The 57,671-nt window shown below is 49.3% G+C and carries 54 protein-coding genes, 3 tRNA genes and 1 pseudogene (1 of these 58 running past the window's edge); 39 read left to right on the top strand and 19 right to left on the bottom strand.

The window, feature by feature from the left end:
- Both SFW65_09590 and SFW65_09585 read right to left on the bottom strand, forming a co-directional pair.
- Window positions 1–865, bottom strand: partial view of a cation diffusion facilitator family transporter gene (locus SFW65_09590; GenBank protein ID MDX1923364.1) — the 5' portion only. Its footprint begins 101 nt before the window's first position; the window shows 865 of its 966 coding nt (coding positions 1–865); the start codon lies at window positions 863–865; its stop codon lies off the left edge, out of view.
- A gap of 41 nt (window positions 866–906) precedes the next feature.
- Window positions 907–980, bottom strand: a tRNA-Cys gene (locus SFW65_09585).
- Window positions 981–1,149: 169 nt separating this feature from the next.
- Here SFW65_09585 and SFW65_09580 point away from each other — a divergent pair.
- The 5 genes from SFW65_09580 (at window position 1,150) to SFW65_09560 (ending at window position 7,086) form a co-directional block, all read left to right on the top strand.
- On the top strand, window positions 1,150–1,845 hold the full coding sequence (locus SFW65_09580) for a protein-L-isoaspartate O-methyltransferase (GenBank protein ID MDX1923363.1): 696 nt from the start codon (window positions 1,150–1,152) through the stop codon (window positions 1,843–1,845).
- Between the two features lie 23 nt (window positions 1,846–1,868).
- A complete protein-coding gene (locus SFW65_09575) occupies window positions 1,869–2,210 on the top strand; it encodes a rhodanese-like domain-containing protein (protein MDX1923362.1) in 342 nt (113 codons plus the stop codon).
- Window positions 2,211–2,213: 3 nt separating this feature from the next.
- The gene (locus tag SFW65_09570; GenBank protein MDX1923361.1) at window positions 2,214–3,632 is read left to right on the top strand and encodes a TolC family outer membrane protein; all 1,419 of its coding nucleotides are present in this window, start codon (window positions 2,214–2,216) and stop codon (window positions 3,630–3,632) included.
- A gap of 144 nt (window positions 3,633–3,776) precedes the next feature.
- Window positions 3,777–4,307, top strand: coding sequence for a DUF2497 domain-containing protein (locus tag SFW65_09565; protein MDX1923360.1), 531 nt, complete (start codon window positions 3,777–3,779; stop codon window positions 4,305–4,307).
- A gap of 145 nt (window positions 4,308–4,452) precedes the next feature.
- Window positions 4,453–7,086, top strand: a complete 2,634-nt coding sequence (locus SFW65_09560; GenBank protein MDX1923359.1) for a valine--tRNA ligase — start codon at window positions 4,453–4,455, stop codon at window positions 7,084–7,086.
- 10 nt (window positions 7,087–7,096) lie between these two features.
- Here SFW65_09560 and SFW65_09555 read toward each other — a convergent pair whose 3' ends face one another.
- The 4 genes from SFW65_09555 to gltX all read right to left on the bottom strand — a co-directional run bounded on the left by SFW65_09555 (window position 7,097) and on the right by gltX (window position 10,976).
- Window positions 7,097–8,032 (bottom strand): hypothetical protein, encoded by a 936-nt coding sequence (locus SFW65_09555; GenBank protein ID MDX1923358.1) that lies wholly within the window; start codon window positions 8,030–8,032, stop codon window positions 7,097–7,099.
- 107 nt (window positions 8,033–8,139) lie between these two features.
- Window positions 8,140–8,592: an NfeD family protein gene (locus tag SFW65_09550; GenBank protein MDX1923357.1), complete on the bottom strand. Its 453-nt coding sequence runs from the start codon at window positions 8,590–8,592 to the stop codon at window positions 8,140–8,142.
- Complete coding sequence (locus SFW65_09545; protein ID MDX1923356.1) at window positions 8,592–9,545, bottom strand: SPFH domain-containing protein; 954 nt, start codon at window positions 9,543–9,545, stop codon at window positions 8,592–8,594. Before SFW65_09545 ends, SFW65_09550 begins: the two co-directional genes overlap by 1 nt.
- 12 nt (window positions 9,546–9,557) lie before the next feature.
- Window positions 9,558–10,976, bottom strand: coding sequence for a glutamate--tRNA ligase (gene gltX / locus SFW65_09540; protein ID MDX1923355.1), 1,419 nt, complete (start codon window positions 10,974–10,976; stop codon window positions 9,558–9,560).
- A 55-nt stretch (window positions 10,977–11,031) separates the two neighbouring features.
- On the opposite strand from gltX, the gene SFW65_09535 reads away from it, so the two are divergent.
- On the top strand, window positions 11,032–13,134 hold the full coding sequence (locus SFW65_09535) for a ComEC/Rec2 family competence protein (GenBank protein MDX1923354.1): 2,103 nt from the start codon (window positions 11,032–11,034) through the stop codon (window positions 13,132–13,134).
- Here the strand turns inward: SFW65_09535 and lexA are convergent.
- From lexA to SFW65_09515, 4 genes are all read right to left on the bottom strand, one after another.
- Window positions 13,117–13,824, bottom strand: a complete 708-nt coding sequence (gene lexA, locus SFW65_09530) for a transcriptional repressor LexA (GenBank protein ID MDX1923353.1) — start codon at window positions 13,822–13,824, stop codon at window positions 13,117–13,119. The two genes, SFW65_09535 and lexA, sit on opposite strands and share 18 nt — an antisense overlap.
- Window positions 13,825–13,965: 141 nt before the next feature.
- Complete coding sequence (gene infC / locus SFW65_09525) at window positions 13,966–14,463, bottom strand: translation initiation factor IF-3 (protein MDX1923352.1); 498 nt, start codon at window positions 14,461–14,463, stop codon at window positions 13,966–13,968.
- A gap of 178 nt (window positions 14,464–14,641) precedes the next feature.
- On the bottom strand, window positions 14,642–15,868 hold the full coding sequence (locus tag SFW65_09520) for an aminotransferase class I/II-fold pyridoxal phosphate-dependent enzyme (protein ID MDX1923351.1): 1,227 nt from the start codon (window positions 15,866–15,868) through the stop codon (window positions 14,642–14,644).
- Window positions 15,869–15,894: 26 nt separating this feature from the next.
- On the bottom strand, window positions 15,895–16,533 hold the full coding sequence (locus SFW65_09515) for a helix-turn-helix transcriptional regulator (protein ID MDX1923350.1): 639 nt from the start codon (window positions 16,531–16,533) through the stop codon (window positions 15,895–15,897).
- 150 nt (window positions 16,534–16,683) lie between these two features.
- Here SFW65_09515 and SFW65_09510 point away from each other — a divergent pair.
- Window positions 16,684–16,758: transfer RNA gene (locus SFW65_09510), tRNA-Thr, on the top strand.
- A gap of 44 nt (window positions 16,759–16,802) precedes the next feature.
- Here SFW65_09510 and SFW65_09505 read toward each other — a convergent pair.
- Entirely contained in the window at window positions 16,803–17,552 is a 750-nt protein-coding gene (locus tag SFW65_09505) for a M15 family metallopeptidase (protein ID MDX1923349.1), read from the bottom strand.
- A 138-nt stretch (window positions 17,553–17,690) separates the two neighbouring features.
- Between SFW65_09505 and dcd the strand changes: the two genes are divergently transcribed.
- Entirely contained in the window at window positions 17,691–18,245 is a 555-nt protein-coding gene (gene dcd / locus SFW65_09500) for a dCTP deaminase (protein MDX1923348.1), read from the top strand.
- A 212-nt stretch (window positions 18,246–18,457) separates the two neighbouring features.
- On the opposite strand, the gene SFW65_09495 is transcribed toward dcd, so the two are convergent.
- The 3 genes from SFW65_09495 to SFW65_09485 all read right to left on the bottom strand — a co-directional run bounded on the left by SFW65_09495 (window position 18,458) and on the right by SFW65_09485 (window position 20,473).
- On the bottom strand, window positions 18,458–19,450 hold the full coding sequence (locus tag SFW65_09495) for a sodium-dependent bicarbonate transport family permease (GenBank protein ID MDX1923347.1): 993 nt from the start codon (window positions 19,448–19,450) through the stop codon (window positions 18,458–18,460).
- A 79-nt stretch (window positions 19,451–19,529) separates the two neighbouring features.
- On the bottom strand, window positions 19,530–19,940 hold the full coding sequence (locus SFW65_09490) for a hypothetical protein (GenBank protein ID MDX1923346.1): 411 nt from the start codon (window positions 19,938–19,940) through the stop codon (window positions 19,530–19,532).
- A 158-nt stretch (window positions 19,941–20,098) separates the two neighbouring features.
- The gene (locus SFW65_09485) at window positions 20,099–20,473 is read right to left on the bottom strand and encodes a hypothetical protein (GenBank protein ID MDX1923345.1); all 375 of its coding nucleotides are present in this window, start codon (window positions 20,471–20,473) and stop codon (window positions 20,099–20,101) included.
- Window positions 20,474–20,747: 274 nt separating this feature from the next.
- Between SFW65_09485 and murA the strand changes: the two genes are divergently transcribed.
- The 8 genes from murA (at window position 20,748) to SFW65_09445 (ending at window position 25,458) form a co-directional block, all read left to right on the top strand.
- Window positions 20,748–22,034, top strand: a complete 1,287-nt coding sequence (gene murA / locus SFW65_09480; protein MDX1923344.1) for a UDP-N-acetylglucosamine 1-carboxyvinyltransferase — start codon at window positions 20,748–20,750, stop codon at window positions 22,032–22,034.
- Between the two features lie 149 nt (window positions 22,035–22,183).
- Complete coding sequence (gene hisG / locus SFW65_09475) at window positions 22,184–22,840, top strand: ATP phosphoribosyltransferase (protein MDX1923343.1); 657 nt, start codon at window positions 22,184–22,186, stop codon at window positions 22,838–22,840.
- A gap of 77 nt (window positions 22,841–22,917) precedes the next feature.
- The gene (gene infA, locus SFW65_09470) at window positions 22,918–23,136 is read left to right on the top strand and encodes a translation initiation factor IF-1 (protein MDX1923342.1); all 219 of its coding nucleotides are present in this window, start codon (window positions 22,918–22,920) and stop codon (window positions 23,134–23,136) included.
- Window position 23,137: 1 nt separating this feature from the next.
- Window positions 23,138–23,425, top strand: coding sequence for a YciI family protein (locus tag SFW65_09465; protein ID MDX1923341.1), 288 nt, complete (start codon window positions 23,138–23,140; stop codon window positions 23,423–23,425).
- Between the two features lie 23 nt (window positions 23,426–23,448).
- The gene (locus SFW65_09460) at window positions 23,449–24,024 is read left to right on the top strand and encodes a nucleoside triphosphate pyrophosphatase (GenBank protein ID MDX1923340.1); all 576 of its coding nucleotides are present in this window, start codon (window positions 23,449–23,451) and stop codon (window positions 24,022–24,024) included.
- Entirely contained in the window at window positions 24,008–25,114 is a 1,107-nt protein-coding gene (locus tag SFW65_09455; protein ID MDX1923339.1) for a ribonuclease E/G, read from the top strand. The genes SFW65_09460 and SFW65_09455 overlap by 17 nt, the downstream gene beginning before the upstream one ends.
- A 2-nt stretch (window positions 25,115–25,116) precedes the next feature.
- A complete protein-coding gene (yacG, locus tag SFW65_09450; GenBank protein ID MDX1923338.1) occupies window positions 25,117–25,314 on the top strand; it encodes a DNA gyrase inhibitor YacG in 198 nt (65 codons plus the stop codon).
- A gap of 68 nt (window positions 25,315–25,382) precedes the next feature.
- Window positions 25,383–25,458, top strand: a tRNA-Phe gene (locus SFW65_09445).
- A 12-nt stretch (window positions 25,459–25,470) separates the two neighbouring features.
- Here the strand turns inward: SFW65_09445 and SFW65_09440 are convergent.
- A complete protein-coding gene (locus SFW65_09440) occupies window positions 25,471–26,154 on the bottom strand; it encodes a class I SAM-dependent methyltransferase (GenBank protein MDX1923337.1) in 684 nt (227 codons plus the stop codon).
- A gap of 126 nt (window positions 26,155–26,280) precedes the next feature.
- Here SFW65_09440 and efp point away from each other — a divergent pair, with 126 nt between their 5' ends.
- The 11 genes from efp (at window position 26,281) to SFW65_09385 (ending at window position 38,792) form a co-directional block, all read left to right on the top strand.
- Complete coding sequence (gene efp / locus SFW65_09435; protein MDX1923336.1) at window positions 26,281–26,844, top strand: elongation factor P; 564 nt, start codon at window positions 26,281–26,283, stop codon at window positions 26,842–26,844.
- Window positions 26,845–26,872: 28 nt separating this feature from the next.
- The gene (locus tag SFW65_09430; GenBank protein MDX1923335.1) at window positions 26,873–27,670 is read left to right on the top strand and encodes an inositol monophosphatase family protein; all 798 of its coding nucleotides are present in this window, start codon (window positions 26,873–26,875) and stop codon (window positions 27,668–27,670) included.
- A 168-nt stretch (window positions 27,671–27,838) separates the two neighbouring features.
- Window positions 27,839–31,384, top strand: coding sequence for an OmpA family protein (locus SFW65_09425; GenBank protein MDX1923334.1), 3,546 nt, complete (start codon window positions 27,839–27,841; stop codon window positions 31,382–31,384).
- A 45-nt stretch (window positions 31,385–31,429) separates the two neighbouring features.
- Complete coding sequence (locus SFW65_09420; GenBank protein ID MDX1923333.1) at window positions 31,430–31,711, top strand: DUF2312 domain-containing protein; 282 nt, start codon at window positions 31,430–31,432, stop codon at window positions 31,709–31,711.
- A 22-nt stretch (window positions 31,712–31,733) separates the two neighbouring features.
- Window positions 31,734–32,801, top strand: a complete 1,068-nt coding sequence (locus SFW65_09415; protein MDX1923332.1) for an aromatic ring-hydroxylating dioxygenase subunit alpha — start codon at window positions 31,734–31,736, stop codon at window positions 32,799–32,801.
- Window positions 32,802–32,983: 182 nt separating this feature from the next.
- Window positions 32,984–33,673: a YdcF family protein gene (locus tag SFW65_09410; GenBank protein ID MDX1923331.1), complete on the top strand. Its 690-nt coding sequence runs from the start codon at window positions 32,984–32,986 to the stop codon at window positions 33,671–33,673.
- A gap of 5 nt (window positions 33,674–33,678) precedes the next feature.
- Window positions 33,679–34,659, top strand: a complete 981-nt coding sequence (locus tag SFW65_09405) for a lytic murein transglycosylase (GenBank protein ID MDX1923330.1) — start codon at window positions 33,679–33,681, stop codon at window positions 34,657–34,659.
- Window positions 34,660–34,751: 92 nt separating this feature from the next.
- Window positions 34,752–35,918, top strand: a complete 1,167-nt coding sequence (locus SFW65_09400; GenBank protein ID MDX1923329.1) for a septal ring lytic transglycosylase RlpA family protein — start codon at window positions 34,752–34,754, stop codon at window positions 35,916–35,918.
- A 26-nt stretch (window positions 35,919–35,944) separates the two neighbouring features.
- Window positions 35,945–37,114 carry a D-alanyl-D-alanine carboxypeptidase family protein gene (locus SFW65_09395; protein ID MDX1923328.1) on the top strand — a complete coding sequence of 390 codons (1,170 nt, stop codon included), beginning with the start codon at window positions 35,945–35,947 and terminating at the stop codon, window positions 37,112–37,114.
- Window positions 37,104–37,733 (top strand): dTMP kinase, encoded by a 630-nt coding sequence (gene tmk, locus SFW65_09390; protein MDX1923327.1) that lies wholly within the window; start codon window positions 37,104–37,106, stop codon window positions 37,731–37,733. Before SFW65_09395 ends, tmk begins: the two co-directional genes overlap by 11 nt.
- Before the next feature lie 27 nt (window positions 37,734–37,760).
- Complete coding sequence (locus SFW65_09385; GenBank protein MDX1923326.1) at window positions 37,761–38,792, top strand: DNA polymerase III subunit delta'; 1,032 nt, start codon at window positions 37,761–37,763, stop codon at window positions 38,790–38,792.
- Here the strand turns inward: SFW65_09385 and SFW65_09380 are convergent, their stop codons facing one another.
- Window positions 38,793–39,944 (bottom strand): M48 family metalloprotease, encoded by a 1,152-nt coding sequence (locus SFW65_09380; protein ID MDX1923325.1) that lies wholly within the window; start codon window positions 39,942–39,944, stop codon window positions 38,793–38,795. It lies immediately after the preceding gene.
- 126 nt (window positions 39,945–40,070) lie between these two features.
- Here SFW65_09380 and metG point away from each other — a divergent pair, with 126 nt between their 5' ends.
- The gene (gene metG, locus SFW65_09375) at window positions 40,071–41,618 is read left to right on the top strand and encodes a methionine--tRNA ligase (GenBank protein ID MDX1923324.1); all 1,548 of its coding nucleotides are present in this window, start codon (window positions 40,071–40,073) and stop codon (window positions 41,616–41,618) included.
- 20 nt (window positions 41,619–41,638) lie between these two features.
- Window positions 41,639–42,421 (top strand): TatD family hydrolase, encoded by a 783-nt coding sequence (locus tag SFW65_09370; protein ID MDX1923323.1) that lies wholly within the window; start codon window positions 41,639–41,641, stop codon window positions 42,419–42,421.
- Here the strand turns inward: SFW65_09370 and SFW65_09365 are convergent.
- On the bottom strand, window positions 42,414–43,034 hold the full coding sequence (locus tag SFW65_09365; GenBank protein ID MDX1923322.1) for a hypothetical protein: 621 nt from the start codon (window positions 43,032–43,034) through the stop codon (window positions 42,414–42,416). The two genes, SFW65_09370 and SFW65_09365, sit on opposite strands and share 8 nt — an antisense overlap.
- Before the next feature lie 101 nt (window positions 43,035–43,135).
- On the opposite strand from SFW65_09365, the gene SFW65_09360 reads away from it, so the two are divergent.
- The 10 genes and pseudogenes from SFW65_09360 (at window position 43,136) to SFW65_09315 (ending at window position 54,750) form a co-directional block, all read left to right on the top strand.
- Window positions 43,136–43,921, top strand: a complete 786-nt coding sequence (locus SFW65_09360) for an MBL fold metallo-hydrolase (GenBank protein MDX1923321.1) — start codon at window positions 43,136–43,138, stop codon at window positions 43,919–43,921.
- A 27-nt stretch (window positions 43,922–43,948) separates the two neighbouring features.
- Complete coding sequence (locus tag SFW65_09355) at window positions 43,949–44,713, top strand: HAD family phosphatase (protein MDX1923320.1); 765 nt, start codon at window positions 43,949–43,951, stop codon at window positions 44,711–44,713.
- A gap of 120 nt (window positions 44,714–44,833) precedes the next feature.
- Complete coding sequence (locus tag SFW65_09350; GenBank protein MDX1923319.1) at window positions 44,834–45,934, top strand: malonyl-CoA decarboxylase family protein; 1,101 nt, start codon at window positions 44,834–44,836, stop codon at window positions 45,932–45,934.
- 137 nt (window positions 45,935–46,071) lie between these two features.
- Window positions 46,072–47,325 (top strand): annotated as a pseudogene (locus SFW65_09345) (ISNCY family transposase).
- Window positions 47,326–47,798: 473 nt separating this feature from the next.
- On the top strand, window positions 47,799–48,116 hold the full coding sequence (locus SFW65_09340) for a hypothetical protein (protein ID MDX1923318.1): 318 nt from the start codon (window positions 47,799–47,801) through the stop codon (window positions 48,114–48,116).
- A gap of 95 nt (window positions 48,117–48,211) precedes the next feature.
- Window positions 48,212–49,540: a TolC family protein gene (locus SFW65_09335; protein MDX1923317.1), complete on the top strand. Its 1,329-nt coding sequence runs from the start codon at window positions 48,212–48,214 to the stop codon at window positions 49,538–49,540.
- Window positions 49,530–50,588, top strand: a complete 1,059-nt coding sequence (locus SFW65_09330; protein MDX1923316.1) for an efflux RND transporter periplasmic adaptor subunit — start codon at window positions 49,530–49,532, stop codon at window positions 50,586–50,588. Before SFW65_09335 ends, SFW65_09330 begins: the two co-directional genes overlap by 11 nt.
- 20 nt (window positions 50,589–50,608) lie before the next feature.
- Window positions 50,609–53,839, top strand: coding sequence for a CusA/CzcA family heavy metal efflux RND transporter (locus tag SFW65_09325; protein MDX1923315.1), 3,231 nt, complete (start codon window positions 50,609–50,611; stop codon window positions 53,837–53,839).
- A 168-nt stretch (window positions 53,840–54,007) separates the two neighbouring features.
- Window positions 54,008–54,280: a hypothetical protein gene (locus SFW65_09320; protein MDX1923314.1), complete on the top strand. Its 273-nt coding sequence runs from the start codon at window positions 54,008–54,010 to the stop codon at window positions 54,278–54,280.
- A gap of 203 nt (window positions 54,281–54,483) precedes the next feature.
- Window positions 54,484–54,750 carry a hypothetical protein gene (locus SFW65_09315; protein ID MDX1923313.1) on the top strand — a complete coding sequence of 89 codons (267 nt, stop codon included), beginning with the start codon at window positions 54,484–54,486 and terminating at the stop codon, window positions 54,748–54,750.
- 314 nt (window positions 54,751–55,064) lie between these two features.
- Here SFW65_09315 and SFW65_09310 read toward each other — a convergent pair whose 3' ends face one another.
- Window positions 55,065–55,895, bottom strand: a complete 831-nt coding sequence (locus SFW65_09310; protein MDX1923312.1) for a flagellin — start codon at window positions 55,893–55,895, stop codon at window positions 55,065–55,067.
- 147 nt (window positions 55,896–56,042) lie between these two features.
- Window positions 56,043–57,173: a glycosyltransferase gene (locus tag SFW65_09305; protein ID MDX1923311.1), complete on the bottom strand. Its 1,131-nt coding sequence runs from the start codon at window positions 57,171–57,173 to the stop codon at window positions 56,043–56,045.
- Between the last annotated feature and the right edge of the window lie 498 nt (window positions 57,174–57,671).

The raw sequence follows: 57,671 nt of genomic DNA, 5'->3' as shown, positions 1-57,671 counted from the left end.
AATCGGCCATATCGTCAATCGTCACATCCAGTGTTGCGATAGGCTGCTTTTCGGTCAGGCTCCACACATGAATGTGATGCACATCCTTGACGCCTTTAATATTTCTCAAAATGGTTTCTTTGATTTTATCGGGCAGCGTGTCATCGGGTGCACCTTCGATCAGAATGTGTATGGTCTGCTTTGCAAGTTTCCACGCATAACCCAAAATCAACAAGCTGACGAAAATCGATAAAATCGGATCGGCAATATTCCATCCAAAAAACATAATCAATAATGCGGCAACCACTGCCGCCGCAGATCCCAGCAAATCACTCAGCACATGCATCAATGCGCCTTGGACATTCAAATCATGGGAATGGTCATGTCCTGCGTGGGTATGGCCAGCGTGATCATGGCCGTGATGGTCGTTTACTAAATCGTCATGCACCTTACTTTTGTGGTTCAATATCGCGGCACTGGCGATATTGGTTACAAGTCCAACGCCAGCGACAATAAGCATCAATGTGCTGTCGATGGTCTGGTGCGGTTTAAAGATACGGTCAAACGCTTCGGCAACAATAATTGCGGAAAGGAAGAACAGCAGCACCGCGTTGGTATATGCGGCCAGAATTTTTAAACGCTGATAGCCATAAGTGCGCTGCGCATCCGGCGCTTTACGCCCCAAACGCATGGCAAGCCACGATAACAGCAGTGCCGCGACATCGGTGAACATATGCCCCGCATCAGCAAGCAGGGCGAGGGAGCCGGAAAAATATCCGCCCAAAACTTCCACCACCATAATCAGTGCGGTAAGACACAAAACAAAGAACAGCTTTTTTTCTTCTGCCTTTGGAACAACATTATGCTGTGGACCGTCATTTGGCATGAAGTACCAGAATCTGTAGGTGAGGGGTAAAGCTGGAAAAGTGGAGGCACGATCCGGAATCGAACCGGAATACGGGGATTTGCAGTCCCCTACATAGCCATTCTGCCATCGCGCCAATTAAGGTATATTCTGGGCGTGAACATAATGAAAAAGCAGGGGTGGGGTCAAGCATTGATAATTAAATAATAATGGCGCTTTAAGGTCGTTTCATGCGGTGCTATAAAACGGGCACTCAAACTAATCTAATACGACCCCTCATTAACGAACATTTCCTCATACATAACATGTCAAATCCTGCGACCAAACCAGCCCCTGATTTCTACGCTTCTGCCAGATTTAATATGGTTGAAAGCCAGCTTCGTCCAAACAGGGTCATTGATGACAAATTGCTCGATATCATGGGCCGCCTGCCGCGTGAAGCTTTCCTTCCCGCTGACCAGAAAACCTTTGCCTATACTGACGGTGATGTGTCGGTTGGCTATGGCCGTAAATTATTATCGCCTATGGTCCTTGCGCGCATGATTATGGCGCTAAATTTGAAGGATGATGACCGCGTTCTGGATATTGGTCCGGCGACCGGTTATTCCAGCGCGATTTTAAATGACATAGCTGGTGAAATTATCGCGCTTGAAAGTGACCCGGCGTTGACCCGCCAATTGCAGCAGAACAAAATTGATTTTTTGCTGGAAAACACGCGGTTAGTGCAGGGCAGTTTATCCGATGGTCATGCACCGGCATCACCCTATAACGCCATTATTATCGAAGGCGCAGCACAATGGATTCCTGAAAAAATTACCAATCAATTGGCAGATGGTGGCCGCATGGTATGCGTGGTCTATCCGGAAGGTGACCTGTATGGAAAAATCGGCGAGGTACGCCTATATACCAAGCAAAGCAAAGGTATTGTGGAGCAAAAGCTGTTTGATGCGGCTGCGCCTGTTCTGCCGGGGTTTACCACACGTCCCAAATTCGTTTTTTAAGAAATCCATTCCAAGGAAATCTCATGCCTAGCTCGACTGCCCCAGCACCACTCGAAATTGATGTAAAAACCCTCAAAGCAATGATGGATAGTGGCGAAAAATTCATGCTGCTTGATGTCCGTGAAAAAGATGAGTATGCGCGGGCTAAAATTGAAGGCGCAGATTTAATTCCTATGGGCCAAGTCCCATCGCGGATTTCCGAAGTTACCAAAGATTACCCGCTGGTTGTGCATTGTCATCATGGCGGTCGCAGCGCGAAAGTTGTTTCATGGCTTCGTCAAAATGGTTTTGCGAATGCTTCGAATTTATCGGGTGGGATTGATGCGTGGTCGGTCCACATCGATCCAACGGTGGCGCGGTATTAACTTATGCGCATCCTGCTTGCATTAGTATTGGCTTTGATGGCGCTTCCAGCCAATGCCGAAACATTGCAAGCCGCGATGATACGGGCCTATCAAACCAACCCTGAGTTGCGTAGAGAACAAGCGAAGCTTCGCGCCATTGATGAAGGCGTACCGCTTGCCAAATCCGGCCAGCGTCCATCGGTTGATTTAGGCGCGGCAATCGGCCAAAAGAAATTCAATCAGGGCGCGGTTGATAATGACTCGACCCCGCGCAATCTGGGACTTTCATTAACGCAGCCTCTTTATAAGGGCGGCAGCATTTCTTCCAGTATCAGCTCGGCGGAAAAAGCGGTGTTAGCTGCGCGCGCAAGCTATGATGATGCAGAACAAGCTTTATTTCTCAATGTTGCCACCAGTTATTTTGATGTTTGGCTGTATCAGGCAACGCTAAAAATTAACAAAAAAAATGAAGAAGTTTTAAAGCAGGAATTGCAAGCTGCGCGTGACCGTTTTGCGGTTGGCGAAGCAACACGCACCGACGTAGCGCAGGCCGATAGCCGTCTTGCAGGCGCGATTGCATCACGCATTGAATCCGAAGGTTTGCTGGCAAATGCCAAAGCGACCTATGAAAAGGTCATCGGCAATCCGCCGTCTGAACTCGCTGCGCCCGATGTGAATTTCCCAATTCCCGCGCGACTTGATGAAATGATTGATTTGGCACAAGCCAACAATCCCAAAGTCATCAGTGCCAAATATACTGCTGAAGGTGCGGAGCAAGATATCGCAACTGCCGAAGGCGCCTTGTTGCCGGAAATTCATCTCGAAGCAAACGCTGACCGCGCATGGGATTCCAGTGTGGCGGCAACAACAGGAAAAACCGATACAGCCAGCATTATGGCACGGCTGACTATGCCACTTTACCGTGGCGGCGCTGATTATGCGCGCACACGTGCCGCAAAGGAAACCGCTAGCCAACGCCGCGTAGAAATCCGCAGCGCGTTGGATGCCGCGCGTGAAACAGCCGTGCGCGCTTGGGAAAGCCTGAATACAGCAAAGGCCACCATCAAATCACGCCAAAAGCAGGTTGAAGCCGCACAACTTGCGTTTGAAGGCGTGAAAGAAGAATCCCGTGTGGGTACGCGCACTATTCTTGACCGGTTGAACGCTGAAGCCGAAGCCTTGCAAGCGCGGGTTAATCTGGTGCAATCGCAACGCGATAAAGCCGTAGCGCTATTCGCTGTAAAGGCAGCGATAGGTGAGCTTACCGCACAAAAACTTAAATTACCCATTACACCCTATGATCCCACGGCACACTATGAAGCCACCAAGGATAAGTGGATAGGTCTTGGGGCATCTGAAGATCCGGAGTTCAAAAACCCCGAAGTAACGCCAGAGCCAAGCGGCGAGCCAGCCGTCGAAACATCCCCTAAAACCCCCCTCTAAAACCTAGGCCGAAACGAAGGCCGCCGGCGCGATTCAGCCCAAAATTACCTCATGGGTGATAAAATCCTTTTCTTTGAACCCTTTCCGCCATTAGATTAATGTTCTTATCGACTATCTTTTGATTCTTCCCGGACCCGGACATCTATGGCAGAGAACCCACCAAACCAAGAACCATCAATGGAGGAAATCCTCGCCTCAATCCGCCGGATTATTTCCGAAGACGGGGCAACGGTTGAACCAACCCCGGCAGATCCAAATGCAGAACCGCCGCCGGTTGTGGAAATGGAAGAAGCGCCGGTTCTCGAGCTCATTGAAGAAGTTAAAGATGATGGCAGCGTTGAAAATCTTGCGCCGCAACCCGAACCGGAACCAGAGCCGGCACCGGCACCCGTTTATGCGCCACCTCCTGAACCTGTTCAGGTTGACCGCAGTCGTCTGATTTCTGAAACCGCCGCGCAGGCATCTGTAAATGCGCTCTCGGGGTTATCACGCCTTGTCGGCGGTACGGTTAACATCAACACCCAGCCCATCGGTTCAGGCCATAAAACGCTTGAAAACATGGTTGCTGATTTGTTGCGTCCAATCCTAAAAGATTGGCTTGATAACAATCTGCCCGCGATTGTCGAGCGCGTGGTGCAGAAAGAAATCCAGAAAATCACCCGCGATTTGAATTAACTATTGCTGTCATGCCCGCGAAGGCGGGCATCTACGGCTTTATTTAATCTTTTTAGTATTTTCTTGGCCATTAAATACCTATAAAAACAGTCACTAACAGTAAGAAAATTCGTGGATGCCCGCCTTCGCGGGCATGACAGAGTATATGATGGAAAAGACTTATATCGCCGCAGACGTTGAAGCAAAACATTATGCCCGTTGGGAAAAATCGGGCTCGTTTGCTTGCGCGCCAACCAGTAATAAATCGCCCTATACCATCATGATGCCGCCGCCCAATGTGACGGGCAGCCTGCATATGGGCCATGCGCTGACCTTCACGTTGCAAGACGTATTGGTGCGTTATCAGCGCATGATTGGAAAGGATACGCTGTGGCAGCCTGGCACCGACCACGCAGGTATTGCAACGCAAATGCTGGTTGAAAAGAAAATCGGTGCGGAAGAAAAAAAGCGCAGAACCGATTTGGGCCGTGAAGAATTTTTAAAGCGCGTCTGGAAATGGAAGGAAGAAAGCGGCAGCACGATTACGCGCCAGCTTCGCCGTCTTGGCGCATCACCCGATTGGGCACGCGAACGCTTCACGATGGATGAAGGCCTGAACAAGGCGGTGAACAAGGTGTTCGTTGAACTGTATAAGCAGGGCCTGATTTATAAAGATAACCGTTTGGTGAATTGGGATCCCAAACTGCAAACTGCCATTTCCGATTTGGAAGTTGAGCCACGCGAAATCAAAGGCAATCTGTGGCACTTCAAATATCCGGTTGATGGCACAGATACATTTATTGTGGTTGCAACCACGCGCCCTGAAACCATGCTGGGCGATAGCGCGGTTGCCGTAAACCCGAATGATGACCGTTATAAAAAGCTCATCGGCACGTTCGTAAAATTGCCGCTGGTTGGCCGCTTAATCCCCATCGTGGGGGATGATTACGCTGATCCTGAAACGGGCAGCGGCGCGGTGAAGATTACACCTGCCCATGACTTCAACGACTTCGAGGTAGGCAAGCGGCACAATTTGCCCATGATAAATATTATGGATCGTCGCGGCTTCCTCAATAACGAAGTGCCAGAAGCTTATCGCGGCCTTGAACGGTTTGAAGCGCGCAAAAAAGTTGTCGCGGATCTGGAAGCGTTGGGCTTGCTTGAAAAAATCGAACCCCATCTGCACAAAGTACCGCATGGCGATCGCTCCGGCGTGGTCATCGAACCTTTCCTTACCGAGCAATGGTATTGCGATGCTGCGACGCTTGCCAAGCCAGCGCTCGAAGCGGTTGAAACAGGCAAGACCGAATTTGTGCCAAAGCAATGGGAAAATACCTATTTCGAATGGATGCGTAATATCCAGCCATGGTGCATCTCACGTCAGCTCTGGTGGGGTCATCAAATCCCTGCATGGTATGATGAAAGCGGCAAATATTATGTCGCCGAAACCGAGGAAGATGCACAAAGGCAGGCTGGCGCAGGTGTAAAGCTCACACGCGATGAAGATGTCCTCGATACATGGTTTTCATCCGCGCTCTGGCCTTTTTCAACGCTTGGTTGGCCACAACAAACACCCGAACTAAACCGATATTATCCGGGTGATGTGCTGGTTACGGGCTTTGATATTATCTTCTTCTGGGTTGCGCGCATGATGATGATGGGCATGCATTTCATGAAGGATGTGCCGTTCCGCAAAATTTACATTCACGCGCTGGTGCGCGATGAAAAAGGGCAGAAAATGTCCAAGACTAAGGGCAATGTCATCGACCCCTTGGATATGATTGATAAATACGGCACCGATGCGTTGCGCTTTACCCTTACCAATCTTTCAACGCCGGGGCGTGATATTAAACTGGCGACCGGACGTATTGAAAGCGGACGCAACTTTGCAACCAAATTGTGGAACGCTGCACGGTTCTGCGAAATGAATGAATGCAAGCTGGATGCGAATTTTAATCCAGCATTGGTCACGCTGACGCTGAATAAATGGGTTATTGGTGAAACAGCAGAAGCCATCCGCAAGACAACTGCGGCGCTGAATATTTACCGTTATGATGATACGGCAACGGCGCTATATCAGTTTGCATGGAATATTTATTGCGACTGGTATCTGGAATTTGCAAAGCCTGTATTTATGGGCTCAGATGAAGCAGCAAAGGCTGAAACCCGCGCAACCGCAGCATGGGTTTTAAATACCATTTTGCACCTATTGCAGCCTATTATGCCCTATATCACCGAGGAAATCTGGCAGGCATTCAATAACAAGCCTAATGAAATGCTGATGCTTCAGGAATGGCCAGTGGCAGAAGGCAACTGGGGTAGCGTCGATGCGCTGGCGGAAGTACGCTGGGTTATTGATGCCATCGGCATTATCCGCTCCGTTCGTGCGGAACTTAATGTACCTGCAGCAACCAATATTCAGCTAATTGTTCAGGGTGCGGATGAAACCGTGAAGCACCGCCTAACCGCGTATAAGGATTTCATTTTCAAAATGGCGCGTGTGGCGGGTCTTACCTATGACGGCACCATTCCAAAGGATGCCGCACAGGCCGTATTGGGCAATACCACATTCGTAATGCCGCTTGCTGGCGTGATTGATTTGGATGCCGAACGCGCACGCATTGAAAAAGAGCATAAGAAAATTTTTGAAGAAGCAACACGTCTGGAGCAAAAACTGGGTAACCCGCAATTTGCAGATTTCGCCCCGCAAGATGTGGTTGCAGATCACCGCGAGCGTCTGGAACAGGCGCGTATTACGCTTGCTAATTTAGATGCCGCAAAAGCACGTTTAGCAGGCTAATCCTCAATAACTAATCTTTTGAAAACCCACCGCCAGCTGCGGCAGGTTCTGTCGCTGTTGGCGCTGCTTCCTTGGGTGTTACATCAATCACATCCACAGTTTCCTGCGGCACGGTGAACAGCGTTATCTGCGCATCCAGATTATCGCCGATGTCTTTAATCTTGGTTGTTGCAACAATCGCTAATTCCTTTTCTAAGGGATGGCCAAGAATACTCACCATCGAAACTTCCTTGTTTTGTGACGCAACCTTTTCATATTCTGTTTTAGTCATCAGGATTTTGGTAATGGTTAATCCATCCATTACAGCTTTTAATTCCTTATGCACAAAATGCGAAGCGCCATCCTTGGCAATAATGTCGCATTTCCCGCTGCTGGTATCCTTGGCGAGCATGTAAAACACATCACCGCGTGCAATATCCCAATATTGCGTATTTATATTTCCGCCAATCACCGGCGCAAAATCAGCCTTACGGTCAGTATCAAGGCGCGGAAAATTTGCGTCCATATAGGCAATCATTTCCTTGTTGCGACCATAAAATTTAAGGCATGAACCCATGAAAAAACGTACTAATTCTTCGGCCTTTTTGCTTTTTTCATGATTATGCTTAGGGTTGGTTTTGGGGGCATCGGCCGCTTTGCCTTTGGGGCTATAAACACCATCAACTAATGCAGGGGCTTCTTTAGGTGCTTCAGCAACGGGGGCAGGGGGCACTGTTTCCGCAGCTTCCTTCTTTTCGTCGTCTTTTTTATCTTCGACCTTACTCTCCGCGTCTTCCTTTTCTTTTTTTACTGTTTCGTCAGATTTTTCTTCAGCTTCGCTTATAAGTGGGTGTGGGCGAACGCCAAAATTATAACGCTTGCTTTCGCTTTCTTGTGCATAGCTATACGGTGAATATAATAGACCTATAATAAAAAATAAAATTGTCATGCCCGCGGAGGCGGGCATCCACGAGATTACTTTTTTTATATGTATAAAAAAAACACCAAAGTTCATATTTGAAAACTCTCGTAAATAAATTCGTGGATGCCCGCCTCCGCGGGCATGACGGTGCATTAGGATGCTTTCTCGACTTTTAATTCAGTGCCATTTGCACCAATCACTTTGGCGCTTACGCCAACAGGCATATCCGGCCCGGTGACTGACCATACGCTGTCACCGACTTTTGCTTTGCCCTTACCATTCACAATGGCTGTTTCGATGGTTACCACATTACCAATCAGCATTTTTCCGCGTTTATTCAGCAAATTCGCAGCGGATGCCGGCTTGTTTTTGATCACAGCGCGTGAAATAAAAAAGCTGCCAATGCCGATAACGGCGAACAGCGTCCATTGATAACTCCACCATAAATCGGGAACGACGAACATAATCGCCCCGACTAGAATGGCAGCAGCGCCCAGCCATAAAAAGAAAAAGCTGGGGACGAGCATTTCAATGGCCATCAAGCTAAACCCAATGGTAATCCAGTGCCAATACAGCATGTGCATCTCCGTTATTGTTTGTTCCATTACTGCTTATTCCATGGTCCAGCTGCTACATCCGGCATCTTGCCTTGCTTTAACGCATCCTTTGCCAGTTCGGCAACGCCGCCAATCGAACTGATAAGGCCGCTCATCTCCATCGGCATGAACACCATTTTCTGGTTTGGGCTGTCCGCCATGTGCTTGAATGCTTCAACATACTTTTGCGCAACGAAGTAATTCAATGCGCCAACATGTCCTTTGGCAATGGCGTCGGAAACCATCTGGGTTGCCTTGGCTTCCGCCTCGCCGGAGCGTTCGCGCGCTTCGGCATCTAAAAATGCGGCTTGCTTGCGGGCTTCGGCGCTCAGAACTTCAGCCTGTTTTTGGCCTTCTGCCTTCAAAATAGCAGCTTGCTTGTAACCTTCGGCTTCCAGAATTTGCGCACGGCGTTCACGTTCTGCCTTCATCTGGCGCGCCATGCTATCCACCAAATCGCGCGGCGGCTGGATATCGCGAATTTCAATACGGGTTAATTTCAAGCCCCATGGGCCCGTTGCTTCATCCACCACGTGCATTAGCTCTGCATTGATTTTGTTGCGCTGTGAAAGCAGTTCATCCAGATCCATCGAACCCATCACGGTACGCAAATTGGTCATCACCAAATTTAAAATCGCAACACGGAGATTGCTGACTTCGTAGGCTGACTTTGCGGCATCCAGAACCTGGTAAAACACAACGCCGTCTGCCGTTACCATCGCGTTATCTTTGGTAATGATTTGCTGGGATGGAATATCCATCACCTGTTCCATCATGTTGATTTTTGCGCCAACGCGCTCAATCAGGGGCACAATGAAGTGCAAGCCGGGTTCCATCGTGCGTGTATAACGCCCAAAGCTTTCCAACGTGTATTCCATTCCTTGGGAAATCACAACAATTCCGCTGCGGATAAACACAACCGCCAATACCACAATCGCAATTACATAAGCTTCTACAGGCATCGTTCTCTCCTTTTATTTTAAGACATCATCAATACGACCAAGCGTTTCGGGTTTACCCAAAATGCTTGCAACTTCAAAAATGGGAGGTGACACATTCGAACCGCTGAGAGCCGCACGAAGTGGTTGTGCGTAATCACCAAGTTTTTTACCCTGTGCAACAGCATATTCTTTAATGGCTGTTTCAATAGCATGCGCTGAGAAATCAGCCTGTGCTTCAATAACTGTGCGCAACGCAGCCAGCATGGTTTTGGCTTCTAGTGATAAAATCTTTTTTGCGCCATCATTCATGGCCAGCGGGCGCGGTGTTATATAGAACGCTGCGCTTTCCGTTAAGTCTTTCAATGTCTTGGCGCGTTGTTTTAAACCTGCCATGCCCTTGGCCAGGATACTGATTTGTTCGGCGCTTGGCGTATGACCTGTAGTTTCTGTTAGGCGCGCGACAACCGTTTGCGCCAGTTTATCGTCATCCATTTCACGCATATAATGCGCATTCACGCTGTCCAGTTTCACATAGTCAAATTTGGCAGGTGATGAAACAATGTGTTCAAGGTTAAACCATTCAATCGCTTGCTTATCGGAGATAATCTCATCATCGCCATGTGACCATCCAAGGCGTAATAAATAATTACGTACTGCCTGCGGTAAATAACCCATCTTGCGGTATTCATCAACGCCCAGTGCGCCGTGGCGCTTTGACATTTTTTGTCCGTCGCTGCCATGAATAAGTGGAATATGTGCATATTCCGGAATATCCCAATTCATGGCTTTTAAAATCTGTACCTGCCGGAAGGTATTGGTGAAATGGTCATCGCCGCGAATGACGGTATTTACGCCCATATCATGATCATCAACCACCACCGATAACATATAGGTTGGCGTGCCATCGCTGCGCAGCAGCACCATGTCATCTAACTGGCTGTTTTGCACGGTAACTTCACCGCGGACATGGTCTTTTATCGTGGTTTCACCCGTGGTCGGCGCCTTTAGCCGTACCACAAATGGCGCGCCTGCGGGTGCGTCTTTGGGGTCTTTATCGCGCCAGCGGCCATCGTAACGCATGGGCAAGCCATTGGCCTTTTGATGGTTGCGCATTTCTTCCAGTTCTTGCTGCGTGCAAAAACATTTATAGGCATGGCCCTTTGCAAGCATTTCGTTGGCAACTGCGGCATGGCGCGGCATGTGTTCCGATTGCAGATAAATCTTATCGTTATTATCCCAATTCAGTTCCAGCCATTTCATGCCGTCGATAATCGCATCGATTGCAGGCTGGGTAGAGCGCTCGCGGTCGGTATCCTCAATACGCAGCAAAAATGTGCCGCCATGATGCCGCGCGTATAGGTAATTGAATAATGCCGTGCGTGCGCCACCAATGTGCAGAAAGCCAGTGGGGGAGGGTGGAAAACGGGTTACAACTTTGCGGGCAGCGTTCATTCAGGAAGGGCTTTAAATATGAATCGTAAGGAGCTAAACCATAATCGATAACCCCATGTTTTCCAAGCTATCCATCATAAAGCCTTTTATTGATGCTTTTATTCAGGAGCGTGAACGCTGGTTCCTGTGGCTACCGGTGTTTATGGCCTGTGGTATTGGGCTTTATTTCAGTTGGGGCTTTGAACCGGCGTTATGGCTGTGCCTTACTGCAACGGGTATATCTGCCCTGTTGGTTGCGGTCTTTCGGCAACATAGCGCGCTGCCAGCATTGCTTGCGTTGCTGGCATTCACCAGCGGGCATCTGGCGGCAAAGATTGAAACGCTGATGATAACCCAGCCGATGCTGAGTGCGCCAATCGAACGCGCGGAAGTAACAGGCCGCGTCATGGTCATCAACCATCTGCCGGATGGGTATCGGTTATGGCTGGAAGATGTGCAGATTGAAGGTATTTTGCAAAAAGATACACCGCGCAAAATTCGCGTGAAAGTCAAAACGCAAAGTGACATTCCCCGCCCGGGGGATTGGGTCGTGCTTCGCGCATCACTTTTTCCATTGTCGCGTCCAGCTGAACCGGGTGCATTCGATTTTCGTCGCTTTGCTTTTTTCCAAGGATTTGGCGCAACGGGCTATACTCTTGCCCCATGGCGCAAAGCCATCGGCCAGCCTCCTGATTTAATGCAACGCATCGCCCTTTTTTTCGAGCGTGTGCGTGTCAGCATCAATGAAAAGCTGGTCGCAGAAGGCAAAGACAGAAATATGGCTGTTGCCTCCGCGTTGATCAGCGGCGACCAATCCACGATTGATAAGAGCACGATGCAAGCCATGCGCGTATCTGGCATATCGCATATTTTATCAGTATCAGGGCTGCATATTACTTTGGTAGCGGGCATTGTGTTCTTTACTTTGCGCGCGCTAATGGCACTATTCCCGTGGGTCACCTTGCAGCTTCCTATCAAAAAAATTGCTGCCTTTTTTGCATTGCTTGCTGCGATGTTCTATACCTTCATGTGTGCTGCGCCCATTCCGGCGGTGCGCTCGCTATTAATGAGTAGCTTGATCTTGATTGCGGTAATGGTGGATAGACGCGCTTTATCCATGCGCCTCGTTGCCTTTGCCGCGCTGGTCAGCTTGCTGTTATCGCCTACATCGCTCTTTGATCCCAGCTTCCAATTATCATTTGGGGCAGTAATGGCCTTGATAGCTGCGTTTGAAAAAAACGAAATAGTATGGCTACGGCATTTTCGTAATGAAGGCTGGATTGGAAAATTGCGTTTATGGTTTTTGGCCTCTATCGCGACATCTGTTATTGCCACCATCGCGACGCTGCCGTTCATTTTATATTATTTTCAGCAGATAAACTGGTATGGCGTGATTACCAACCTTATTGCCGTTCCGCTTAGCACTTTTATCATCATGCCGATGGCTGTCATCACGGTTTTGGCGATGCCGTTTGGCTTGCAGCATTGGCCGATTGTGATTATGAATACCGGTATTAAATGGATGATTGATAGCGCAGAGTTTGTATCAAATTGGCCGGGCGCTGCTACCTATCATCCCGCCATGCCGATGGCTGCGCTGCTGCTGGTCACCCTTGGCGGGCTGTGGGTGTGCCTGTGGCGCAAGCGCTGGCGATTTTTGGGAATTATTCCATTCGCTTTGGGGTCGCTGGCCTTTCTTATAACGCCGCGCCCCGATGTTTTCGTAGCGGATGATGGAATAAGTGTTGCCGTGCGTCTTGAACAAAACCGTTTGGCTGTGCGCAGCAAAAGCCTTGAAGATTTTACTGTGCAAACATGGCTGCAACGTAATGGCAAGCGTCCGGGCGACTTTACGCAGATGGTCAACTGGTTTGATATGATGGACCGTGGCGGCGAAGAGCCAATTAAATGCACGGGCACTACCTGTATTTTTACAAAAGAAAGCAAATCGATTGCATTTCCAATGAACCGTGATGACGTGCCGGATTTATGTGGCAAGGTTGATTTAATTATCGCCCCGTCAAGCGCAACGCCATGCCCCGATAGAACGATTGTTCCGCAAATGGCAGAACAACGCGGCGCTTACACGCTGTTTATCAGCAATAGCGGCATACGCATCGAGCATATTGATTTGAATGAAGCTAGGCCGTGGAGTTCCGCCTTAGTAGCGGCGCAATAACCCAACCAGCTTGCCCTGCACGCGAATACGCTGCGCAGGATAGGTCATGGTTTTGTAATTGTGGTTGGCAGGAACAAGGTCAACTACATTGCCTTTTTTATAAAGGCTTTTAAGTGTGACTTCCTGTTCATCAATCAGTGCAACGGCAATCGTACCGTTATCCACCATTTCACATTGCTGGATAATCACGGTATCGCCATCGTGAATGCCGGCTTCCACCATTGAGTCACCGGAAACTTCCAAAACATAATGCTCGCCGCGTCCCAACAATGCAGTTGGCACATCCATAAAGCGTGATGTATCGCGAAGCGCTTCAATACCCGTACCTGCCGCAATACGGCCAAGGAGGGGAAGCTGCGTTACCGCATCGGAAACCTGTTCGGCAACACGCGTCACAGCAGCGCCCAAACGCGCACCCGTTTCTTTAACGGCGGCAGATGTTTTTTGAACGGCCTGTGATAATTTTTGGCTGGCGGTTTCGGGGAGCTTGATAACTTCCAAAGCTCTGGCACGGTGCGCCAAACGGCGGATAAATCCACGTTCTTCAAGGCCGGAAATCAGGCGGTGAATGCCCGATTTTGACTTTAAACGCAGGGCATCTTTCATTTCGTCAAACGAAGGGGAAATACCATCCTTGCCCAGGCGATCATGGATAAAAAGCAGCAATTCTTGTTGTTTTCGCGTTAGCATGGGAACCTCATGGCTTATGACAGAAGACAGAACAAAAGATGAATACTTCTTTTGTTCTAGTTTAGTTCTGTGGATAAAGTCAAGAGGTATTTTTGGCGAATTAAGGCTGCCCGCGCAAGCGGGCATTTTTAAACAAAAACCCTATTTCACAACAACCGAAGCCAAAATCATGACGATTTGCTTGCCTTCAAACTTCGCGTCGTATTCAACCTTCGATAAATCAGCCAAGGTTTCCTTTACGCGGTTGATAAGTTGATAGCCAAGCTCTTGGTGCGACATTTCACGGCCACGGAAGCGCAGGGTGATTTTCACCTTATCGCCATCCTCCAGAAATGCTTTGGCCGCGCGCATCTTCACATTGAAATCGTTGTCGTCGATGGTGGGGCGAAGTTTGATTTCTTTCAGCTCGACAACTTTTTGTTTCTTCTTGGCTTCAACAGCCTTCTTGTGCATTTCGTATTTGTATTTGCCGTAATCCAGAATTTTACAAACTGGCGGTTCGGAATTTGGCGAAATTTCCACAAGGTCAAGCCCAGCCGCTTCCGCAGCTTCCAGTGCGGCGCGCACGGTCACAACACCTTGCATTTCTCCATCAGCATTAATGAGACGTATTTCTTTCGCGGTAATGTCGCGGTTGATGCGCGGGCCATCTTTGGGCTGTTGTTGTTGCGCATTGTCTTGGTTGCCTCGTTGGGGGCGGGTATCTAATTTAGCGATGGAAACGTCTCCTTATAGCTGTTGACCATTGTGGTAACGGGAGAGACTAGCGTTTTTATTGGAAAAGGGAAGGGGGCATTATGGCCCACCCCTTATTCCTTTAGGGCCCTTCCTTAGGCGTTCCAATCATGGCGCCAATAGCCATATGGTGCGCATCAAGCTGCGATGGCGGCTGCGGTAAAAGTTGCGCACGGCGCAGGCCTTTTTCGCCAATATATTCTTCTAAAATCCTCAATCCGGCGCCAAAAACACCCTTTTGTCTGCCCAGCGAAATCCGGAAATAACGGTCGCCATTTCGGCGCCCACTCCAATGGAACTTGCGGCCCGACAGCACATGCAGGCCCCGTTCCTTCAAATCACGTGTGATTTGTTCAGCGCTGATATTCGGGTCGGTAATTTTAAGCCATTCAAGACTGATGGTAGAAGCCGGATTAACCGGCTCAAAACAAGTGCCGTTGATGACGCGGCGTAGATTGAACCGGTTGCGGCCTACATCCTTCCAGATTGTTTTTCTAAATCCTTTCATGCGTGCATCTTCAATAAAACGCTGCATCAATAATATATGAACCGGTGATGCGCGGAGTAAAATTTCGGAATAGATGTTGCGCAAGTCTTTATACAAATCCGCACTGCATGCCAGTATGCTGACTTTCATTTCCTGTGTCGGGAATGCCTTGCCGGTATCTTCTACGGTCATGAAACTAACGCCTGAATCCAGAAGGATTTTGTACTGGTCATAAGGTGCGCGGTCAAACAAACGGAATGTGGTATCCATCATCAAAAGCTTGCCAGTCGCTTTGCATGCCTCGGCAATCTGTCTTAAGTTCTCGGCAGAAATTTGTGCGCCAGTTGGATTATTTGGCGAACACAGAAAAACAGCTCTTGCTGATGATTGTCGAATAAATTCGCCGGAATTCGGACCAAACATCAATTCTTCATCGCACGCTTCAAAACGCACGCGGTTGCGGTCAAGAATATCGCGCATGTAATCAAGGAACGGTTCAACCATGATCACGGATGCGTTGCGTGATGCCAGAAGTTTGGCCGCAAAGTCAGTCGAGAGCGAAGCGGATTGTGTGAGGAAGAAATACGAATAACCACGCGCGCAGGTCTGTTTGGCTGCTGCAAAAAATGTATCGACAAAGCCGCGCTCAACTTCTGCCTGGCTCATGGTGTTTGCGCGGTCGAATAACAACGGCAAGTCTTTGATAATCGCATTCTGGCCAGATGTCAGGTGCGATGAAGTGCGCCCATCGGCGAGATTTATGCCCCCTGAATTGCGGGCCTCCATCATTAAAGTGGTCATGTTGTGTGGTTCGTCGGTCATATCAACTAACATATCAATCTAAATAATTATTTTTTAATAACGGAGGCCTTTTCCCAAATATAATAGAATAGTTTTCTAAGCATGATGGCTAATTGTTCATTATCAATAACAATAACTTTGCGGTTTATATTGCCAAATAAAAAACTGATTTTACCGCCGCTGATATGCAGGGGGATGTTGGCGAAATGCTCTTTTGGAATACTGCGGTATGATGACCAGTTGTTGATGAAGTGCTTGCTGCCTTCATAGGTGATGATTTTTTCCTTGATGCCAGCCGCTTCAATTTTCTTTAGGTAGTCTTTGATCAGTTCGACGTTGTCGAATTTTTCGGTCAGTTCTTCATCAAGCCCCAGAATCAGAATTTCGTTGTCCTGACTAACTTTCGCGCTGGTGTACAAGGTATCGAGAAGATTCTTAAATGCATCCTCACCATCATGAACGGTCACGATGTCATTTTTCATGCGTACACCGGAACCGGGTGTGAATTCGACACCGCAATTTTCAAATGCAACCTGAATGTCGTTAATTGTGTCTTTTCGCGCAGTAGTAATATCGTTTTCGATATTTTTGATGGAGCTACGCGCAATGCCTGATGCGTTCGCAAGGTCATCTTGCGACCAGTTCAGCAGGGCACGTGCAGCGCGGATTTGACGGGGTTCAATCATCCTCTATCAGTATGTTTTTGAGGCGCCCGCGTCAATAACCGCAATACTTGCATTGGCTTAATACAAGGAGATAGCCATAAAAATAAGGTTAATACATGACTTGCACTGGTCCTTGTTCTGTGGCAAACAATGCCCTCTTTAAGGAAAGTCGCTGCTGTAGCTCAGTGGTAGAGCACGTCATTGGTAATGACGGGGTCGGAGTTTCGATTACTCTCAGCAGCACCATTCCACACTCACAGAAAATATTTCCTGCCAAAAGACTGATACGTTTAAACGCGGCCGTATATCGCTGCCGGTTCGGTCGTGTCGCCGGATTTGTGTTTTGCCCAAACCCATAATTGGTCACCAAATGAGAAATGCCACCATTCGGCATAATGCATGATGAAGCCTTGGTGCTGCATGCAATCGCGTAATAGCGCGCGGTGTTGGTGAGCCAACGGATTTGTATCTTTGAAATAATCAGGATTGGATTCATCGCCGTTGAAATCAATGGGCGAACCCATATCCACTTCATGGCCCTGATCATCAACCAGGGTGCAGTCGATTGCTGCGCCGGTGCTGTGGGGTGGGGGGGTAAGCGGATCTTGGTTGGGCGGTGACCAGATACGATACACCTTGGCCAGTACCGAATCTCGCTCAGCATCATTCACCGCCAGCGGGTTCAGGCCCATCTCCTTTGCAATATGATAAAAGCTGTGGGCAACCATATAGGCTTGCACCGCAACCGGGCGGTAGGCATCGAAAACCTTAATGCTCCAGCCGGGTTTCGCCTGTTGCAGTTCGGCTTGCGCCATGCAAAGCTTTTCAGCAACGCCCGAACGAAGCGAAAAGGGACTGATGCCGTTATATGGCGCGCCAGCTGCCTCGTAAGGTGCGGGAGTTTGGTAGGCAAATTGGCCCACCGCAGAAAGGGCAACCAGCTTTTCTCCGCAATCCTTAATCGGAATGTTGTGGAAGGGTTGCGCCTTTGGTTTGATTATTGGAAGGATTTGGGCTATTTCCGCAAGTATGTCTGACACAAAACCATCTCCTAAACAGCCGCAACCGAAAGCTTCACCTGAACGGGTCGCAAGGGAATCCAACGCGCTGCGTGAAAACCTGCGCAAGCGTAAGGAACAAGCTAGCCTGCGTCAAACAGAGAAAAAAGGAAACGAAGTATGCCAGTGATGCCCGATAGTTGGATTAGAGAACACGCGGAAAAATCACAAATGATTGTACCGTTTGTCGAAGCGCAAAAACGCGAAGGCATGATTTCATATGGGCTTTCATCTTATGGATATGATGCACGTCTGGCCGATGAATTCCGCATTTTTACCAATGTTGATAACGCGCTTGTTGACCCAAAGAATTTCAGCAGCACCAGTTTTGTTGAACGACGCGGTAAAGAATGCATCATCCCGCCCAATTCATTTGTGTTGTGCCGCACGGTTGAGTATTTCCGCGTGCCACGTGACATTTTGGTGATTTGCCTTGGCAAGTCCACCTATGCACGCTGCGGGTTGATTGTGAACGTAACGCCATTAGAACCCGAATGGGAAGGCCATGTGACACTGGAAATTTCCAACACCACGCCATTGCCCGCGAAGGTGTATGCGAATGAAGGCATTTGTCAGTTCCTTTTCTTGCAGGGTTCAGAAGCGTGTGAGATTTCATATGCTGACCGCGCGGGCAAATACATGAAGCAAACGGGCGTAACGCTTCCAAGAATTTAGGGGCGCGTATATAGCCAATTTGGAATTTTTGGAAATGTGGTTGTGTAACAAGGTGTTACGCAAAATGTTTCACGTGAAACACACGGCAAAGTTGAAGAGTCTGATTTAGCAAAAATTCTATATACGCATTTGTGGCAATAAAATCATGACTTCCAAATTTCCAGTTGCAATTTTATTTTTATAATTTTTGTAAGTTGTTCATATCGATCTGTTTACTGCGCAGCTTTAAGGAATACTTTTGCCAACGCATAATAAAGCGGTATGCCAACTACCACATTAAACGGGAATGTGATGCCGAGGCTCATGGGGATGTAAATGGCAGCCTTGGCTTCGGGCAGCGCAAGACGCATGGCGGCGGGCACGGCGATGTATGACGCGCTGGCGCATAGCACCGTGAAGAGCATACCTGTTCCTACATCAAGCCCTATCAGTTTTGAAAGCCCCAAACCAATTGCGCAGCCAATAAGCGGCATGTTGATGCCAAATAATGCCAAAGGCCATGTGAAGGATTTTAGATGATTAATATTTTTGGCAACAAGAATTCCCATATCCAACAAGAACAGCGCCAAAATACCATCAAAGGGTTTGATGAGGAACGCATCCATCTTTTCCATGCCGCGTTCGCCGGTAATCCAGCCAATCAGGAAAGCGCCCATCAGCAACAAAATTGCGCCATTGGTAAAAATATCGCGGGTAAGCCTTTTCTGTTCGGCCACATGGGTGTTGGTTTGTGGTTCGGTGCGGTGCGCAATGAACAGCCCCGATAAAATCGCTGGTCCTTCCATTAATGCCACGATGGCAACGATATAAGCGGCATAGGTTACATCTTGTGATTTTAAAAATGCCGATGCCGTTGCAAAGGTGACCATGCTGATTGAACCGTAATGGGCAGCAGTAGCTGCGGCGGTGGCTTTATCGAGATTGCTGGTAACGCGGAGAATATAATATGCGATGAAGGGTTGCAGGAAGCTAACGCATAAGCCAGCGGCAACAAGCAGCACCAATTGCGTATCGAGATGGGTGGTATTTGCGATTGCAACGCCGCCTTTAAATCCAATCGCCATCATCAGGTAGATGGATAAATATCGGCTAATGCTGTTGGGGATTTCCAAATCGGAACGGATGCAACCCGCAATTATACCAAGCACAAAAAACAGAATGGCAGGAGTGATAAGATTCTGGGAAAAAATGTTTAACAGTTCCATTGGTCACCTGCTTTAGGTCGTGGCTTTCAATATGCCCCGAATGACTGCTCATTCGGGGCTTCGGTGATTTGGTTAAAAATTATTCTTTCTTTGAATGCTTTTTGTGTGCTTTGCCGCTGGGGACAAGGGTCATATTCACGGGGCTGGTGTATTTATTGTCTGCGCCGGAGGCTGAATCAATCGCCCAGCCAATGCCGCCACCCAGAATAATGTTACCTACGGTTGCTCCGTCCACATCTGATTTGTTGATGAAGGTTGCTTCCTGATAACCGGGTTTGTTGCATTTGATTGTGATGTCGTTTTTAGTTTTTTGAATGGTGGTTGCTGCGGGCGTTGAAGCGATACTGGCAATCACGATACCTTCACGCACTAAGTCGCAACGCGCCTTATCAGGCGTTGTATTTACGGTGATTTCTTGGCTAGTTCCTTCAATAATTGAAGAACAGGAGGATAGAAGCAATACAGCGGCGGCGAGGGCAAGGTTACGCATATTTTATATCCTTATAAGTGTTTGGGAGTATTCAGAGTTGAATAATCACAATCATATTTGTCGACTAATTTGCGGTATTGTGCAACCTGCAATAAAAAACCCCGAAGGTTTCCCTTCGGGGTTTAATGTGTTTAGCAACGCTAAACGCTAATCAGCAATTAGTGCTTTGCTGCTGGTTGTGCGTTTGGAGCGGTTTCACCAGCTGCTGGGGTCTTAGCTGAAGGTGAGTGTGCTGTGCCTTGGCCAGCGTGACGTGCACGGTGTGACTTGCCAGAAGCTTTGGTTGCTGATGGGCGGCGGTTTGAAGCTTGGTTCGCTGCTGGTTCTTCAGAAGCTGATGCTTCTTGTTGTGCTTGCTGGCCACGTGGTGCCCAGTTGCTGCGTGCTTGTTCTTGTTGTGCGCATGATGCACCGCTGCATGGTGCGGTTACTGCGTAACCACGGCTTACATCAACGCTGAATGCTTCTGGGCCAACTGCGAGTGCTGGAACTGCGATAAGTGCTAATACAGCAGCTAAAACGATATTTTTCATATGGGTAACTCCGTAAGGGTGTAAGTGAATAAGTAAAAATCCTGAAGGTGGAAAGGTGGACCCGCCTTCGGGCGCTTTCTTGTGGAACACAATCTAGGCATGTTTGTGGCAAAAACAACTGGTTCTTCTCGCAAACGCGCACATTAATCCCGAGTTATGCACAAAAGCATCAGTTTTCATACTGATGCCTCTTTTTGAATTGTTTTGCGCTTCGGTTTGTTGGTATGGTCATCGTCCTGTTTTGATTAATTATTAGGCACTCTTTGGATATTGAATGGATCGTATTTTAATCCGCGGCGGTTCGCGCCTTGAAGGTGAAATTGAAATAAGCGGCGCAAAAAATGCGGCTCTGCCATTGATGTGTGCTGGCATTTTGACGGATGAGGTCTTGAAACTTCGTAACCTCCCGCAGCTCGCCGATATTGATACGATGGCGAAGCTATTACAGCAGATGGGTGTGGGCATCGATATTGAACATGGCCCGATGGCGACCAGCGCAACTACCGGAAATTTTTCGACCAAATCGATAACCAACTACACAGCCGAGTATGAACTGGTGCGCAAAATGCGCGCAAGCATTTTGGTGCTTGGCCCGTTGGTTGCCCGATGCGGCAAGGCGCGGGTTTCATTGCCGGGGGGCTGTGCGCTTGGAACCCGCCCGGTGGATTTGCACATTAAAGGGCTGCAACAGCTTGGCGCGGAAATCGATTTGCAGGATGGGTATATTGTTGCAAACGCGCCAAATGGTTTGAAAGGCGCGGAAATCTTTTTTCCCGTTGTGACAGTGACCGGCACGGAAAATTTGTTGATGGCGGCATGTTTGGCCAAAGGTGAAACAAGGTTGGTGAATGCCGCACGTGAGCCGGAAGTGACCGATTTGGCCGAATGTCTTGTAAAAATGGGCGCAGATATTAGCGGTATTGGCACGGGCACATTGGTTATTCAGGGTAAGGATAAATTACACGGCGCAGACCACGTCATTGTTGCTGACCGTATTGTGGTAGGAACCTATGCCGTTGCAGCCGCGATTACCAATGGTGATGTGGAATTAATTGGCGCACGCGCCGAGCATATTCAATCCGTCATCGCGTATTTGGAACAAGTGGGAGTTGAGGTTTCAAAAACCGAAGATGGTCTGCGCGTGACGCGTTCATCAAACACTATTCGCAGTGTGGATGTTACCACCGAACCGTATCCCGGTTTTCCAACCGATATGCAGGCGCAGGCGATGGCATTGATGTGCCTTGCCGACGGCGCATCGGTCATCAATGAAACGATTTTCGAAAACCGTTTCATGCATGTGCCGGAATTGTGCCGCATGGGCGCGAACATTACGGTGAATGGAATGACCGCAACCGTGCGCGGTGTGCCCGAATTACACGGCGCGCCAGTGATGGCGACGGATTTGCGCGCTTCGGTTAGTCTGGTTCTGGCCGGATTGGCAGCAAAGGGCGAAACGATTGTTAGCCGCGTGTACCATTTGGACCGCGGATATGACCATGTGGAGCAAAAACTTGCCGCATGCGGGGCACATATTGAGCGCTTGAAAGCAGCCGCTTAATTTCTATCTGCGGCGTTAGCTTTTTGCGTTTTTTCTTCGCTTCCGGTACGCACGTACTTGATGTACGTTTGCGTTCCGGTTCTCAAAAAAACACAAAAATCTTTAGCCGCAGCGAAATTACAGATAACGTATGAATACTGAGTTTTAATATGAATGACCAACCTATCATCATTGCATTGCCCAAGGGCCGTATCCTTGAAGAACTTAAACCGGTTCTTCAAAAGGTAGGTATTACGCCGGAACCGGATTTTGAAAATGGTGCCAGCCGCAAATTGAAATTTGATACCAATGTGCCGGGGCTTAGCATTATCCGGGTGCGTTCGTTTGATGTTGCAACCTTCGTGGCATTTGGCGCAGCGCAAATTGGTGTGGCGGGCAATGATGTGCTGATGGAATTTGATTACAATGAAATTTACGCACCACTTGATTTGAAAATCGGTAAATGCCGCTTATCACTGTGCCAGCCCAAAGATGACGCGCCGATTGAAACACGCAAATTATCGCACATGAAAATTGCGACGAAGTTTCCCAATTTTACCAAAAGCTTTTTTGCCGAAAAAGGTATTCAAGCAGAATGCATTGAATTGAACGGCGCGATGGAACTCGCCCCGTTGCTAGGACTTGCACCGACCATGGTTGATTTGGTGGCAAGCGGCAGCACCCTGAAGGCCAATAATCTTGCGGAAATCGAAGTGATGGCGGAGGTTTCTTCACGCCTGATTGTCAACCGCGCCGCCTATAAGACGCAGGGAAATCAGCTAAAACAGTGGATAGATAAGTTTCGCGAAGCCGTGGAAGGCTTATAAAGGCTTGACCACGCCCTATAACCATTGCAATCTGCCGCAACTTTCATTCCTCATTTATAAAGTACGCACAATCCAAGATGGCAAAAGAAGACGTTATCGAATTCAGCGGCACCGTAACCGAACTGCTTCCCAACGCGATGTTCCGCGTGAAGTTGGAAAATGGCCATGAGATTATTGCACACACTGCAGGCCGCATGCGCAAGAACCGTATCCGCGTTTTGGCAGGGGATAAAGTTACCGTTGAAATGACCCCATACGATCTGACCAAGGGTCGTATTTCTTTCCGCCATAAGTAATATGCTTTTCGTTATCCATTGCATTGATGCTGTTGATGGACATCCGCGCCGCATGGAAAATTATCCAGCGCACAAGGCGCATTTGGAACGCACGGCAGATTTCGGAATTAACATCGTGATGTCTGGCCCATTGGTCAAAGACGATGGCGAAACGCCGATTGGAAGCATGTTTGTGATCGAAGCCCCGAACAAAGCGGCGGTTGAGGCGTATCAAAAAGCTGACCCGTTCTATACCGCCAAAGTTTGGCAAAGCATAAATCTAACAGCGTTTAAAAAGACCAAAGGCTAACCCCTTTTAGATTAAGCGGAATTATGAAGCTGATCCTTGCCTCCACATCGCCGCGCCGTTTGGAATTATTGGCGCAAATCGGCATTAAGCCAGATTCCGTTATGTCACCAAATTGTGATGAAACACAGCTTAAATATGAAAAGCCGCAAAAGCTCGCGCTGCGCCTTGCGATCGCTAAAGCAAATGCAGTGCACAAACAATATCCGGCAGCGTTTGTGATTGCCGGTGATACGGTTGTGGATGCACGTGCAAAAGTTTTGCCCAAATGCGCGGATGATGCCGAGGTGCGAACATGTTTAAAAATTCTGTCAGGGTGTCGTCACCGCGTGTATGGCGGCGTGTGCGTGATCAATCCGGCGGGCAGGGAATTCACGCGCGTTGTGGAAACAACGGTTGCGTTTAAGCGCCTGCATGATTCTGAAATCGACGCCTATGTCAAATCAGGCGAAGGAGTAGGGAAGGCGGGAGGCTATGCGCTGCAAGGACGTGCAGCTGCATTTATCAAGCACGTGTCGGGCTCGCCATCCAACGTGATTGGCTTACCCTTGCATGAGGCAGCCCAACTATTGCAAGGTGCTGGATATGACTACAACGCCTAATTATACACTTAGCTATGATGAACAAGACGGCATTGCGCGTGCGATTATTTCGCATGGCAAGCATGTGCGTGATTGCTTTTTTGATCGAGTAGCCCAGCCACAGCTGACCGGCACGATTTATCAAGGCACCGTTGACCGCATATTAAATGGCAAAGGTTGTTTCATAAAAATTCCAAATCTGGATAACGGTTACTTGAATGATAATGACGGTTTGGTTAGTGGTCAGAAAATCTGGGTACAAGTCAAAAACGAACCACGCGAAGGAAAGGCGCCTGCATTAACTCGCGCCGTTACATTGCCCGGTGTGTTTGTGGTGCACCAGCCTTTTGGGGTGGGCGTGCATTTATCACGCCGCCTAGCAGATATGGGCGAAGAAACGGGACATTTGACCAAGGCTTTGGCTGGTAAACCCGGCGGTTGGGTTATTCGCAGCAGTGCCATCAAAGCAACCCGCCCTGAAATGGAACAGGAAATCGCCGAATTGGCAGCTGCAGGCCAAACAGTATTGAACGCAACCATTATTCCCGCGCCAAGTGTATTTGAACAGGCATTGCTGAATGCTGCGGGCGCTGCGGCGGGAAATATGTTGCAAGTATTCATTGAAAAAAATCTCGATCTGGAACATATGACGCATTATGTGCGTCTGGCGCGCCCCAGTTTATTGGCAAACATTCGTTTGACGCCCATAGAACGTGCATTTGAACAGAATGATCTGGAACGCTTTTACGATAGTTTGTGTAGCCCGCTCGTGCCCTTGCCGCGCGGGGGCAATTTAAAATTCGAGCGCACCGATACATTGAATGTGATTGACGTGAATGGAGGCGAGCGTACGAATTTTTTTGAAATCAACCATGATGCGGCACAACTGGTGATGAACCAAATCCGCTGGCGCAATTTAGGCGGTATCATCTTGATCGATTTTCTAAAAATGAAGCGCAGCGATGACCGTGATGCTATTGCAGATATGCTGGATGCAAGCGCGCAGTTGGATGCGAGCACTTGCGATGTGTTTGGCTTTACGCGCTTGGGTTTATGTGAAATCAGCCGCGCACGGCGCGGGTATAGCCTTGGCGAATTGCTAACAGGATAGCCATGCGCGAATGCCCGATTTGCCAAAAGCCAACATTGGATAAATACAAACCATTTTGCAGCGCCCGCTGCGCGGATGTGGATTTACACCGCTGGCTTAGTGAATCATACGCTATCCCCGTTAAGCCAAGTGAAAGCGATGATGCGTTGGACGCCGACCCCCAAAATCCGCCTGATAATCCTGAAGAAACGAGCCATTAATAATTGGGTGGAAATGGCTTGCCAAGGCAGCCCTTTGGCATTTATAACCATCGCTTCTTGAGAAGCGTGCCTGGGTAGCTCAGCTGGTAGAGCAACGGATTGAAAATCCGTGTGTCGGCGGTTCAATCCCGTCTCCAGGCACCATTCTTCTTTAAGCTACTTCCTGTAAATATACAGTGTGTTTTTAAACGGCGTGTGTCGTTCAATGGTTTCTGGCTTTGGCCATTGGCCTTTTAATTCAAATTCATTCGAGATTACTATCGCGCCGGGTTTTAATTCGCGGAACAGTTTTTCGCCAAGCTTTTGCGATATCTGCACGCTTAAATACATCACCACCGCATCAACATTTTTGCAGTCATAATCAAAGAAGTCGGATCGCTGGTAGCGTACGTTCTTGATGCCAAATAATTTTTTAAAGAACAGGCATTGGGTGTAGGGAATTTTGGCGTTTTCAATACCCAATACATCGGCCAGTGGCAATGTACGCGCAACCTTGCGCGTGATTTGTCCATCGCCGCAGCCAAAATCAACCACGTGATAGGATGGGGACTGCTTTTGATTAAAATCAGCTTTTAATAGTTTTACCATTTCGCGGATAAGGATGGATGGCGTTTCAAGTGTGGGGATATTGGTGCGGTTGAATACCCTTTCATACAGCGTACGGATTATAAAATAAATCACCGCCAGCATGGTGGCGATATTGATAAGGTCGTGCGGCTTGTTCCACAAATCGACCACCAGCCAGCCAAAGCCGATGACAAACAACAGAACCATCAGATCGATGAAGTCGGGTTTTGTGACCGTAAAATTGGTCCTTAGGTGGTCGATGATGTTTTTCATAATACACGTTTGGGTTAGCCTTATTAACGCTAACCCTTTATTTTTTGATGTAAAGCATCTCTTGCACATTCGTAAAAAAAGCACTAGTTTCCCCTTCGTTCTAATCACTTAAATAGGAATTCGACTATGCGCGTTGACGCAAATACATTACGTGCCGGACACGTCATTGATTATGAAGGCAAGCTGTGGGTTATTGCCAAATCGGAAATTGTTATTCCGGGTAAAGGTAACGCGATTGTGCAAATTGATATGCGCGATGCGCGCACCGGCGTGAAAACCAACATTCGTTTCCGCACGCAAGAGTCTGTTGAGAAAGCGCATATCGATGAAGAAGATATGCAGTACCTGTTCGGTGATGGCGAAAACTTCACGTTCATGAATCAAGAAAATTATGAGCAAGTGATGGTGACGAAAGAAGTCATGGGTGACCAGGCCGTGTACTTGCAGGAAAATATGATTTGCACCGTGCGTTTGCATGAAGGCATTCCGCTGACCGTTGAAATTCCAAAGCATGTTGTGTTGGAAGTTGTTGAGGCCGACCCGCATACCAAGGGCCAGACCGCAACGGCGTCATACAAATCTGCCAAGATGTCAAATGGCGTTAAGGTTCTAGTGCCGCCATTTATTGAATCGGGCGAAAAGATTGTCGTGAATACATCCGACAATTCATACGTTGAACGCGCGAAATAACATCCATTAAAGAATTGAGTATTACATCATGGCTCTGCGCTCTGCCAATCTGGTGGTTATGACGAAAGCCGCCGAAAAAGCGGGCAAGGCTTTGCTGCGCGATTTTGGCGAAGTGGAGCAGTTGCAAGTTTCCAAAAAAGGTCCATCCGACTTTGTATCGAATGCCGATACCAAGGCGGAAGAAATTCTACGTGCTGAATTGACCAAGGCTCGTCCCGCCTTTGGCTTGATGGCAGAGGAAAGCACAACATCAAGGCCCGATACCGAATTCACATGGATTATTGATCCGCTGGATGGAACGAGCAATTTCTTGCACGGCATTCCGCATTGGGCCGTTTCGATTGGTTTGGCAAAAGGCGATCAGATGATTGCCGGTGTTGTTTATGAACCCATTCGTGATGAAATGTTCTGGTGTGAACGAGGGGCGGGGGCGTATCTGAACGCAAACCGTTTGCGTGTTTCGGGGCGCACGAATTTGGAAAGCTTGCTGATTGCAACCGGCATTCCATTTAAAGGTCATGAGTCTCCGACCTTTATGACGGAGTTACAAAATGTTGCCCCAAAGGTGGCAGGTATTCGTCGTATGGGTGCGGCATCGCTGGATTTGGCCTATGTTGCCGCAGGCCGCTATGATGGCTATTGGGAACGTAACCTAAAGGCATGGGATGTTGCCGCGGGCATCGCCTTGGTTATGGAGGCCGGCGGCAGCGTCAGCCCATTTACCCGTAACGATAACCCTGTGTTTAAGGGCGATTTGCTGGCTAGCAACCAAAGCATCCATAAACAGCTATGCGAGTTATTAGGCGCGGCCTATACTATTATTTAAACTCGCCCACATAAGCGGGCGGTGCAGCGGTCGCTGCACTTAAAAAAATAATCGAATCTGTAACGCATTATGGCGCACTATGGGCTTTGCCCTTGGTGAAAAAAGCATTTAATATCCAAGCCTTAATTTTCTGCTTTCACTTTATCTCACCTGATGCTTTTGCAAAAATTGAAGCTTTCACTGCTGTTTGTAGCGCTTGCGGCCTTGTGGGTTGCCATGCCTGCCCATGCCGCGCCATCGGCGTTGGAAGCGGTACAAGATGTGGACGCGGCGTACCAAGCGGCGCCAGTAGCGGAAGAAGGAGCAAGTAGGCCATTATTCAGTTCCAAGGCCAAGGCTAAAAAGAAATCATCAAAAAAGCATTCCAAGGATTTTTACGACGCACATAAATCTGCGCCGAAAAAAGCAGCCAAGGGCGCTGCTGTTCAAGCTGACGATTTAATGAATGCGATGCGCAAAGGCATTGACCCGGCTGCGCAACCTGATGCACCGATGCTTGTACCTGCGCCAGCAACCACCACCGCGCCGGTTGCGCCAGCCGTTGCTGCGGAGCAGCCGATGCAGGCTATTCCATCCGAAAAATTATTTCATCCTGCACCAAAAGACGAAACTGCTCAGGCACTGCCGCCAGTTACACCCAAAGCGGGAGCGGCTGCACCACTCATCAGCCCTGTAGCAACGCCTGCGCCAATACCGGCTACACCGCCTGTTGCTCAGGAGCCAAAGAAAGAAGAAGTCGCAACTTCGCCAACCAAAGAAGCGCCAAAAAAAGAAGAAGCTAAAACCGGCGCACCATTGTTAAGTGATTTAAATGAACCACCGGATGGTGCTATTCCGGTGAAGGCAGATGAAGCGATTGCGCCTGTATCTCCTGCTGCATCAGCCCCTGCCGTAAAACCCACAGAACCAGCAACCCCGCCGTCTGCCACTTCGGTATCCAGTATTGAAGCTGCATCCGAACCGGTGAAGGAAAGTGCAAAGCCTGAAGTGCCTGAAGGATTTGCAAAGCCACGCTCGCTATTCTCGGCGGCAGGGGATACCAAGAAACGCCCCGGTATCACACGCCATAAGACTGCAATCGCAACGCCAACGCCGTCATCTGCGCCACTGGAAAAACAGGCTGAGCCGAATGCGGCTTTGCCGCCTGTTGCGCCGCCGCCAGCAGGTGTTACCCAAGCCACCGTGCCAGCGTCAGCCGTTGAAAAGGAACAGCAAAAAGAGCCGATGATTAAACCTGTGGGTGAGGCAGCGCCTGCACAAGATCCCGCGAAAAAGAGTATTTGGGGTGCGCCAACGCCCGATATGAACAAAGGGAAAGTTATCTTCTCGCAAAGTGCGGATGGCACTGTAACCAAAGCCGCGCCAGAACCTTTATCCACCAAGGGTGAAGTCATTTCGACGGAAGAAGCAAGTAACGAGGCTTCCCCGCCGCCTGAAGAAAATAAATCAGAAGAAAAAGATGAAAAGAAATCGGAAGAAAAGCCGGAAGTAAAATCTGCAGCGCCTGCTGACACATCAGCAGAAGCCATGAATGAAGCGACAGAGAATGAGGCAGTAGTAGAAGCCCCAAAAGCACCAGCAACATCAACCGTCGCTCCAAGTGAGCATCGCGTTACAACCAGCGTGCACAATCCGGCAGCGGGCGGTGTGGTTCATGGTTCATGCGGCGCTGTGAATGGTGTTGGGCTTGCGTCCAAACCAACAAGTAATTTGTGCACACAAGGCACGGCGTCAGCAGTTACAGGGAAGGGCCCGTGGAACTGGTCATGCAATGGCAGCAATGGTGGTTCAACGGTCAAGTGTTCAGCCAGCGTACAAATCAATGGCGAATGTGGCCCGGCTAATGGCTCGCTCTCAGCTTCACCGCCGCCCAATAAATTGTGTTCGTCAGGCAAAGCAACCAGCATCACCGGAGATGGCCCATGGTATTGGAGCTGCTTTGGCGATAATGGCGGTGTGACTGCGCAGTGCGTTGTCTATACCTTGGTCAGTGGTGCTTGTGGTCCTGCCAACAATGTTGCAACGGGTTCTGCACCAACAACCGGCCTTTGCAAATCTGGCCATGAAACCGCAGTCATTGGCGAAGGCCCATGGAGCTGGAGCTGCACGGGTTCAGGCGAAAATACGACTGTAAGCTGCACAGCGCCAGTTCTGAAAGAAGGGGTATGTGGTCAAGCCAACGGCATTGGCGCAACATCAGCGCCACATAGCGGATTGTGCGCATCGGGTAATCCAAGCGCCGTTTCCGGTGCAGGCCCATGGAATTGGAAGTGTGCGGGTGAAAATGGTGGCGCATCGGTTAGCTGCTCTGCACCAATTCTGCTGAATGCTGCTTGTGGCGCTGCGCATGGCGTTGGCGTCGCGGTTGCGCCTGCCGAAAATCTATGTATGTCAGGATCAGCAAGCGCTGTTAGCGGTACAGGCCCATGGAATTGGACTTGCAACGGGGAAAATGGCGGTGCAATGGCGGATTGTATGGCGCCCAAGAAACTTGATGGTGTTTGCGGTCCAGCGCATCAGGCAGGTTCATCCGATGCACCGACAGCAGGTTTATGTAACTCCGGTACGCCAAGTGCCGTTGCTGGTAGCGGCCCATGGCAATGGTCATGTCAGGGCGCTGGCGGCGGTATCACCGCTACATGTGTTTCACAACCACTGGTTCATGCTGGGTGTGGTTCAGCGCATGGCGTGAGTGTGACTGCACCGCCGACCGATAATCTGTGTGCATCAGGCACGCCAACCACTGTAATTGGTAGCGGTCCATTCATGTGGTCATGCCAAGGTGCGAATGGTGGCAGCGCAATTAATTGTATGGCCCCCTTGCAAGTGAATGGCGCATGTGGCGGCGCAGATGGCGTGCCTGTAAATATCGCGCCAATCAATAATTTGTGCCGAAGTGGTACTGCATCAGCGGTTTCCGGTAATGGTCCATTTGTATGGACGTGCAGCGGCTCCGGCGGCGGTATCAGCACCACATGTCAGGCACCTATGATCACGGCTACACCTGACCCAGTTCCACCACCGGCTGCGCCAGCACCTGAAGTGCATGTGCCGGAAGCAACCGCGAAGGCTGGCAATGAATGCACCCCATCGGTGAAGCGTTGGACGATTACTTGCCAACAGGGCGGCTACCCATCCAATTACACAGGGGTGATTGTTGGCGAAACCCAAACGCTATGCCCCACTGGCGTTGAACGCGGCGTATGGTTATCGAATAGTTGCGCAGCTGCGACTGATAGCGCGCCTGTATCCCCGTCGCCCGGCAAACTGGAAACACAAACGCCAAGCCACAAGGTAACGGAAGTGTTGCCGGAAATTGCGCCGATGCCAGCCAAACAACTGGATGCACCGAAGAAATTATATACCCCGCGTTACAAACAAGCTGCAACCACAGCCACCACAACTGAAGACATGACAACGATTACATTCCCCCCAACATCGGAGGGATTGGATAGCAGTGCGATTAATGCGCTTGACGGTGTGATGAATGAATTGAATGGTAACGATAAAAGTATCGTGACCTTGAACGCTTATGCTGCACCACCAGCAGATGGCGACCAGCAGGAATCCCGCCGTATGGCCTTGGCCCGTGCATTGGCCGTGCGCAGCTATTTAATGCGTAAGGGATTAGCCAGCAGTCGTATCGATGTACGTGCGGTTGGGCCAGCTAGCGATAATCGCGGTGATGACAGGGTTGATATTAAGGTCAAATAGTTCTACAAAATCGCTCCACAATTTTTAGCGATTTAAAGGATTATCATGCCCGCTCAAACCAGCGCCATTAAGGTCAGTGCCGGAACAACCCCAGGTAATTTTGCAGGTGACCGTCTAAAAACACTCATTGAACGCATTGAACGCCTTGAAGAAGAAAAGGCAGGCTTGGCCGAAGATGTGCGCGATGTATTTGCCGAGGCAAAATCGGCAGGCTTTGATGTTAAGGTGATGCGTCAGGTTATTCGCCTGCGCAAGATTGACGGTAATGAACGTGCCGAGCAGGAAGAAATTCTTGAGCTTTATAAAGCTGCCCTCGGGATGCTTTAACAAAACCTCTTAGAAAGTCGAAATGGCTGAATTTGCACCATTCTTTTTAAGAAACATTTGGTATTACGCACTGCCATCGCAGACGCTTGCCAAAGGCAAGATGGTTGCCAAGACGTTGCTGGGTGAACCGGTGCTATTCGCACGTAAGGACGATGGAACCGTATTCGCGTTGCGCGATGTATGCCCGCACCGCGCCATGCCATTGTCATGTGGCAGGTTTGATGGCAGCGAGGTGGAATGCTGCTATCACGGTTGGAAATTCGATAAGGAAGGCGTATGCCGTGATATTCCTTGGCTGACCGGACATGAAGCCATTGACCCAACAAACATCAAGGTGCGCACCTATCCGGTGATAGAAACACAAGGCAATATCTGGATTTTCATGTCCGAAAAGCCTGGCGTGACTGCAGATGTGTCGGTGCAAAAACCGCCCGTGCTGCCCGGTATTGGAAACGATGCGCAAGCAGGGCTTTGGACCAGTTCGTTATTTCCGTGCCATATGGATCATGCGGTGATTGGATTGATGGATCCTGCACACGGGCCATTTGTGCATCAGGCATGGTGGTGGCGCGGTAAAGCATCTATCCATGAAAAAGCAAAAGCATTTGGTGCATCGCCATTCGGGTTTGTGATGAAGAAGCACAAGCCATCCAGCAATTCATTTGGATATAAAATTTTAGGCGGTGTGCCGGAAACTGAGATTTTCTTTGCGCTGCCAGGTGTGCGCATTGAACATATTCAAATCGGCCAAGAAAAAAATAAACATCACGTGATTAACCTGACCTGTGTAACACCCATCAGCGAAACAGAAACCGAAATTACCCATTTGATTTATTGGACGCAGCCTTGGCTGGGGCTGATTAAGCCGTTTTTCCGGCCATTCATGGAAGGATTTATCAAACAGGATAAGGATGTAGTGGCAAAGCAGCAGGTAGGGCTGCGCCATGAAAAATCCATGCTATTGCTAAAGGATGCGGATACTCCGGCGCGCTGGTATTTCCAGTTAAAGCAGGAATATGTAAAGGCTTTGTCCGAGTCTCGTACTTTTAATAACCCTGTTCCTGACGTAACATTGCGCTGGCGAAGCTGACACCAGATTCGTCCAATTCCTATCCGGTCCTCAATTAATTATGGCGATGAATGGACAATATAGCATTCTGGCTTAGCAAAGTTTTATGGGCGATTTGTTCGCCGGCGCACTTCGCCGTACTTTTGCTTCTTTTCAGCTTTTTAATCAGAGGACATCTTTTCAAGATTATTTTACGCGGGTGTGTGACCGTTTTTTTTGTTGTTGCGTTCATGTTTCCAGTTGGTGATTGGGCGTTGTTGCCATTGGAGCAGTGTAATTCCAACCAAGGAATGCCGATGCGTGTTGATGGCGTACTGGTTTTAGGCGGGGCTGTAAATATATCGGTTTCCGATGCGCGCAACGCGATTGCTTTTAACGATGCCGGCGAGCGTATTTTTGCGATGCTTAAACTTATCAAACAATATCCAACCGCGCAGTTTGTTTATGCCGGAGGCAGCAATTCATTGAAGAAAATGAACATGGGTGAAGCCGATTATGTGCGCATGTTTTTAGATGAAATTGGCGCAAAGCCAGCCAACATGATATTTGAAAGCAAATCACGCAATACATATGAAGATGCAAAAGAAACCAAAGATGCTTATAGCATCACGCCCAAGCAGAACTGGCTTTTGGTGACATCGGCATTCCATATGCCGCGCGCATTTGGACTGTTCCAGAAAATGGGCGAAAAATCGGAAACAATGTTCTATCCCTATACTGTTGATTATAAAACAGCCGGAAAATTCAAATTCGAGTTCAAGTTTGATTTGTTGCAAACGCTATTAAAATTAGATACAGCAGCACATGAATATGTTGGCCTGCTGTTCAATTCCATGATGGGTCGTAGTGACAATTTCATGACATGCTCGGTCAACAAACAAACATTGCAATAATTTCCATGAAAAAACTGGTCTCACTTTTCTTCTTCATCTTGCTTGCGTTTCAAACGTCTCTTGTTCATGCGCAGGAATATAAACCTGAATACAGCATCTGGCTGGGTGATTTGATAAAGGAAGCCATTCAGCACGGCGTGCGCCCGCAGACCGCTTATAATGCTTTGGCCAATGTGGAATTTGACCCCAGCATCATCGAAAAAGACAGAAAACAGCCCGAAAGCCAGATTACGGCGCAGCAATACTGGAAAAAGATTATCACCAGCCAGCGCATGGAGCGCGCGAAAAGTTTTTACAATGCCAACCGGGTATTGTTGAACCAGATTGGCGATACCTATGGCGTGCAACCGCGCTTTCTGGTAGCGATTTTGAGCATCGAAAGCAATTTTGGAGACGTGCAGGGCGAGGAGCTGATTATCCCTGCGTTGACGTCGCTTTCCTACGATGGACGGCGCACTGCTTTTTTTAAAGGTGAATTATTTAACGCGCTAAAGATTATTGATAAAGGCCATATTACTCAGGAAGAGATGGTTGGTTCATGGGCAGGGGCGATGGGGTGGTGTCAGTTTATGCCTTCGACCTTCTTGAAATACGCAGTTGATTTTGACGGGGATGGCCGCACGGATATTTGGCATTCCGTTGCGGATGCAGCGGCATCAGCCGCCAATTACATGCATGAAATTGGTTGGCGCAGCAATGAAACATGGGGCCGCCAAGTGCGGTTGACCAAACCCGTGCCGGAAGAATTCATGGGCCGTGATGTTCGCCGCCCGATCAGTGAATGGGCCGCAATGGGCGTAAGAGCAATGAACGGCAAGGCCTTGCCAGAAAATAAAAACATGGAGGCATCGTTGATTACGCCCGATGGTTCGGATGGGGTTAGCTTTCTTGTTTACAATAATTTCAATGTGATTATGCAGTGGAACAAATCCACATACTTCGCGACCTCAATCGGCATGATTGCTGACAAACTGGGCAATAAATAAGCCGTTAATTAAGGCAAAAATTGTTTACGCTTTGGTAACCGAATCTGGAAGAATGTCAAAAACCCGATGGTTCTTGGCTAAAAGGATTCTTCATGTCATCTCGTTATTTAACTCGCTTCGCTTTTGCGCTGCTCATGCTGGTGGTTGTCTCTGCATGTTCAGATACGCGCGATTATGGAAAAGGCAGCGGCACACCCGGACAATATAAAGTCGGTGAGCCTTATGAAATTGATGGCGTGCAATACATACCGCGAGAAGATTTCAAATATTCGGAAACCGGTATTGCTTCGTGGTACGGGCCAGGCTTTGAAGGTAAGCGCACGGCAAACGGCGAAACCTTTGATCCGGGTGAACTGACAGCTGCGCACAGAACGCTTCCGATGCCATCGCTGGCACGTGTAACCAATCTTGATAACGGCAAGTCCGTTGTTGTTCGTATTAATGATCGCGGCCCATTTGCCAACAACCGCATCATCGACATGTCGCAGCGTGCTGCTGAACTTCTCGGATTTGCAGGGCAGGGAACGGCAAAGGTGCGAGTGGACATCATGGAGATTGAAAGCCGCGCAATCGCCGATGCTGCTAAAAAACGTGGCTATATCGCACCTCGCCGCGGAGAAACGCAATATGCGGCAAAGAGTTCATCACCAAAGGATGAATTTATTATGCCAAAAGCAGAAATGCAGGATGGCGAAGGAATTACGCAAACTGCCAAGGTTGAAAGCGTAGAGGCTGTGCCGCTCGATGCAACATCAGCCCCTCAGGCAAATGACTCTGATGCGCAGATTGACACTTCAGTGCAGTCTGCTGAATTGGATGCGCCCAGCAATTTAGCGCCACCCGCCAAAACCGTCGATATTTCCAAAGTTGTTGCTGCGGGTAATACCAAGGTTGCAACCGCGGCTGCGCCAAAGCGCACACTGCAAGCGCCGATACCATTGGTTCGTGACAAGGTAACAACGGTTCCTGGACACACAGTTCAAGGGCGTTTCTACCCAGCGCCACAGGTGAAGCAAATGAAGGTGACTGGCAAAGACCGCATCTTTATTCAAGCTGGCGCATTTGCCCAGCAGGATAATGCAACCCGCTTAAAGGCATCGCTTTCCAAGATTGCGAAGGCTGATGTAAGCCCGATTACGGTGAAAGGTAAAAAGCTTTACCGTGTAAGGCTTGGGCCAATTAAAAATGTGAGTGAAGCTGACCGTGTACTTGCCAAAGTACTGCCGCTCAGCAAACAGGCGCGTATTACTGTTGAATAATCTAATTGCGTTGGAGTTTTTCCTTAATGCGTTTTCTAATTGCGCTGTTGCTTGCGCTGCTCCCTTCTTTTTCATTTGCCGCCAAACCTGCTGAAAAACCCGCTGCTGTGATGGTGGGCGGTTCAATTGCCAAACAAGCCTATTTAATTGATATGAATACGCAGACTGTGCTGCTTGATAAGGGCGGCGAAGTGCGCATGCCGACATCAAGTATGAGCAAGATGATGACCGTTTATGTGATGTTCGAAGCGCTCAAGGCCAATAAAGCCGCGCTGACGGATGAATACACAGTGAGCGAAAAAGCATGGCGATCCACCTATAAGGCGGAAGGTTCCAGTTCCTTTATGCCGCTCAACAGCAAAGTGAAGGTTGAAGATTTAATCCGCGGTATCATCATCCAATCCGGCAATGATGCAACCATAGTGTTGGCCGAAGGGCTTTCGGGTTCGGAAAGTGCCTTTGTCGCAGCAATGAATGACAAAGCGCAGCAATTGGGCATGAAGAACACGCATTTCGCAAATCCATCAGGCCTTCCTGACCCTGAGCATTATTCCACCCCGCAGGATTTAGCGTTGCTGGCGTGGCATCTGATTTATGATTTCCCCGAATATTATCATTATTTCGCGGAGAAAGAATTTACCTTCAATAATATCAAGCAGGGTAACCGCAACCCGCTGCTGTATAAAAACCTTGGTGTTGATGGACTAAAAACCGGTCATGCCGATGAAGCGGGTTATGGCATTACGGCATCTGCCATTCGCAACGGACGCCGCCTTATTTTAGTTGTGAATGGGCTTGCCAATATGCAGGAGCGTTCCGATGAAGCAGAGCGTTTGATCAATTATGGCTACGATGAATTCGCGCTTCTAAATGTTGCAAAGAAAGACGAACCCATCCGCACTGTAAAGGTAGCGTTTGGGGAAGCTAAAACAGTTCCCGTCGCAATTACTCGTGATGCGGCCGTGACGGTGCGAAATGCCGATCGCTCGAAAATAAAATCTAATGTGCAATTGGTTGAACCACTTGAAGCGCCAATTGCCAAGGGTACCGAAATTGGCAAATTTAACGTCATTATGGGTGATGAAAAACTTGCAACTTATCCGCTGGTTGCAGGCGAAAGCGTGCCAAAGCTTGGCTTTTTCCCTTTAATGTGGGCAAAATTACGCTTTATGATCACCGGGAAATATGACGAATAACGCGCTGAATACATACGGCACATTCATTACATTGGAAGGCGGCGAGGGCGCGGGTAAAACCACGCAGATTGCGCGCCTGAAAAACCGGCTGGAAGCTTTGGGCAAAAAAGTTATCACGACGCGAGAGCCGGGCGGCAGCGTAGGCGCAGAAGCTATTCGTAAATTACTGGTGGAGGGTGATACGCATCGCTGGGATGCAATGACCGAGGCGATGTTGCTATTTGCCGCGCGCCGTGACCATGTTGAAAAAGTTATCGCGCCAGCATTGGCCCGCGGAGATTGGGTGATTAGCGACCGGTTTTATGACAGCAGCACTGCGTATCAAGGATATGGTCAGGGATTGGAGCTATCGAAACTGGATGAGCTGCGTAAGCTTTCAATCGGTGAACTAAAACCCGATGTTACTTTTATTTTGGATTTGCCGGTTGAAGTCGGTTTGAAACGCGCCGCCGTTGAACAGCGTTATGAACGTATGGGCACGGCCTTTCATGAAAAGTTGCGGCAGGGTTTTTTAACCCTGGCAAAAGCAGAAAGCGGACGCATCAAAGTGATTGATGCAACCCAGACCGTCGAAGTTGTAGAAAACGCTATTTTTCAACATATTAGCAGCTTTATTTAACGTGGTTGCCCATGCTAAGGTTGGCGTATGTCAAATCACCCGCGCGAGCAATATGATTTTATTGGCCATGATGGTGCTGAACAGCAAATTGTTCAGGCTCTGGCGGGTGGCCGCTTACCCCATGCGTGGTTGATTACCGGCGCTGAAGGTGTTGGCAAGGCAACACTGGCTTACCGTTTTGCTCGCGCGATTTTGGCCAATAAAAAGGGCGGTAAAGATTTATCTGTATCACCGGATGCTTCGGCAGCAAAACTCATGGCTGCTTCATCGCACCCTGATTTATTGGTGCTTGAACGCCCGTTTGATGAGAAAAAAGGGCGATATTTACAGAATATCCCCGTTGATGACGTACGCAAGGTTGCGCCGTTTCTACGCCTGACCGCCAGTCAGGGCAGCGCGCGCGTTGTGATTGTGGATGGTGCTGGCACCCTTGGCCGTGCAGGGCAAAACGCAATTTTGAAAATTCTGGAAGAACCGCCTGAAAACGCGATTATTTTGTTAACGGCAGAAAGTGCAGCAGTATTGTTGCCGACTATTCGTTCGCGTTGCCGTGTATTGAAGTTAGACCGTTTATCGGAAGCGCATTTACGCCAGATTGCCGCGCAGCATGACATATCCGAAAATCTGGACTTTATCTTGAAACTGGCGGATGGCAGCGCAGCGCGGATGCTGCGCTATGCGGCATGTGAAGCACATGAACTTTATCAAAGCTGGTGCGAATTTTTAAAAACCCCCGACAGCCCCGTTTTGCGTTTAAAGCTGGCAGAAAGCTGGTCCGGACGAAACAACGAGGATGTGTATTACACCGCGCAGGAAGTGATGTTTTCATGGCTTCAGCGGTTGATACAGGCCAAGGCGCGTGGAACAAAGCCCGAGCCGCTGCTGCCATCGGAAATTGCGATGTTGCAGGGGCTTTATCCGCAACTGCGGCTTGAAAGGCTATTGCAGTTATGGGATGAGTTGTCCGGCCAAGCCAAGGATGCCGAGCATCATAATCTTGATCATAAAATTGTATTGTTAAACATGTTTGATAAGACAGCGAATTTACTCGCTGCATAATTAGGATTGTGTAAGCCCCGCATAAGCAAGCAGTTGTTTGCGTGTTTCAGGACGCAGGCGTGCAAGGGCAGCATCGCTGTTCACTTCGCCGCGCCGTTTCAATTTTTCAATTATTCTTCGGAATGCCAATTTATTTAATTCGGTTGATTGTGGTATGTCATCAAGGTTCATTCCCTGTTCATTTGCATAGGCTTCAATCGCCTTAATCCTGTTTTCTGAAGTAGGATGGGTCGGTGCTGTTATTCTAGACGTTTTTGTTTCTTTTATTGCGGCTTTCTTTTTTTCCTTGCGGACGATGCCGTTGGCTTCTCTAAATCGGCGAATGGCACCGCTTATGCTGCCTATGAAGGATGTTTCTTTTTCAAGCTGCTGCATGAACATCATTTTTTTGCGATAACTTATGGCTGCGGCTGGATCAAGGGTCATCTTCACCGCATCCAGATCTGCACGAAACTCCATGGCGTGGTTGTGGGGAGCCATTACATAATGGCTTGCGACGCTGCCAAAAATGACCGAGTAGTACATTGTAGTAAGATCTATGAGCATAGAACTACCCGGTAGCAATTCAGATATCTTCGTCATGATAGCGGTTGTAGCAACGCATACTGGCAGGCTTATTGCAGCGTAAGGAAAAACCCGTCGCCAGTCGCGGTTTTTGATATGTGATAACTCATGCGCACTGACGATCGCCAACTCACGCGGATTGCATATTTCAACCATTGCTGGATAAATGCTCACCCTTCCTTGGAATTCGCGGAACGGGGCATAAAATCCTTCCGCAATTCGTGCCGTTACGCTTGGTGTCTTGTAGGATGCTTTTTTGATTGCCTTTACATCAAGCAGGTAGGAGCGTGCCATTGCATTTAAATGAAATTGACGGCTTCTTCTTGTACTTATCCTGCTTGTTCTGCGTTGGATGGTAACATGGACGCTTCTTGGATTTATTTTGTATTGAGCTGCCAGTTTATCGAAACCTTCACCAAGTACTTTGAGGTCTTTATCGGGAATAGGGGTTCCGGTAATCGGGCCAATAACTGGCTTTGTGACATCAACACCAGCTTTCAGGGATTCTGGGGCATTTGGCGCGCCATTAATGTAGTAATATCGATTTGCTCTACGTGCATTTGTTCTAGCCAAAGTGCGGTATAACATATAAAAAATACCTACATTAAGATTTTAATCCTTAGCCATTATACCGCATAATAATACTTTCATTACGAGGGCTGATTAGGAGGCATGAATGGTTAATAGGATAAAAATGATAAGAAACGGAACTGAATGACGAAGCATTATACCATCACCACCCCGATTTATTATGTGAATGATAGCCCGCATATTGGCCATGCCTACACGTCGTTGGCGTGTGATGTGCTGGCGCGGTTTAAGCGCATGGATGGATATGATGTGCATTTTCTTACCGGTACGGATGAACATGGGCAGAAGGTTGCCAAATCCGCCGAAACTGCGGGCGTTGACCCGTTAACATTTTGTGACCGTGTATCGCAAAACTTCCGTGATCTTGGCAAGGCGATGCAATATACGAATGATGATTTTATTCGGACAACCGAACCCCGCCACATCAAGGCATGTCAGGCGCTGTGGGCGGAGCTGATTAAGCGCGGCGAGATTTATCTGGATAAATATGCAGGCTGGTACGCCGTGCGCGATGAAGCATTTTATGCTGCCGATGAATTAAAGGATGGTCCAAATGGCAAAAAAATTGCCCCTTCCGGCGCGGAATGCGAATGGGTGGAAGAACCCAGCTATTTTTTCAAACTATCGGCATGGCAGGACAAGCTGTTGGCGTTTTATGAAAAAAATCCTGATTTCATTTTACCAGTAAGCCGTAGAAATGAAGTGATTAGTTTTGTAAAGGGCGGTTTGCGCGATTTGTCGGTTTCACGCACGACCTTTACATGGGGCATTTCCGTGCCCGGTGATGAAAAGCATATCATGTATGTGTGGCTGGATGCGTTGACGAATTACATTACGGCGCTCGGTTACCCTGATACGAATTCGTCACTTTATAAAAAGCATTGGCCCGCAGACGTGCACATGGTGGGCAAGGATATTTTGCGTTTTCATACCGTGTATTGGCCTGCATTCCTGATGGCTGCCGGTTTAGAGCCGCCAAAGCGGGTGTTCGCCCATGGGTGGTGGACCAATGAAGGGCAGAAAATTTCCAAATCAACCGGTAATGTGATTAACCCGCTGGAACTTACTGCAACCTATGGTTTGGATCAGGTGCGTTATTTCCTGCTGCGCGAAGTGCCGTTTGGTCAAGATGGCGATTATGCCAAGGCCGCGATGATCCAGCGCATCAATTCCGATTTGTCGAACAATTTTGGTAATCTGGCACAGCGTACATTGTCCATAATCAATAAAAATTGCAATGCCGCTGTGCCGAATGCAGGCGCACTTACTGAAGCAGATAAAGCTTTACTGCAACGTGCCTATAATTTGCTGCCGCTATGCCGTGGTCATTTGGATGTGCAGGCGTTTAACAAAGCGCTGGATGAAATCTGGGCAGTGTCGGGCGAGGCCAACCGTTATATTGATGAACAAATGCCGTGGACATTGAAAAAAACCGACCCCCTGCGCATGGAAACGGTTTTATATGTATTGGTTGAAACCATTCGCTGCCTTGCGCTGATTACGTTGCCATTTATGCCATCATCCATGAATAAATTGCTTGACCAATTAGCGGTAAGTGAAGGCCACAGAAATTATACGGAACTGAACGCAAGTCATGCACTAAAAGCTGGAACCCCATTGCCTGCACCGCAAGGTATCTTCCCGCGCTTTGTTGAGGCACCCGCCGCATGAGCCCCAATCCTAACAACTTGGTGTTAATTGACACACATTGCCATCTCGATTTTCCGGAGTTTAAAGAACAGCGTGATGCCGTTGTACAACGCGCACGCGATTCCGGCGTAAAGCGGATGATTACCATCTGCACCCATGCCAGCCGGTTTGAAGGCGTTCGGCAAGTTGCAGAGACATATGATGATGTGTATTGCAGCCTTGGCGTTCATCCGCACCACAGTGGTGAAGAAGGCGAATTGGTGGAAGCCAAATGGCTGGTGGAACAGAGCAAATATAAAAAAGTCGTCGGGCTTGGTGAAACGGGGCTGGATTATTATTACAATAACAGCCCTGTAGAATTGCAAAAAGAAAGCTTTAAACGACATATCCACGCAGCTTTGGAAACCGATTTGCCATTGATAGTGCATACGCGCGATGCAGATGAAGATACTTACCAAATCCTTAAGCGCGAAGGGCAGGGGAGGCTGCGGGGCTTATTGCACTGTTTTAGTTCTGGCGCAAAGCTGGCCGAGCAAGCAGTGGAGATGGGTTTTTATTTGTCTCTCTCGGGTATTGTGACATTCAAAAAATCGCAGGATCTGCGCGACATTGTGAAGAACATTCCGCTGGATAAAATTTTAGTGGAAACGGATGCGCCGTTTTTGGCACCAATGCCGCATCGCGGGCGCACCAATGAACCTGCTTATGTGGTTCATACTGCTGCAACGATTGCCGATGTTAAGGGTGTAAGTTTGGAAGAGCTGGGCCGAATTACAACTGAAAACGCGCTGCGCGTATTTAATTTAATGAGTGCGCCTAATTAAACGTCGGTTGCGTGATTGCTGCTGCACCTGTTGCGACCGCAGGCCATATTTGCGGCGGTTTTGCCTTGGTTTGAACCGCGGCAGGCATTGGCTTTCCACGTGTTTGCGGGCAGCTGCGGTGCAAGGTTGCTACTATCAATTCAGGTGTTACCTCGATATCCATAATCTTGGCAACTTCAATCAATGCAGCATTGCGCCCGCCGATTGTGCGTGCTTCGCGCCCGCATAATTCCTTGGCCGACATGCCATGAATGGAAATATCATTCGCCGTGATGCCATAGGGGTTTGACGCAAGCAGACCTTGGGAAATAGCAGCGCGTTCTTCTGTCACTTCCATAAGTTTTTTATCGGAGACGACTTGTGCATAGAGGAATTTAACAATACGTTCGGCTTGCGCTTTAGAAATCTTGCCGCTGGCATTGCTGACCCGTACGTGGCGTTCATGCACGCGCACTACATCCGTTCCATTGACCATAAAAAAAACCACCAAAGTGTTTCCTTTGGTGGCTGCGGCCAGAACCTCGGTGTCGGTGGCGGAAGTTAGTGTTTCAATCTCCTTGGAGATTTTGTTTCGGAGCTTTGGAACGGGTGGTACGTCGTTGTTTTCGCTCATAAACATCCTACCAATATATATGATTACAAGGGTAAATTGATGCCAATTACTATGTACCGGTAGTATTTGAAGTCAAGCGAGAATCTGTAAAAGTGCCCCCTATGAAAAGCAATATGACAGTCACCATTTTGGGGTGCGGTTCATCAGGTGGATTGCCGCTTATTGGCAATGACTGGGGAAAGTGCGATCCGAACAATCCCAAAAACCGCCGCACGCGTGCATCTGTGCTAATCGAGCAGGATGATACAACCCTGCTGATTGATACAAGCCCCGATATGCGCGAGCAATTGCTGCGCGAAAATGTGCAAAAGTTGAATGCGGTTTTATATACCCATGCCCATGCCGACCATTGCCATGGCATTGATGATTTGCGTTCGATGAATTGGCGCATGCAAAAGCCAATTGATATTTATGGTGATGCACTAACCATTCAAAAACTGACGTCACGGTTTGATTATATTTTTAATCACCGTGTGGAAGGTGATGCGTATTATAAACCAGCACTTAATCCCCATATTATCGAGGCGGGAAAGCAGCTAACGCTTGGGACAATACCAATCTTGCCCTTCGAACAAGACCATACCTACGTCAAATCACTTGGATTTCGTATGGGTAAATTCGCTTATACGACCGACGCAAAGCGGCTTGATGAGGATGCGTTTAAGGCATTAGAAGGGGTGGATGTATGGGTGGTGGATTGTGTGAGCAAAAACCCGCATCCCACGCATTCGCATTTGCAGCAAACCATCGACTGGGTTGCCCGAGTAAAGCCTAAAATGGCGTATTTAACCCATATGGGGCAGGGGCTGGACTACGCAGCAATCAAGCAGGAATTGCCAAGCCATATCGAACCTGCTTATGATGGTTTAAAAATTAATTTAGCGTGATTTTTTATTTATTTATCCGGAGCAATTATGGCGATCAAACTAATCATATTTGATTGTGATGGTACCATTGTCGATACCAGTATGGTGCATGCGCAAGCATCCAGCATGGCATTGAAAGCGCTGGGCATTGATATCCAACCGCAAGAATTGTTGGATTTGACGGCAGGCATGGATGGACGCACGGCATTCGAATTCTTGCGCACACATCCGCAACATGGCTTTTCGGCAGATGCTGATTTTGCAGCGTTCAAGACACACGCCGATGCCAATTTTTTAAATGCTTTGCACCAGATTCATGCGGATAGTTTGTGCGTTGAAGGGTTCCCAACATTCTTTGATATGGCGGAAAGCCGCAATTGCATTTTTGCTGCTGCATCGAATGGCGCACATCATAATGTAATGGCGTCGCTTGAGCGTGTGGGTTATGCGCAGCGGTTTCACAGCATAGTAGTTGGCGCACAAGTGGCGCGGCCGAAACCAGCACCGGATATGTTGCTTCATATTATTGAACAGGCAGCGCAGCAGGGCATCCGGCCGCATGAAATCGCATTTTTTGGCGATACCATGGCCGATGTGCATGCCGGCAAGGCCGCAGGGCTTACGGTCTATACGGTTATAGGCGCATTTAAAGGCACTGCTGCGGATAAAGCCAATTTAAAGGACGAAATGCATCAACACGGTGCGCACGTGTTTGAAAACTATTTCGATGCATTGTGCATTTTAACGCAGCGTCCAGCGCATCATATTGATATTCACAAACGGAATAGGCCAAAAATTCGACTCGCCAGCTAACGAATTCAGCCTTTTATGAGTATTAATATGGGCATGAAACTATACTGGGCAATTGCCAAGCGGCATTTAGTCTGCATAGGATGAAGTATAGCAATCCCAGTATGTTAGAGGGCGATATTAATGTTGCATATTTTAAGTCGAATTTCGTCAAGCGTGCCCGCCTTATTCCGCAGCAGCGCGCAGGAAATTCAATATAGCCCGGAGGTTTTTGACAGCAAACCAACCAAGAGCGGCACTCTTGTGCGCTTGACCTATGACATGATTTTGGAAATGGAGGTACGCAAACCAGGTTTTATTGCAAAGCTGGTGGATTATGAAGTTGTTGCGCCATACCCAACCGATGGCAGTTTGCATGACGAATTGAAACGTCGTTTTGGTCATACCAATTCGAGGCGCATGGTGTTTGCAATTATGGATGACAAGGATGCCCCCGAAGGCCACATCGCTGAGCCGTTAAGTATTATTTATGGCGCGGTCAGTGGCCGGCTTGCTAGAACGCTGCGTGAAATTATCTCAGGAATTTTTGGCAATCAAAACGGAGATACTGCAAGCACTGTTACGTGCTACAGCGCAATTAATATGGCGCATAAGGATACGGGCCGCCGCAAGGAATTGAGTAAGGGAATTGGCGCGCGCCAAGTTGAAGAAGCCCGCAAAGTCATTAAAGAACATTTTCCTTCAATTATTGAAATGGCAACGCTATCACCGCTTATCGGCTTTGATAAGTGGCTGCAAACGGATGCCACTGAAGCTGATATTGCGGCATTAACAGAAAGTCTGTCTGAAGCCAAAAAACCAATATCGCTGGAAACATTGCGTGCAGCACGGGCAGCTGGTGGAGATGCAATGTCGGAGCCAAAGGTTCTGGAAGCGACCAAGCGCGCAATCGCCGTGTTTATCATGCGTATGAAGCAAGGCCGTGATGGCAAGCCGGGATTTGTCGATAATGCAGCCGGATTACATGTGCCGGTCGGCGCAGATATTGCCGAGATTTTGGTAGATGATCCGAGCGATCCGCGCGTTAGATATTATTATTCGATGAACGACCGGGTTCTGGCGGCCAATGCCAAGCGCTATGAAAAGGACGGCGTGATAACCGTTGCGCCTCAGGTGAGAAAATATCTGTCGAAGGCGATGGCGGCCAAGGTTCAGATTGCCAAGGGAACCATGTTTAGAGGAGCCGATTACCGCGCGGCGGCCAAGATATATATTGGCCTATAATACCTGCCGTTACTTCTTAATTTAACATAATACATATTATACGACTAAGGCATGTAGAAATTTAGTAGTCTTTTCCCATAAGCGTCATATACAACGTTCCCTTTTTTCTAAAAAGCACCGAGGGAACAATGAGAAGAATGGGATTAGTTACGATGAACCAAAGAGAGATACAACGCCTGCGCGTTATTCAAGACCTTATCAGCCAACGAACCACTGTGATGGCTGCCGCCCAACTGTTAAGTATCACGCATCGGCAGATTAGGAATCTGAGAGCTAGATTTGTTGAGCATGGCCCAGCTGGCCTCACCTCCCGCCGCCGTGGCAAACCAAGTAATCGGCGACTACCTGAAACACTGCGGCATCACGCAATCAACATCGTGAAGACTTATTACGCCGACTTCGGTCCTACATTCGCATGCCAAAAACTCCGCGAGCAACACCGCATACATGTCAGCATTGGTACGCTGAGAGCATGGATGATGAGTGAAGGCATCTGGCTCCATAAGATTGAACGAGCCAAGAAAGTGCATCAGCCCCGCTACCGTAGAGAATGTTATGGCGAGCTAGTTCAGGTTGATGGCTCACAGCACTGGTGGTTTGAGGATAGGGCACCCAAATGCACTCTGCTCGTCTTCATCGATGACGCAACGAGCAAATTGATGCATCTGAAGTTTGTGCCAACGGAGAGTGCGTTCGCCTACTTCGAAGCAACGACTGAGTACCTCGAGATGCATGGAAAGCCTGTGGCGTTCTACAGCGATAAACACAGCGTCTTTCGGGTGACAAACAAAAACGCGGTTGGTGGCAATGGGATGACACAATTTGGTCGCGCCCTTCGCGAGTTAAACATTGACATTATCTGCGCGAACACACCACAAGCCAAAGGTCGTGTGGAACGCGCGAACCGAACTCTGCAAGATCGTCTTGTCAAAGAGCTGAGGCTAGCTGGGGTGACTGGCATCGAGGCTGGCAACGCTTTGCTTTCGACATTTATCGTAGACTACAACTCGCGTTTCAGTCGCCTCCCCTTGAATGACAAAAATCTTCATCGACAACTTGAGGCAGATGAAAGTTTGAGAGACATCTTCGTATGGAGGGAAGAGCGTTCAGTGTCGCAAAACCTTACGCTTCAGTTCGACAAAGTCGTATTCATGTTGGAGCCTGGCGAAGTGGCATCAAAACTGGCAGGCAAACGCGTTACCGTTTCGGTCTATCCAAGTGGACGGATTATGATCTCCTATGAAGGGTTGCCTTTGACCTACCAAATTTTTGATAAGGTCAGACAAGTCAACCAAGCAGCGATTGTTGACAACAAGCGTCTCTCTGCGGCCTTGGAACATATTCAGGCGGAGCAAGCGAAGCGTCCTATGTATCGCAGCGAGAAGGCACCACGTTGGAGTTCGGTTACTGTCGCGCCATTTTCTCAGGGAACTCCAATTAGTCAGAAGCGTAAAACTCGCAAACTGGCATCAACCGTCGTCGAACTAAGAAAGAAGCCCCCGATGATGCGTCGACCGTCGGAATCGACACCAATCCTTTCTTACGAAGATGAATTGTGTTTGGCTATTGGCCGGCAGATTCAGGCGGAAAAACGGGCTGAACATGAACACAAGCTTGCAGCGCGGCGCAAGAGCCGAGCTGCTGGATCAGCTGCCAGCGGAGTGATTAAGGGGCGGATATCGTTTGCAAAAACTGCATAATCAAACTCTGCCCTCGGCGATTCCATGAGCCCCTTGAAGTCGGCGAGCCGACCCACTATAAGTGCTAATCAGTTGCGGTATGAATCCTTTTTTCACTGAAGATTGTTATTGCAAGAAATATGCGCTACTGTTTTCCCTTCTACTAGACTTGTTTTGTTCACCTGATGTTGAAAAAGCTAATTCATATCATCATTGTGCTTTGCCTTCTGTGGGCACCTTGTGTGCATGCACTCGAAATGCATGGCAGCGCAAGTGTATCTGATGTCATGGTAATAGCATTGGAAAAAACGGGCGACTGTGCAGATGACAAAGTGGATATCACCCACTCCACGCACAAATGCTGTGGTGATCATTCTTCTTATATTTTCTTCGAAAAAATCCATTTCAGTGGCAGTATATTTTCAACGGCTACTTTTATTTTTAAAGATACATCTAAATCATCTGCCATTGTTGAGCCTGCTTTAGAGCCACCCACAGCTTAACTTGTTCTAATTGTCCTCGATGGAGCACTTTCGGTTTTATGGATTAAGACGAAATTGGCATCCATATAAATTAACAAGTTTTGTGAAGTTATCTCATGCATCTAGCTTATTTATTAGCCCTGTTCTGCGGCATTATTTTTACAGCCCACTCAGCCTTTGCTACGATTGAGGCAGCAGATAACGGTAATATTCCGCTGCTTGCTAAAACGGCTTCTAAAGCTGGTACTGGCTTGACGTTAGAAAAGGTTATAGCGACAGCGCTTACTCAATCGCCGCGCCTACAAGGTGTTCAAAAAAGCACAAATGCAGCACGAAGCGCGCGTGACCAAGCGGGTGCTTGGCCAAATCCTGAAATCGGAGTTGGTGCTGAAAACTTTGCTGGAAGCGGGCCTTATGGCTCCTTCACATCTGCCGAACTGAATTATGGCGTTTCACAGCAGCTGCCCATCACAGGTAAGCTTGATGCTCGTAAAGCTATTGCTGAAGCTGGGGTTAGCCGCGCCACGCTGGATGAAGAGGCTGCAAGGCTTGATGTCATTCGTGATACAACAATCGCATTCATGGCAGTGGTTGCAGCCGAAGAAAGCGTCTATCTTGCAACAGAACAAAAGGAACTTGCCGCAGACGTACTTCAATCGGTAAGCCGCCGCGTTGGTGCCGCTGCTGCTCCCCTTATTCAGCGCAGTCGATCCGAGGTTGAGTATGCAACGGCCATTCTGGCGCTTGATAAAGCTTCGCGTGAACGAGATATTTCACGTCATGCGCTGGCGGCAATAATTGGCCAAGATGTTTTTGAAGCCTCCTTAGCGAAGGAGGTGTTTTATGAAATTGAGAAACCTGCCCCTCTTGCTAACTTGCGTCCCGATGATCCTTTGATTGACCGTTTACGGCAAGACAGCACCCTTGCACAGGCCAGAGCCCGCATTGAGCTGGAGCAAGCCAATGCACTTCCCGATCCACGGGTAAGCGTGGGCGTTAGGGAATTTCAGGCAACCGATGACCGCGCCTTACTGGTTTCTTTGGCCATGCCAATTCCTATCTTTGATTTAAACGGCGGCAATATTGAAAAGGCACGCCAAGAGGCCTTGCGCACGGAGCTTGATAACAAGCAGGCATCGCGCGATCGCACAGCAGAAGTCTCCCGCGCACATGCACGGCTGATGCGTAGTTTTGTCGAGGTCAATACGCTCAAAAACTCAATCCTACCATCTGCTACACAAGCCTTTCGTTTATCAAGGGAAGGTTACACCGCAGGACGATTTCCCTATTTAGAAGTGCTTGACGCACAGCGAAGCCTTTTTCTAGCGCGTCAGCAAAAAATTGATGCCCTTCGGGAATTTCATACCGCCAAGGCTGAGCTGACGCGTCTGATCGCCAAGGCACCTGCCAAACCATCGCAATCAGGAGAGCATCATGCCGAGTAAAACTGTTTTTATCATTCTTGCCGTGCTGGCACTTGTGGGCGGAGGATCTTACCTTGCTCTGAGGCAGCATGTGCCGCGCCTGGACAAGTCCGCATCTGCCTCTGATAGCATCGATACCCATGCACATGATGGTCACGCGCACGAGGATCACGGTGAGGAAAAACCCGCAACCGTCGCTGACACGCATGAGCATGAGAAAAGTGATGCCCACACTGAGGCTAAGTCTCATGATGATTCCGTCAAAATTGATCCAGCCGCCGCTCGTGCACTGCAAATAAACGTCCTCGAAGCCGGCAGCGGCACCATACGCCAAACCATCGATGTTACAGGCCGCATCACGCTCGATCAGACGACGACTGCGCAAGTTAAGGCGCGGTTTCCCGGCATTATTCGCAGTGTCGTCAAGCAACCTAGCGATGTCGTCAAAGCTGGCGACACTCTGGCCACCGTCGAAAGTAACGACAGTTTGCAGGTCTATCCGGTCAAGTCGCCTGTCACCGGCACCGTGCTCACGCGCACAGCCAATATCGGTGAGCTTGCCAATGACAGTGCCCTCTTCGTTGTTGCTGATCTGAGCAGGCTCTGGGTCGAACTCTTTGTGTTTGCCCGCGATGGCGATAAGATCAAAGCTGGCCAGCCCGTTCGTGTCCGCCGCCTTGATGATACCGCCGCAGCCGAAGCCACGCTCACGCTGGTTTTGCCCACAGCCGACCCTTCCAGCCAAACCATCGTCGCCCGCGCCACACTGCCCAACGCCGAGGGCCTATGGCGCGCGGGCATGAGCGTACGGGCGTCGATCGCGCATGCCGAATCGAATGTCACGGTCGCCGTGCAATCGCAGGCGATCCAGCGCGTGGAAGGGGTCGACGTCGTCTTCGTGCAGACGGCGGATGACACTTACCAAGCCCAACCCATCGTCCTCGGCATCAGCGATGGCACATGGACGGAAGTGCGCAGTGGCCTGGCTGCAGGCCAGCGCTACGTTGCATCGAACAGCTTCATTCTTAAAGCCGAGATGGGCAAAGCCGGCGCCGAGCATGACCACTAATCTGAAAGGGCACCCCGCCATTGATTGAACGTATTATATCTTTTTCTTTGCGCTATCGCCTGCTGATCGTTTTGATTGTTGCTGCCATTGCTGCCCTTGGCCTCTTCACACTGCGGTCGCTGCCGATCGATGCCGTCCCCGACATCACCAACAATCAGGTTCAAATCAACACTCTTGCACCGGCGCTCTCGCCAACCGACGTCGAGAAGCTTGTTACTTTTCCGGTCGAGACGGCGCTCGCCGGAATTCCCGGCCTGGAATCAACGCGTTCCATCTCACGCAATGGCTTCAGCCAGGTCACCGCAATCTTCCGCGACGACATCGACATCTATTTTGCGCGCGCTCAAGTCAACGAACGCCTGACGGAAGCTAAGGAAAGTCTCCCAGCCGGTGTCGACCCAAGGCTTGGTGCAATTTCGACGGGCCTTGGCGAAATCTATATGTGGACGGTCGAGTACGAACACCCCGCCGGGAAAGGCGCACAACCCACAGAAAATACACCCGGCTGGCAAGCAGACGGCAGCTATCTCACACCGGAAGGGCAGCGTCTTTCAGATTCTATCGCACAGGCAGCCTATCTCCGCACCGTTCAGGACTGGATCATCCGTCCGCAACTCAAGGGCGTCAAAGGCGTCGCCGGCGTAGATGCGATCGGCGGCTATGTCAAACAGTACCAGGTTCAGCCCGACCCGGCCAAACTGGTTGCCCTCGCGCTCAGCTTCACTGACATCGTCATGGCACTCGAGCGCAACAACCTCAGCATCGGCGCCGGTTATGTAGAGCGTCACGGTGAAGCCTATGTCGTCCGCGCCGATGGCCGCATCGCGGATAAGGCGCAAATTGGCGATGTTGTTGTTGCCACTCGCGGCAGTGTCACAACACGCATTAAGGATCTTGCGACCGTCGCCATCGGCACCGAGCTGCGCACCGGCTCCGCCTCCGAGAACGGCGAGGAAGTGGTCGTCGGTACAGCCCTCATGCTGATTGGAGAAAACAGCCGGACCGTGTCGGAAGCGGTTGACGCCCGCATCACCGAAATTGCGAAAACTCTACCGCCCGGTATTCGCATCAAGACGGTTCTCAATCGCACCAAGTTGGTCGATCGCACCATCGCGACCGTCAAGACCAACCTCACCGAAGGCGCGCTGCTCGTCATCGCGATTCTGTTTGCGCTTCTTGGGAATTTTCGTGCTGCCCTCATCACCGCTCTGGTGATCCCGCTGTCGATGCTGATGACGGCCATTGGCATGGTCCATTGGGGCATCAGCGGCAATCTCATGAGCCTCGGCGCGTTAGATTTCGGACTCATTGTCGATGGCGCCGTGATCATCACCGAGAATTGTCTGCGGCGTCTCGCCCTGCGCCAGCATCATGAACAGCGCCTGCTGACGCTCGAGGAGCGGCTCGATGAAGTCATGTCGGCCAGCAGCGAAATGGTGCGCCCCTCGCTCTTCGGCCAGGGCATCATCATCATGGTCTATCTGCCCCTGCTGGCCTTTACCGGCGTCGAAGGCAAGATGTTCGCGCCCATGGCTCTCACCGTCATCATCGCCCTGGTCGCCGCATTTGTTCTCTCGCTCACCTTTGTGCCAGCGATGCTCGCACTGCTGGTGACAGGAAAAATCGAGGAGAAAGAAAACCAACTAATTAGCAATGCCAAGCATGGCTACGAAAAAGCGCTGTCACACGTGCTTCGAGCGCCGATCCCGTTGTTCATAGCAGCACTCGCGGGTGTCGCGCTCGCGATACTCGTGTTCTCGCGCATGGGCCAGGAGTTCATTCCCACGCTCGATGAGAAGGATATCGCCATGCACGCCATGCGCATTCCCTCGACCTCGCTGTCCCAGTCGCAGGAGCTGCAGTTTGCAGTTGAACGTGCCGTCAGCACAGTACCCGAGGTTTCGTTCGTCTTCTCCAAAACCGGCACTGCGGAGATGGCGGCCGATCCCATGCCCCCCAACGTCTCCGACACCTTCATCATTCTCAAAGATCATGACCAATGGCCCGATACGTCGATGACCAAGGCACAGGTGATCGAGAAGATCGCCGCCGCCGTGGCCGCCGTGCCTGGCAGCAACTACGAGTTCACGCAGCCCATCCAGATGCGCTTCAATGAGCTCATCTCCGGTGTGCGTTCCGATGTCGCTGTTAAAGTCTATGGCGATGACTCGGCGGTGCTCGAAGCAACCGCCGCCAAAATCATGCAAACGCTGAAGTCCGTTGCAGGCGCCGCCGATATCAAGACCGAACAAACCTCGGGCCTGCCAGTTCTCGACATCCAACTCGACCGCACCGCCATTGCTCGTCATGGGCTCAATGCCAGCGATGTGCTCGACGTGATTGCAATCGCCATCGGCGGGCGCGACGCCGGCCTAGTCTTCGAGGGAGATCGGCGCTTCGAGATCGTCGTCCGCCTTCCCGATCGCCTGCGGCAAGACCTTGCCGCACTCGAAAACCTGCCCATCCTGTTGCCCGCTTCCGAAAACACGATTGCCATGGACGGGCATGTCAACGATCGGCCCATCTACGTGCCACTGAAGCAGTTGGCCTCCCCCGTCATCAGTGACGGTCCGAACCAAATCAGCCGTGAGAATGGCAAACGCCGCATCGTCGTCCAGACCAATATCCGTGGCAGAGACATTGGCTCGTTCGTCGCCGAGGCAAAAGCGGCGATTGATCGCCAAGTCACGCTCCCGTCCGGCTACTGGTTGGACTGGGGCGGTCAGTTCAAAAACCTCGAACAGGCCAAGGCACGATTGAGCATCGTCGTGCCGGCGTGCTTTCTCATGATCCTGGTGCTGCTGTTCGCAGCCCTAGGTTCGGCCAAGCAAGCGCTGCTCGTTTTCTCCGGCGTCCCTCTCGCGCTGAGCGGCGGGATATTCACCCTGTGGCTGCGCGATATGCCGTTCTCGATTTCGGCGGCGGTAGGGCTCATTGCCCTCTCGGGTGTTGCCGTCCTCAATGGGCTCGTCATGATCACCCGTATCAATCAGCTGATCGAGGATGGATTAGAGGTGCACCAGGCCATTATCGAAGGCTGTCTTTCGCGGCTTCGTCCGGTGCTGATGACCGCCCTCGTTGCCAGCCTTGGCTTTGTACCGATGGCACTCGCGACCGGCGCTGGCGCAGAGGTGCAAAAGCCTTTGGCCACCGTCGTCATTGGCGGCCTGATCACGGCCACAGTGCTTACCCTGTTTGTATTGCCAGCAGCCTACAAGTGCTTCGGCATGTTTTCACGTAGCAAGGAATGAGGGTCGATGCTTTACAGCTCAGCAGAGACCGATATGCGCGAAGACAAAGCAAAAAACAGAGGATCCAGCCTCGATGCCTATCGGCGTGAGACGCCATGTAGATACGGCACACTACCGCTACGATTCCCTTTAGCTCCGTGTCCTTTGAACGGACCTGATTGAGGACGCATGGCCATACCCAAACTGATCCATCAAACGACGACGTCGCGCGACACACTCACAGAGCCGTTTAAAGCAAATCTTCAAACCATGAAAGATTTGCATCCTGGCTGGACGTTTGCCTTTTACGATGGCGCAGGCCGTCTCGATTTTATCCGCAAGCACTTTGACAAGGAGATGGTGCGAACATATCTTTCTATCAATCCCAAGTATGCCCAGCCCGTGCCGATTTGTTCCGATATTTATTGCTTTATCAATGTGGCGGTGTTTACCTCGACATAAAATCTTCAACGACAATCTGTTTAGATAGTGTTTTGCAAAGCACTGACCAGTATTTGTTATCACACTGGGATAATGCGCGTGGCAGGCCATTTGAAGGATGGGGCATACATGCAGAAACACCGTATCCTGGTGAATTTCAACAATGGCATATTTTCGCCGCACCTCGGCATCCATTTCTGGAACGCGTTATTCGATCCGTTCAGATGAACATACACTGCTATAACGCATCTCTGGATGGTACCGGTAAGCGGGCGGTTCTTCGGGTCACCGGACCGATTGCCTATACTAAAGCAATCCGTCCTTTGCTGGGTCAGGTGAAGTCGCGCCTCGTCAACATTGGCGATCTAGGTCTTGTCTATTCATTCTTCGATCCATCCAATGAAGAATTCCAACGCAGCGGACGATTGGTACATGAGGCTCTTACGCCAAATCACTACCGCAGTCTTTTTGAACCGCTCATTTTAAAATAAATGAAAGTCTGATTGCTTATACCAACGGCCTCGAGGGGCCTTTGGGCTATGTGGGGAGCCCAGGCCCTCTCGGCCAATGCTGAACCTGGTTGGCTAACCCCTTGAACTACCTAAGCCTGTGGAAATCTGTACATGATTCTGGATGGGTAATTTCTACCCCTTCCCAACAAGGCATGTACAGCCTTGTCGGAATGGTCGCACCAACATCCCCTTTGTCATTAGGGCGCCGATACCCATCGACAACACCACTGAGCCAGCAAAGCGGCTTTGCACGCGACGTTACGCGTGTCTAAGTGCCATATAATAAAACTAAATTAGAACAGCTTCAGGATGGCCTGTTGCAGCTGTCCGGAGATGCCAAGCGATGTTATGCCAAGGGAGTTGCGGGCTTGCAATGCCTGCAAATTTGCGCCCTCCTCGTTCGTATCGGCCAAGGTAAGATTATCTGATGCGGTTTGCAGCGTGCTGATCAGGTTGTCGGTGAAGTCCTGCCGTGTTGTGATAACCGTGGTATTATTACCAAAACTGGATGCTGTCGTACGCAGCTTCGTTAACGCCGTAGCAAGCTGCGATACGGCCGTATTGATGTTACTGTCAGAAACAAAGCCCGCAGCCGCTACCGCAACGCTGAGGCCCGCGGTTGTATCAATCGACAAATTGGTGTTGGTGATGGTCAGTTTTGATGTGTTGTCTTCATTAAAATAAACCACAAGGCTAAGCGATGTCTGCCCAATAAGGTTGGTGCCATTGAAGCGCGCATCGTTTACGAGCGAGTTGACCTGGACCAGCAAGTCATTGAACTGAACAGCAAGACCTGAACGCGTCGTTGCATCCGTTGTTTGTAAGGCAGCAGTAGTCAAACCTTGGGCCTGCTGGACAATCTTGGTGATGCCATCAATGGCTACCGCAGCCGCCTTCACGGTTTGTAGCGCATTTGATAAACCGTCTTTCACGTTCGATAAGTCGTTGGCGCGGTTTAGAAAGCCGATGCTGGCAAAATAGGCGGTTGCGCCATCAAGCGCGGAAGCGACGCGTTTGCCCGTTGAAAGACGGTTTTGCGTTTGGTTTAAAAGACCTGCGGTCTGTTGCAGAGATAACAAATTGGCGCGTGCGCCTGCGGTAAGTGAAATATTTGATATCGGCATGTGTGTTAGCTCCATCATGTTCGCAAATGTGTGAATGCGAATGAATCACACTGCTTTGACACTTCAGCGGTAACATACGATGGTAATTATTATCAATATCAAACGACTGGAGAATCAGGATTCTCGAACAGCTAATTTTTAGCACCCTTATTTTTTGCCGTGTTTAGCGTCCTTGGGGTACAGCCAATCCATTTTTTCCTGCTTTAAACGCAAGAATGTCTGGCTATTGGGATTGCGTTTTAGCACATCTTCCAGAACGGCGACGGCTTTATCGCGGTCCCACAGATAATGATAAACGAAGAACAGCCATTCATAAAACCAATCACCTTCATAAATAGACTTATCATAGATGATGTGTGAGTCATTAGATGGCAAAGGGATGCCATTCGCTATCAGCATCATCTTCAATGCTTCTTTATAGCGCGCTGTATAAAAATACACATGTGCAGTGTAGAAAAACGGCTCTCTCCATAATGGATAATAGGCAATTGCTTTGCCCCCTGCTTCCAGTGCTTTATCGTATTTTTTAAGTGCGATGAGCTTGCGCATGTAATGGACCATGGTTTGGGAGTACCAGACTTTATCAATAGGCTCATTACACAGTTCTCTAAACATATACTCATAATAGGCAACGCCTTTATGTGCATCGGATTCCTGCGCGAGGTATGACCAGATGCGCACATTTTCACGGTATTCCTCGGTTTCAACAGCTTTTGACAAGATGCGTAAATTGCGCGTTACGCTTGGTTCATTGGCAACTACTTTGTTATGAATAACTTTGATATCGTTCCTGTGTTCGAACTTAAGTTCGCCCACATATTTCAAACATTCGTGAATCGGAAATTCGAATTTCAGTCCTTTGTTGTTACGGAATATGCGTTCACGCACTTGTGAAAGTGTAATCTGCCCCTCTGCATTACGAGCATAAACATAGGGCAGATAAAGCACGTCCCATTCGATGGGCTTTGCTTTCATATCACAGAGCATTTGTGCTGTATCTTTGGGTATCAAGTCATCGGCATCTAGCCAGATGATGAAGTCGCTGGTGCATTTTTCGAGACCAAAATTGCGCGCTTTCGAAAAATCATCGACCCATACAAAATCGAATATTTTATCAGTGTATTGGCGGGCTATTTCTTTTGTACGGTCGGTTGAGCCAGTATCAACAATGATGATTTCATCAGCGTAAATGCGTGCAGTTTCCATCAGTGTAGGTAAATGAACCTCTTCATTTTTTACAATGACGGCTAGCGATAAGGTATGGTTTTTCTTTTGCATGGCGGAACAATAGATATGTCCCTTAAAGGCTAGCCGTAACTGATTGCGATTATATTAACGCAACCAATACGGGGCCGGATCGCTTTAGTGTCGGCTTTAAAAAACCTATATTTAAGGGACTGTAGCTATTACGCCACCCACCCCCCTACTTCACCTAAACGGTGAAGTCGTTTTTTCTGCCTGGCGCAACGTAGTTAGCGATTGCCTGTCTCACAGGTGTATCGCTTGGTGTGCCTGTAGGTTCATCAGGAACGAACGAAGCAGCATATGACCGGGCACCATAATTTGCTGCTACTTCTCTTACTTCCGAGGGCGTGTTGCTAGGAGTATTGGCACGGCTTGGTGCGGATGAAGGCGCGCTAGAAGGCTCTGATGATGGCGCGCTCGATGGTCCGGATGAAGGCGCGCTAGAAGGCTCTGATGATGGCGCGCTCGATGGTCCGGATGAAGGCGCGCTAGAAGGCTCTGATGAAGGTGCGCTAGAAGGCTCTGATGATG

Source organism: Alphaproteobacteria bacterium (genome assembly GCA_033762625.1).
Classification (GTDB): Bacteria; Pseudomonadota; Alphaproteobacteria; order UBA9219; family RGZA01; genus RGZA01.
Note: the sequence above shows the minus strand (reverse complement) of the source record. Positions and strands in the feature narration are given on the sequence as shown.

Coding starts and splice junctions, on each gene's coding strand:
- SFW65_09415 (MDX1923332.1), top strand. CDS start 31,734: ATGGCTGAATTTGCACCATTCTTTTTAAGAAACATTTGGTATTACGCA.
- SFW65_09365 (MDX1923322.1), bottom strand. CDS start 43,034: ATGAGCGAAAACAACGACGTACCACCCGTTCCAAAGCTCCGAAACAAA.
- hisG (MDX1923343.1), top strand. CDS start 22,184: ATGAATGACCAACCTATCATCATTGCATTGCCCAAGGGCCGTATCCTT.
- tmk (MDX1923327.1), top strand. CDS start 37,104: ATGACGAATAACGCGCTGAATACATACGGCACATTCATTACATTGGAA.
- SFW65_09335 (MDX1923317.1), top strand. CDS start 48,212: ATGCATCTAGCTTATTTATTAGCCCTGTTCTGCGGCATTATTTTTACA.
- SFW65_09495 (MDX1923347.1), bottom strand. CDS start 19,450: ATGGAACTGTTAAACATTTTTTCCCAGAATCTTATCACTCCTGCCATT.
- SFW65_09545 (MDX1923356.1), bottom strand. CDS start 9,545: ATGCCTGTAGAAGCTTATGTAATTGCGATTGTGGTATTGGCGGTTGTG.
- SFW65_09490 (MDX1923346.1), bottom strand. CDS start 19,940: ATGCGTAACCTTGCCCTCGCCGCCGCTGTATTGCTTCTATCCTCCTGT.
- SFW65_09330 (MDX1923316.1), top strand. CDS start 49,530: ATGCCGAGTAAAACTGTTTTTATCATTCTTGCCGTGCTGGCACTTGTG.
- efp (MDX1923336.1), top strand. CDS start 26,281: ATGCGCGTTGACGCAAATACATTACGTGCCGGACACGTCATTGATTAT.
- SFW65_09355 (MDX1923320.1), top strand. CDS start 43,949: ATGGCGATCAAACTAATCATATTTGATTGTGATGGTACCATTGTCGAT.
- SFW65_09555 (MDX1923358.1), bottom strand. CDS start 8,032: ATGCCCGCCTCCGCGGGCATGACAATTTTATTTTTTATTATAGGTCTA.
- SFW65_09515 (MDX1923350.1), bottom strand. CDS start 16,533: ATGATTGAACCCCGTCAAATCCGCGCTGCACGTGCCCTGCTGAACTGG.
- SFW65_09310 (MDX1923312.1), bottom strand. CDS start 55,895: ATGCCGATATCAAATATTTCACTTACCGCAGGCGCACGCGCCAATTTG.
- SFW65_09395 (MDX1923328.1), top strand. CDS start 35,945: ATGCGTTTTCTAATTGCGCTGTTGCTTGCGCTGCTCCCTTCTTTTTCA.
- yacG (MDX1923338.1), top strand. CDS start 25,117: ATGCGCGAATGCCCGATTTGCCAAAAGCCAACATTGGATAAATACAAA.
- SFW65_09485 (MDX1923345.1), bottom strand. CDS start 20,473: ATGAAAAATATCGTTTTAGCTGCTGTATTAGCACTTATCGCAGTTCCA.
- SFW65_09430 (MDX1923335.1), top strand. CDS start 26,873: ATGGCTCTGCGCTCTGCCAATCTGGTGGTTATGACGAAAGCCGCCGAA.
- SFW65_09320 (MDX1923314.1), top strand. CDS start 54,008: ATGGCCATACCCAAACTGATCCATCAAACGACGACGTCGCGCGACACA.
- SFW65_09400 (MDX1923329.1), top strand. CDS start 34,752: ATGTCATCTCGTTATTTAACTCGCTTCGCTTTTGCGCTGCTCATGCTG.
- SFW65_09455 (MDX1923339.1), top strand. CDS start 24,008: ATGACTACAACGCCTAATTATACACTTAGCTATGATGAACAAGACGGC.
- SFW65_09520 (MDX1923351.1), bottom strand. CDS start 15,868: ATGACCGACGAACCACACAACATGACCACTTTAATGATGGAGGCCCGC.
- SFW65_09575 (MDX1923362.1), top strand. CDS start 1,869: ATGCCTAGCTCGACTGCCCCAGCACCACTCGAAATTGATGTAAAAACC.
- SFW65_09460 (MDX1923340.1), top strand. CDS start 23,449: ATGAAGCTGATCCTTGCCTCCACATCGCCGCGCCGTTTGGAATTATTG.
- murA (MDX1923344.1), top strand. CDS start 20,748: ATGGATCGTATTTTAATCCGCGGCGGTTCGCGCCTTGAAGGTGAAATT.
- SFW65_09535 (MDX1923354.1), top strand. CDS start 11,032: ATGTTTTCCAAGCTATCCATCATAAAGCCTTTTATTGATGCTTTTATT.
- SFW65_09350 (MDX1923319.1), top strand. CDS start 44,834: ATGTTGCATATTTTAAGTCGAATTTCGTCAAGCGTGCCCGCCTTATTC.
- SFW65_09385 (MDX1923326.1), top strand. CDS start 37,761: ATGTCAAATCACCCGCGCGAGCAATATGATTTTATTGGCCATGATGGT.
- lexA (MDX1923353.1), bottom strand. CDS start 13,824: ATGCTAACGCGAAAACAACAAGAATTGCTGCTTTTTATCCATGATCGC.
- SFW65_09305 (MDX1923311.1), bottom strand. CDS start 57,173: ATGCAAAAGAAAAACCATACCTTATCGCTAGCCGTCATTGTAAAAAAT.
- SFW65_09580 (MDX1923363.1), top strand. CDS start 1,150: ATGTCAAATCCTGCGACCAAACCAGCCCCTGATTTCTACGCTTCTGCC.
- dcd (MDX1923348.1), top strand. CDS start 17,691: ATGCCAGTGATGCCCGATAGTTGGATTAGAGAACACGCGGAAAAATCA.
- SFW65_09360 (MDX1923321.1), top strand. CDS start 43,136: ATGAAAAGCAATATGACAGTCACCATTTTGGGGTGCGGTTCATCAGGT.
- SFW65_09440 (MDX1923337.1), bottom strand. CDS start 26,154: ATGAAAAACATCATCGACCACCTAAGGACCAATTTTACGGTCACAAAA.
- SFW65_09380 (MDX1923325.1), bottom strand. CDS start 39,944: ATGTTATACCGCACTTTGGCTAGAACAAATGCACGTAGAGCAAATCGA.
- SFW65_09550 (MDX1923357.1), bottom strand. CDS start 8,592: ATGGAACAAACAATAACGGAGATGCACATGCTGTATTGGCACTGGATT.
- SFW65_09315 (MDX1923313.1), top strand. CDS start 54,484: ATGAACATACACTGCTATAACGCATCTCTGGATGGTACCGGTAAGCGG.
- metG (MDX1923324.1), top strand. CDS start 40,071: ATGACGAAGCATTATACCATCACCACCCCGATTTATTATGTGAATGAT.
- gltX (MDX1923355.1), bottom strand. CDS start 10,976: ATGAACGCTGCCCGCAAAGTTGTAACCCGTTTTCCACCCTCCCCCACT.
- SFW65_09465 (MDX1923341.1), top strand. CDS start 23,138: ATGCTTTTCGTTATCCATTGCATTGATGCTGTTGATGGACATCCGCGC.
- infA (MDX1923342.1), top strand. CDS start 22,918: ATGGCAAAAGAAGACGTTATCGAATTCAGCGGCACCGTAACCGAACTG.
- SFW65_09420 (MDX1923333.1), top strand. CDS start 31,430: ATGCCCGCTCAAACCAGCGCCATTAAGGTCAGTGCCGGAACAACCCCA.
- SFW65_09560 (MDX1923359.1), top strand. CDS start 4,453: ATGATGGAAAAGACTTATATCGCCGCAGACGTTGAAGCAAAACATTAT.
- SFW65_09565 (MDX1923360.1), top strand. CDS start 3,777: ATGGCAGAGAACCCACCAAACCAAGAACCATCAATGGAGGAAATCCTC.
- SFW65_09570 (MDX1923361.1), top strand. CDS start 2,214: ATGCGCATCCTGCTTGCATTAGTATTGGCTTTGATGGCGCTTCCAGCC.
- SFW65_09405 (MDX1923330.1), top strand. CDS start 33,679: ATGAAAAAACTGGTCTCACTTTTCTTCTTCATCTTGCTTGCGTTTCAA.
- SFW65_09340 (MDX1923318.1), top strand. CDS start 47,799: ATGTTGAAAAAGCTAATTCATATCATCATTGTGCTTTGCCTTCTGTGG.